Here is a 41688-nt window from a genome sequence, read left to right on the forward strand (position 1 = left end):
ATCGGCCTTTCGACCGAAACAATTGCCATTACTTCCAATTTCGGCGGCACAGACCTCACCATCTTCGGCGCGCTCGACAATGCCGATCCATTGATCCAGCGTCAGGGTCGCTACGACATTATCGTCGTGCTGCAAGGCCCTTCGCGCGATCTGGTCGTGCGTAAGAAGGAACGCTATCTCGGTGTTTGGGTGAATGCGGATTCCGAAACCTTCCTCGGCGTACCGCTGTCCTACTCACTCGCATCGACCCGCAATCTGCAGGACATCGCAGAAGAAAAGCTATACCGCCAGCTTTCGGTTGGTGTCCGCAATTTCTACCTTCGACCGGAAGACCCATCCAGCCTCTCAGGCAACATCCCCAAATTCGGGAACGAATTGCGTGAGATGAAAATGCGGCAAGGGCTTTATAGCCAGCGCATCGGCGGCGTTGAGTTTCTCTCACGCACCCTGTTTCGCGCAACGCTGAACCTCTCGGCCAATGTGCCGGTTGGACGTCACAAGGCGCGGGCTCTGTTGTTTCGCAATGGTGTTTTCCTGCGCGAAGCCAATGCAAGCCTCGAAATCGTGAAGGCCGGTGTCGAGCAAAGCATCTATGATGCTGCCCATAAATACAGCTTCTATTACGGCTTGTTTGCCGTGTTCCTGGCTGTCTTCACAGGCTGGGCCGGGCGTATTCTTTTCAGAAAAGATTAATGCGCATCTCGAAAAGTGGGGATCGTTTTTAGGAACCCGATGCGCGTAAAATGCCTTAGCCACCAACCAGCGCACCATGCGCAATCGGGTAAATCTTACCCTGTCCCAGCATATAGGCGCGCAGGCTTGCATCGACAAACAGCCCGCGAAACGCGCGATCCAGCACATTGAGCGCTCCTGTATAAGCACCAAATGCAGGCATGATCAGCCTTTCGCCGTCGCTAGCAAAACATGGACGCCGAACCGACCGTCCTCGCCGGACGATGCGCGCTGCCGGGTGAAGATGACCTGCCACCTCACCCTTCGCTTCTATGCGCGATGGCTCATGCCGGAAAGTCAGTGGTCCAATTGCAAGTTCCTCAATACAGTCGCCGGGCAAGTCAGCAGGGCGATCAGGATCATGGTTGCCGGTGATCCAGAACCAGTCCCGACGTTCCATCAACGATTTGAGACGGATTGCATATAGCGACGGCAGCCGCTCGCTGGCCTTTGCATCGTGAAAACTGTCGCCAAGACTGATAACGGTTCGCGGCTGATAGCGAGCAATGACAGCAGCCAGCATGTCGAGCGTCGCGGCCGTATCATAAGGTGGTATGAGCTGGCCACGTCGGGCAAAAGACGAACCTTTTTCAAGATGCAAATCGGAAACGACCAGCATATGCAGGTCTGGCAGGAAAAGCGCACCACACGGATCATAGATCGTCGCAACACCGCGCAATTCCGCATGCGCCAGACTATAAGCCTCTCCATTTCCCCAGACTGCTGTACTCATCCTATCGCTTCTCTGATCAGATCATCGGCTGCTTCTTCAAGCAGCATTTCATCACCTTCACCAGCCACACGCTCACGGCCGATTTCAAGCATCACAGGCAGCGCCAACGGCGAAATACGGTCCAGCGGTTTATGCAGCAGATGCCCCTTCACACGCGCCAGCATGTCGCCAAGACGCTTGATATCCAGAAGCCCGGTCGCAGCATCGGCGCGCGTTGCCTGTAGCAAAATATGGTCCGGTTCGTGGGTTCTCAGCACATCATAGATCAGGTCGGTCGAGACCGTTACCTGACGGCCTGTCTTCTCCTGCCCCGGATGCCGTCGCTCGATAAGCCCCGAAATCACGGCACAATTGCGGAAGGTGCGCTTCAGAAGATAGCTTTCATCAAGCCAGGCTTCGAGGTCGTCACCCAGCATGTCTTCATCGAACAGCCGTTTAAGGCTTAATTTGCCTGACCCGATCATCGCGCCCATGTCTTTGAGGCCCCACAGCCCCAGCGAATAATCGGTGGCGACAAACCCAAGAGGATGCGCCCCCATGCGCTCAAGGCGACGGGTGAGCAACATGCCGAGCGTCTGATGCGCAAGCCTGCCCTCAAAAGGATAGGCGACCATATAGAAACGCCCACCTTTGGGGAAAGTCTCAATCAGCAACTCGTCTTCACGCGGCAGGACCGACTTGAATGCCTGCACTTCCAGCCATTCGCGCACCTGTTGCGGCAGAAACGGCCAGCGTGAACGATCTGCCAGCATCGCGCGCACCTGCGATGCGAGATAGGTGGAAAGCGGGAATTTACCGCCAGCATAGATTGGGATTTTAGCGTCCTGTCCCGCAGCATTGGAAGCGATGCATTCGTTCTCACGAATGCCTTCAAACCGCAGCACTTTGCCTGCGAACAGGAATGTGTCGCCCGGCGTCAGCGTTTCGAGGAAATATTCCTCGATGCGCCCCAGAATACGCCCGCCCCTTCCAACGGCACGGGCATTGGCTCCCTTACCGCCACGCGTGAGCCGGACATTCAGCTCTGGCGCTTCAACGATCGTGCCGATGTTAAGGCGATATTGCTGAGCGATGCGCGGGTTTGAAACCCGCCATGTGCCATCGACAGTTTTGCGGATTTTGGCAAAGCGCTCATAGGTCTTGAGCGCATAGCCGCCAGTTGCCACAAAATCGAGAATTTGATCAAAGGTTTCGCGCGAGAGATTTGAATAAGGCGCAGCACTCTGTACTTCCCGATAAAGCCGATCGGCGTTGAAAGGCTCGGCACAAGCCATGCCCAGCACATGCTGTGCCAGCACATCCAGCGCGCCATCGATCAGCGGCGGCGTATCCTGTGCGCCAAGATAATTGGCGTCGAGTGCTGCCCGACACTCCATCACCTCGAAACGATTGGCAGGCACAAGAATGGCGCGGCTGGGCTCATCCATACGGTGATTGGCGCGACCGATACGCTGCGCAAGACGGCTGGCCCCCTTTGGCGCACCGACATGAATGACCAGATCGACGTCGCCCCAGTCGATGCCGAGATCAAGCGTCGAGGTGGCAACCACGGCACGCAATGTGTTGGCAGCCATCGCCTGTTCCACTTTGCGGCGCTGGCTGGCATCCAGCGAGCCATGATGCAGGGCGATTGGCAACGTATCCTCGTTGACGCGCCAGAGCTCCTGAAACAGCATCTCTGCCTGACTGCGCGTATTGACGAACAGCAGCGTCGTGCGATGGGCGCGGACCGCCTCATAAATATCCGGGATGGCATAGCGGGAGGAATGCCCTGCCCACGGCACCCGTTCCTCTGAATCGAGAATGCTTATTTCAGGCTTGGCACCACCATCAACCGTGACCAGACCGGATTTCGGCTCTGTGCCATCCTGTTCGACCAGCCAGCGACGCAATTCGTCAGGCTGCGCCACAGTTGCTGACAGTCCAATGGTTTGCAATTGTGGTTGCAGTCGGCGCAAACGAGCAAGCCCCAGCGCCAGCAGATGACCGCGTTTAGAAATGACCAGCGAGTGCAGCTCATCAAGCACGACATAACGCAAGCCCTTGAAAAACTGCTCTGCCCCTTTTGAGGCAATCAGAAGTGCAAGCTGTTCCGGCGTCGTCAGCAGAATGTCAGGCGGCACGAGCTTCTGGCGCTGACGCTTATGTGCAGGTGTATCGCCAGTCCGGGTCTCAATCGTAATGTCGAGCCCCATTTCCTCGACAGGTATGGTCAGATTTCGATGAATATCGACCGCAAGTGCCTTTAGCGGCGAAATATACAAAGTGTGAACACCTTGTTTTGTTTTAGGCGCAACCCTGGACGGAGAACCGGTTCCCACTTTATTACGCCCTCGCTCCAGATCGACCAACGCAGGCAGAAAACCTGCGAGTGTTTTACCAGCACCTGTGGGCGCGATCAGCAGCGTGGACTGCCCCTGTTCAGCGCGCGAAAGCAGCTCCAGCTGATGGGCGCGCGGCGACCAACCCTTTTCTGCAAACCATTTTACAAAACGGTCTGGCAGATGAAAGGCAGCGGTCTCAGAAGTGGGTGTCAGGTTCAGCGTCACACACCCAATCTAATGCGGGCAAGGGTCGTCGCCAAGATGTTTGTTCACTTTTGTTCTCATTTTGTCAGGAGTTCACTTTACGCGCTCTTTCCAGCGGGAAGTTGCTGACCTATCTATTAAATCATGCGTTTTGACGAGTTGCTGCGTTCCACACCCAAAGGTCTTTACTGCCCGCCCGGCGATTTTTACATTGATCCGGTGCGGCCTGTTGATCGCGCGCTGATCACCCACGGACATTCAGATCATGCACGCGCCGGACATGCCCATGTCCTTGCGACGCAACAGACACTCGACATCATGGCTATCCGCTATGGTGCAGATTTTGCAGGCAGCACACAAACCGCTGATTTAAGCGCGGTGCTGAATGTAAACGGCGTCACTGTCAGCTTCCACCCGGCAGGCCATGTGCTTGGTTCAGCCCAAATTGCAGTCGAAAAAGACGGGACGCGAATTGTCGCGTCAGGTGATTACAAACGTGCCGCCGATCCGACCTGCACGCCCTTTGAGCCTGTTGCTTGTGATGTGTTCATCACCGAAGCGACCTTTGCGCTTCCTGTATTTCGCCATCCCGAAGCGGGTCATGAAATTGCGACTTTGCTGAAGTCACTCTCACAGTTTCCTGAACGCGCGCATCTGGTAGGTGCTTACTCGCTCGGCAAAGCCCAGAGGGTTATCAAGCTCATTCGCGATGCAGGCTATGACGAGCCGATCTATATTCACGGCGGCCTGCAAAAGCTTTGCGATTATTATCAGACCCAGGGCATCGATCTTGGTCCGCTGGAGCCTGCAACGCTTGAACGTGGCGAAGCCTCGCCCGATTTTGCTGGAAAGATCGTGGTTGGACCGCCCTCGGCCTTTTCCGACCGCTGGGCACGGCGTTTTCCCGACCCATTGCCCGCCTTTGCATCTGGCTGGATGCGTATCCGTCAGCGCGCAAAACAACGCGGTGTCGAGTTGCCGCTCATCATATCTGATCACTGCGACTGGGACGAGTTGACCGCGACCATCAGCGAGATAAAACCTGCGGAAGTCTGGGTGACGCATGGGCGTGAAGAAGCACTGGTGCGTTGGTGCGAGCTGCAAAACATCCCCGCGCGCCCGCTCCATCTCGTCGGCTACGAAGATGAGGGCGATTGATGCGTGCTTTCGCTGAACTTCTCGACCGCCTTGTCCTCACGCCGCAACGCAATGGCAAATTGCGCCTGCTGGTCGATTATTTCCGCACCACACCCGATCCAGATCGTGGCCTTGCACTTGCCACCATCACCCGTGATCTGGAATTGCAGAGCGTCAAGCCTGCCATGCTGCGGGCGCTGATTGCCGAGCGCAGTGATCCGACGCTTTTTGCCTATTCCTATGATTATGTCGGTGATCTTGCCGAAACGATTTCGCTGATCTGGCCTGGCCCGAACGAAACCCCGGCGGGTGCCAACCTGCCGCTCAGCGTCGTCGTGCATGAATTGCAAAACGCCTCGCGCCGTGAGGGACCGTTGCTCGTGGCTGGCTGGCTCGACCTGCTTGGCATATCAGAGCGCTATGCTCTTTTGAAACTTGTCACAGGCGGCCTGCGCATTGGCGTTTCCGCTCGTCTTGCCAAACAGGCACTGGCAGATTTTGGCGGCGTGGATGTCGTGGAAATCGAAGAACTTTGGCACGGACAGACGCAACCCTTCACAGCACTGTTTGCATGGCTTGAGGGCCATGGCCCCAAGCCTGCTGCCACTGCCGACGCACCATTCCGGCCCGTCATGCTTGCCACGGCACTGGATGAGGCCGAAATTCCAGCACTTGATCCATCAGCCTATAGTGCCGAATGGAAATGGGACGGTATTCGTGTGCAGGCCGTTGCAGAAAATGGTGTAAGACGGCTTTATTCGCGCACTGGCGACGACATTTCCGGCACTTTTCCCGATGTGCTGGAGGCCATGGATTTTGAAGGCTCGATTGATGGCGAATTGCTGGTAGGCCATCACGGTGAAACGGGCATCGAAACCGCAACCTTTTCTGATTTGCAGCAGCGGCTTAATCGCAAAACGGTGACGGCCAAACAGTTGCGCGAATATCCGGCCTTTATCCGCGCATATGACATTCTGCACGATGGCACGCAGCAATCGGGCGAAGATTTGCGGTCGCTACCCTTCTCGGAACGACGTGCGCGGCTCGTTCAGTTCGTCGAAAAGCTCGACAAGCGCCGGTTTGATTTGTCGCCAGTCCTTCAGTTTTCAGACTTCGACGAGCTCGCGAAATTGCGTCTTAACCCTCCACATCCGGTGATCGAAGGCCTTATGCTTAAACGGCATGACAGCGCCTATGTGCCGGGGCGCCCGAAAGGACCATGGTTCAAATGGAAACGCGATCCGTTCACAGTGGATGCGGTGGTGGTCTATGCGCAGCGTGGCCACGGCAAACGCTCAAGCTACTATTCGGACTTCACTTTCGCGGTCTGGACCGGCTCGGAAGAAGACCCCATGCTCGTACCCGTCGGAAAGGCCTATTTCGGCTTCACCGACGAGGAATTGAAGCTTCTCGACAAATTCGTGCGCGAAAACACGATTGAGCGTTTTGGCCCGGTGCGTTCCGTTCGCGCGGAGCCGGATCATGGATTGGTCGTGGAAGTCGCCTTTGAAGGGCTCAACCGCTCAACCCGACACAAATCCGGTGTGGCAATGCGCTTTCCCCGCTTCTCGCGACTGCGCCGGGACAAGCCGCCCCGCGAAGCGGACCGGCTTGAAACACTGGAAAAACTGCTGAGTTGATTATTCGGCAACCGCAGTCGTGACGCGGATTGCGTAAATATCCACGGCCTTGCCGGAACCGCTCAGATCGGAATTGATCGTGATCTTACCTGCACGTCCAGCTGATTGACCTGCCTGAAACTCCTGATCGAACAGGAAATCACTGACAGAGTCGCGGACATCATAGCGTCTGCGGCCACAATCCCCGAGACCCGCAAAATCGCAATTGACCGACATCTGCGTGGTTTTGCCGTCATCGCTGCGCGCAACAATGTCGAAAGTCGCCTTCTTGCCAGCAAGCTGATTAAGAACGCCCTCACCGACATCAAAGGTCACACTGTCGTTTGCACCCGAAGTCTGAACCCGCGCGAAACTGTTGGTGCCCTCGCGCTTGATCTCAGCTGTTGCGCGACCCTGAACAGACATACGCGTCGCATCCGCAGGCGTGAAAATATTGATCCAGGTGCGCCCTTCCGGGTCTTCGCCTTCCTTGATCGGTGCCATGCTGTTATCGGTCAAAAGCGGGCTCGAGCCGTTGCCCCGCGTGAAATCTGCAAAGCTGTTGTAGAGCGAAAAGCCAATCAGCCCCAGAATGACGATAACCATAACCGGGATACCGACACTTACAAGCGGCGAACGCTTCTTCTTCTTGCGATCCTTGCGCGAAACGCCCGCTTCATAGCCGAGATCAGCCGAAGCCCGCTTGCCCTTCTTGGAAGAGGTCCGGATATCAGCGGTATCGAGCGCAGGCCCGGCTTGATAGACATCATCGCCCAGAAGCGGATCAGACGAAGATGGGGCATCCAGACTAGGTTCCTGCCGAGACGCGGCCTGCCCTGTTTTGAACTCAGCTTCAATATCGGAAATCGCGTCTTTGATTTTCTGGCGACGCTGCTTTTTCTGTTCTTCACTCAGTGCAGTATTTGTCGTCAGCGCGCGTTCATGCGCCCCCCACGCAGCCTCGTAGATACGCTGGCGGGTAGCTGGATTATGTGCATCTGCCTTTGCAAATGCATTTCTGATTGCGCGTTCGATACTTTCCAAAGGGCCGCTCTTCCTTGGTTTCCGTATTCTGTCTGGGTCTTTCGGACACAGATGCTTACATGAGCCTCAGCGAAATTAACGTCTGAATCAAGGCATTTAGCTGTTTGAACCGCATTTTGGCTAGACTTAGGAACTGTCAAAGTTACCAAATCTTAACTTTAACCGCGATTTTCCCCCGACCTTTGACTGCGAGACCGGTTCAGACATTTAATTTTCCGTCTGATTCTCTCCTAATTTTCATGTTGCCGTCGGCAAAAGCCATGTTAAAACTATTACGTTTACGGAAACGTCAATTTTGTGGAGGATGAAATGGCATTGCCGGATATTTTGAAAAACAGGCTGCGCATTCCCGTGGTCGGAGCGCCACTGTTTATCATTTCCAATCCGGCATTGGTGCTTGCACAATGCAAAGCAGGCGTCGTCGGCTCGTTTCCCGCATTGAACGCACGCCCCGAAGCACAGCTTGACGAATGGCTGGCCGAAATCACCGAAGACCTGGCCACCCATGACGCCAAGAATCCGGATCGTCCGGCTGCACCTTTCGCGGTCAACCAGATCGTACACCGCTCCAACAAGCGGCTCGAACATGACCTTGGCCTTTGCGTGAAATACAAGGTGCCGATCGTCATCTCGTCGCTTGGCGCGGTGCCAGAAGTCAATGCAGCAATCCATTCCTATGGCGGCATCGTGCTTCACGATGTCATCAACAACCGCCACGCCAATTCAGCAATCCGTAAAGGCGCTGACGGTCTTATCGCTGTCGCCGCTGGCGCAGGCGGACATGCAGGCGCACTTTCCCCTTTCGCACTCGTTCAGGAAATCCGCGAATGGTTTGATGGGCCGCTACTGCTTTCAGGCGCGGTTGCCAATGGCGGCGCAATTCTTGCCGCGCAAGCGATGGGAGCGGACCTCGCTTATATTGGCTCTCCATTCATCGCGACCACAGAAGCCCGTGCATCTGACGGCTACAAGCAGATGATTGTGGATTCCAATTCGTCCGATATCGTCTATTCCAACTATTTTACAGGCATTTCGGGCAATTACCTTAAGCCATCGATTGCAGGTTCCGGCCTTGATCCTGACAATCTTCCAGAAGCCGATCCATCGAAAATGGATTTCGACAAAGCACATCAGGAAGGCGCCAAAGCCTGGAAAGACATCTGGGGCTGTGGACAGGGAATCGCGGCCGTGAAAGAAATCGCGCCTGCAGCCAAACTCGTTGACCGGCTCGAACGCGAATATGTTGCGGCTCGCAGCCGCATCTGCCAGGGCGCCTGAAGCGCCCTGCCCCAAGATTGGTGCACGGAGAGCGGATCACTTGAAAAGGTCTGAGACAAACATGCAGAATGTTCGTTTTGGACCTTGCTTTCCTTGATGCTATTGGTTATCAGCGCACCGTTCGGTCATAATTGATCGATATCCCTTCGGGGATTTGGAACGTTAGTTCCGGGCCGCTTTAGCTCAGTTGGTAGAGCACATCATTCGTAATGATGGGGTCAGCAGTTCGAGTCTGCTAAGCGGCACCATTTTTAAATAAAAAATCAAAATCTTAAAGCAACACAGTATCTCTATTGTGCTTTTATGGCTTTTGACGGACCCACTTCGGAACCAAAGTGAGCCTAAGTCTCGAGCTTTAGAGAGAGCCATTGCCGTTCTTCGGCATTGCTTTGATCCATTGAAAGCCACTTTCAGCCGATACAAAATGCAGTAAAAGCCGGTCTGCAGTTATACTAACTGCTGAACAAGAAATTACAGTCCTGATAATTGAATATATATTATTATAAGTATGATGCACTTCTGGCAGCTTCCTCTGAAGCTCAAACGCGCACCCGCTTAGCGGCGATCATGATCGTGGATTACTCGTAACGATGGCCGTTACCCCGATACGCTGCGCGCGATTTGACGCCTTAAATCAGATGGGCTGACGCCGTAATAATTGCGAAACGCCCTGCTGAAATAAGCTGGATCATCAAATCCGACACCATAAGCAATTTTCGCTATGGCAGATGTATCATTATGCAATATTGCAGACTTCGCCGTATCAAGCCTGCATTCAAGCAGATAACGAGAGAATGTGGTATTCTCTCGTTTAAACAGCTTCTGGATAGCACGCGCAGTTATCCCCTCAGACTGTGCAAGCTCCATTATCGAGAAGCCCGCATCCATGATCCGGGCATCAATCCTAGCTTTTATAGCCCCCATGCGCCCTGTCAAAACCCGTTGTTTACTTCCTGCCTTCAGGTTTGCTGCCAGTATGGGTAGTAACTCGTAAAAGTGATTGACCATAATCTCGGCGTCGCTTTCGGTCTGATATTCCTGCTGCAAGAGATAACCCGCATAGGTCACCAGCAGTTGAAAAGGCAGATAGGTGATAGGGAGCGGTTGCCAAAACAAACAGGAAACTTCTGCCTTGATTTGAGTTATAGCCGCCGATGGCAGATAAGCGCAATCCAAACGCCCTCCCTCCGGAAGGCTTAACGAAAGCGGCACATCCGATGGCATAAAAATGGCATCGCCTTTTGCTAGGTCAAGCCGGATTTGTCCCTGCTCCACTTGAACCGGACCACTCATTGCACGCAGAATTATGACGCCTGAATCCCGAGAGCCCGGCGCCGAAAGACGTGTGTGGATCAGCGGAAAATAGATCGTGGTAAGCGCCAGCGATCCATGGTTCCAAAATAGTCCGCGCACCTTTGACAGATCACCCTGAACCGGTGAGACCGAAGGCATACCAATCATATCTCGCAGAATCTTAAGGCAGGGCTTCAACCCATCTGTCGCCCTTGAGGCCGCGCTGCCGAATTTTTGTGGTTTAACAGTTCCCATCATATCCAGTGCAAAAACTCTTCAAGGTTCGCTTTAATCCATTCCCGGTTCGCTCGTCTCCAAGCTATCCGTCTTTTAATGAATTAAACATGATGAGAATAGTCCTCTTTAGAAAATACTGGATGAAGGGCACATACAGCGTTGCTCATGTCCTTGGAGAAATTCATGCACAACAAATATCTCGGGATTTCGGTTGTCGCCTTGGTGGCGGCCAGCAGCGTCGCTGCACAAGCATTGGCGCAAACAGCGACCGAAACGGAGACTGAGACCGGCAAAGGGACGGTACTGAACGCCATCACGATTACCGGGAGCCGCGGTGGACAACAGATTTCAGAGACGGCCCGCACCGTCTATGTTGTTGAAGCACAACAGATCCAGATGCGCGCGCGTTCAGGTGAAACCATCCAGCAGATTTTGGCTCAGGAAATACCAAGCTTTGATCCGGTCAGCCAAGGGTCACGCACCTCGTATGGGCAAAACCTGCGCGGACGCACCGCCCTGGTGCTCATCGACGGGATATCGATGAATTCTGCCCGCGGACTGAGTCGTCAGTTTGATTCTATCGATCCATTCAACATTGAACGGATCGAAGTTCTTTCTGGTGCGACGTCGCTCTATGGCGGCAATGCCACCGGCGGCATCATCAATATCATCACCAAAAAAGGCAAGGACGCGCCGGACGGTTTGCATGGCGAGGTCACGGCAGGCATAGAAAGCGGATTCCGCGCTGGTAATGACCTGGATCGCAACGGCGCAGCAGCTGTCACTTATAACAGCGAAACATGGGACGCCCGATTGTCGCTGGCAGGTAACCGCAGTGGTGCGTTTTACGACGCCGATGGTACAATGGTTGTGCCTGACATCACTCAAACTTCGACGGCTTTCAACCGACGTATCGATCTTATGGGCAGCGCGGGTTTCCAGTTTGACCCAGACAGACGGCTGGAGGTCAGCGGACAATACTTTAACTCCGAGCAGAAATCCGATTACAGCGTTTACTTCGGGCAATTTCTGGCTGGACTGCGCAATCCAAGCCTCATCGAAACGCGAGATAGCTATAATTCGGATTTCAACCCGCGCACACGTCGGTCTATGGTAAATGCGACCTATACGGATAATGACTTCTTCGGCCAGCAGTTACTCTTGCAAGGCTTCTATCGCAGCGAGAAGATCAACTTTCATCCGTTCCCAAGCTCGACCTACTTCTATGGCAGCGCGCAGGACACAGATTATTATGGCATGAAGGCCGCACTCATCTCCGAGCCGCTTGACGGATTGCGTGTTACCTACGGTGTTGATGCTGATAGAGATTCACTTTCTTCAAACCAACATATCTTCAATATGAGCAAGGCACTGCAAAGCGGCGCGATGGACTTTCAGACAGCAGGCATTACCGGCCTTTATCCAAAAATTGACGTTACCACCTTTGCTGGCTTCGTAGAGGCCTCCTATGAAGCAACAGACCGTCTTACCTTTAATGGCGGCGTGCGCTATCAGTACACTAAAACGGAAGTTGGCGACTTTGTTGGCGCGGCGCAACAGATCGCTATTCTCAACGGGACAGCGACCTCTGCCGATTCAATTCCCGGCGGCTCGGTCGATTACGACGCCTTCTTGTTCAACGCCGGCGCAACCTATAGCCTGACAAACACACAGCAGGTCTATGCAAATTTCAGCCAGGGCTTTGAGCTGCCCGATCCGGCAAAGTACTATGGTTATGGTGCCTACTCGTTGTCGGGTGGCCATTACACGTTGCTAAGTGGCGTGAATGTTGCAAATTCTGCTCTTGAAGCGATCAAAACCAACTCCTTCGAAATCGGCTACCGTCTTGATGATGGCACCTATAATCTGGAGGCTGCAGGCTTCTACTCCACCTCCGATCGCTCCATCGTGCTCAATCGCACTACGCTGGCAGTCGAGCTTGAGGATAATGAGCGTCGGGTCTATGGCATCGAAGGCAAAGCGGGCATGAAACTTAATCATGGCTTCGATGTAGGCATTCTGGGCCAATGGGTACGTACCGAAGTTGATCAGGATGGTGACTGGGTCAAGGATACGATCGGCTCCGCCAGCGTTTCCAAACTTGGTGGCCATATAGGCTGGGGCAATGAAACACTTAATCTGCGTTTGCAAGGTCAGCACGTCTTCGATCTGGAAGATAACTCCCATTACAAGATCGAAGGTTATACGCTCTTTGATCTCATCGGCTCTTATCACGTTGAGAAGGCCGACATGACAGTGAATTTCGGTGTGCACAACCTGTTCAACAAGGAATATAACACTGTCTGGGGGTCACGGGCTAAAGCACTTTATGGGGCACTCGCACCTGAAGAAATCTTCGACTACAAGGGCCGCGGCAGGACTTTCGCCCTCGCTTTGAGCAAAAACTTCTGATGATCGCACAACAAGACATGCTACCGGCAAAGACTAAAGGCGCCAACGCGCGCCTTTATACCGTTCTCGGAGGGCTTTATCTCGCGCAGGGCATTCCGACCTATCTTCTATTGGTCGCATTGCCTCCGCTAATGCGCGAAAGCGGTGCCTCGCGCACGGCTATCGGGCTTTTCTACCTCCTGATGATCCCTCTGATTGCGAAATTCGCGATCGCACCGCTGGTGGATCGCTATCCGCTGATCGCAAGCTGGGGGCACCGGCGAAGCTGGGTCGTTGTTACTCAGCTTCTTGTCTCTTTCGGCATTGCTTGTATGGCTTTCGTAGAACCGCAACAGGCGGGTGCGCTATTTGCGATCTGCCTTTGCATAACGCTTCTGTCATCTTTGCAGGATATTGCTACCGATGGCTATGCTGTCCGTCAGCTCAATGACAAGACGCGTGCCACTGGCAATGCAATCCAGGCCGGGGCAGTTGCGCTTGGTGTCATCGTGGGTGGCACGCTGGCACTGGTTCTCTTCCACAAGATCGGCTGGCGTCCAACGATTTTCATCGTTTCCGCTCTTTCACTCCTGCCACTTCTGGCAGGGTTCTGGATGCAAGAAACAAGTGATCAGAAGCAGTCTCGGGAAAAGCCGCGCGCAAGCCTGAAACGTTTCTTCCAGCAGCCGAATGCGTGGCTCATCCTTTGCTTTGCCCTGACCTATCGGGCGAGCGAAGGCATGGTAAGGGGGATGGAAGGCAGCTATCTCGTGGATATCGGGTTGCCGTTATCGTGGATTGGCTATCTTTCTGGAGCTGCCGCTGCGACTGCTGGTCTGATCGGGGCTGTTTTAGCCGCGCTGCTGATCCGCTGGACAGGGCTTTTCTCAGCGCTCATTCTGCTTGGATTATTGCGCAGCCTCTGCTTCCTTGCTTTCAGCTTCAATGCTGCGGAAATCTGGCCGGGTGTGACGATTGCTATGACAGTGTCAGCAATCCAAACCTTTCTGCGCTATATGGAACTGGTCGCAATCTACTCGCTGTTCATGAAAGCATCTTCCTCCGACCAGCCAGGCACGGATTTCACAATCCTCGCCTGTGCCGAACTGCTGATTTATCTCGTTGGTTCCTCGGTGGCTGGTTATCTTGCAGACAAATTTGGATATGCCGATCTTTTCACACTGGCAACCGTACTCTCTGCACTCGGGATCGCTTTGACATTCTATATTTTACGGAGATTACGGGGCAATGGACTTGCCCTGTAATTGTTTTTTGCATGATAACCAGCGATTACTTTTATCGTCTCCCGCACAGCCATCAAAACCACCATTCATTTCCAATCGCCCTGCGAGTTTGGACAGAACCTATCCGCGTGACATATCCAATGGTGGCGAGACATCCGAACCAAGCGGGGAAATGTAGGGTGTTCTGGACGTATGTTCTGCCAACGCTGCTTTCGCATTTTTCAACAAAAGCGGGTCGGTTATTACATTCAGTCCAGTAGCAGCCATCGCTTTTGCTGCATGCACCATCGCCTTATGGGCTGCCGGTGATTTACCTTGGGCAACAATCTGCCACGTATGAAAGGGCGTGCCGATGGCGACTGTCGGGGCATGTACCTGAACCGTTGGGACAACCCAGCTCACATCACCTATATCAGTCGACCCGATGAATGGCTTACGATTGGTATTCTCGGGGGTTAAGAAGTTTGCGAGCGGCTCATCGGTTATTGGCAAACCTATCGCTTTATAGACCGAGGCTATGTCCTTTTCAGAGAAAGTTTTCCGAATTTCACGGGCAAAGGCACGATCTTGACTGTCGAAATCGGGTACGCCCAATTCATCCATAGCCGTGTGGAGCGCGTGTTCCAGCGGCTTATTATCCAACGTATTGGATACCGCGCTTACTATTTTCATCTCGACGGTTGTCTCAGTCATCATGGCTGCACCCTGCGCAATCTTATGCACACGATGAACAAGATCATGCATGTCCTGCAATTCCATTGCGCGGATTGAATATCGAACACGCGCATTTGCTTGGACAACATTCGGCGCAATACCACCAGTATCAAGAATTGCAGAGTGGACTCGCGCGTCAGATGGCATATGCTCGCGCATATAATTGACGCCGACGCTCATCAGCTCAAGCGCATCAAGCGCACTGCGCCCCAAATGGGGTGCAGCTGCGGCATGGGCTGCACGCCCTTTGAACGTGAAATCTGCACGCGTGTTCGCGAGAGAAAATGCTGGCGCAACTTCCCAGAAACTGTAAGGGTGCCATGAGATCGCAACATCCACATCGTCGAATGCGCCTGAACGAACCATAAAGGTTTTCGCCGCGCCACCCTCTTCTGCAGGGCAACCATAATAGCGTACGCGCCCAGCAATGCCTTTCTCGGCAAGGTAATTCTTGAGCGCAATTGCGGCTAGCATAGCGCCAGAACCAAGAAGATTATGCCCACAGCCATGGCCATGGCCGCCAACTTCCAACGGTCTGCACTCGGCCACGCCTGCCTCTTGGCTGAGACCTGGAAGCGCATCAAATTCGCCTAGAAATGCGATAACTGGTCCGCCCTGCCCTGCCTCACCGATAACGGAGGTTGGAATGTCTGCTACCCCCTCAGTGACGCGGAAGCCATGATGCAGAAGCTCCGCTTTGTGTTCGGCCACGGAACGAAATTCTGTATAGCACACCTCCGGCATGCCCCAAACGCGATCACTCAGCTCAATTAGTCGTTCTTTTTCATCATCGACTTTTTGCCAGAGGTCTTTTCGATTATTTGCATTCATCACACATTCCAACTTCTGCTTCTAGAGCTGTGCAGCGTCATCAAAAACAAGTTCACTTGCAGGCGGAATTCTGTCTTCAAACCAAAAGGCTGCAGCAGCCCGAGACATTGCAGCGCCGTCATGACCGACACCTTGAATGTCTATTAGTTTCCAATTGAAAGGCAGATCACGCTTTTTGGCCTGCGCCATCGCAAAAGCATATACAAAATGCGCGCGCTTAAAACGTGAAGGCCCTTGTGCTAATGCTTCGGGCTGAGACGGAAGGTTCGGATCGTCTTCAACGATATCCTGATCGCCAGCAAATATGTGCATTGGATAGGCAAACCAGCGCGCGAGTTGTTCATCGGACAAACCAACTCCCCCCATCCCTTCAGGAAAGGATCGCTCCATATCTGGCAATGTATACCAACCCGGGTTTGCAGCGATGACCGCACAAAAAGGGTAAGTCGGCTGTGTTGCGAGCAGGCGATGTGCAAATTGTCCGCCTGCGGAATGTCCATAAAGGTAGGCGTTGTCCTGGTCGGTTGCTCCAGATGCTTTCAATGCAGCAAACACCCGAGCAGGAACCCCATACAACCATTCCTGCTGGTCACGAACCCGGCCAACCGAATCTAACACAAGCCCATTATTATAGCTTTCAGCCATCGGGAACGCTGCATCCGAGAAGGTTGGCGCAGCAATCAATAGCCCGTGTTTTTCAGCAGCAGCTATCCAGAAATCCCGGTACTCATCACCGTTGCGTAGCATTCCATGCTGCACAATAACCACAGGATTGCCCGGCTTATAGTGTGCTGGTCGGTAGAAGTTTACCTCCAACGGGCGATCGGGGTGAAACCTGTCGAGGAAAGACAGCACGCTTTTCCCGACTTCTGGATTAAGCGAAGAGGTAATCATTGAAACTCCAGATTATGCAAATGGCACGCCACACTTTGACGAGAGGTGACTTCTTTAAGCTCGGGACGATGATCACGGCACACGGACATGGCCTGTGCGCAGCGCGGGTGGAAAGGACAGCCGCTGGGTGGTGCAAGTGGAGAAGGTAAATCACCCTTCAGCGGCTCAAAATTGCGCTTACGCCGTTTGACAGACGGGCTAGCATTCAACAAGGCGGCGCTATAGGGATGTGCTGGATTGGCAAAAATATCAGCGGCTGAGCCGATCTCAACAATTCGGCCAAGATACATGATCGCAATACGGTCGCTTATGTGACGAACCACACCCAGATCATGACTAACAAAAAGGTATGTCAGGCCGTATCGGTCACGTAAATCCATAAATAGGTTGATGACCTGCGCCTGGATAGAGACGTCGAGCGCAGAAACAGGCTCATCGCAAACAAGAAAATCCGGTTTGACAGCGAGCGCACGCGCAATGCCGATACGCTGTCGCTGACCACCGGAAAATTGATGCGGATAGCGTTCGCGATAAGCGATATCAAGACCGACCTCTTCCAGTGCGCGGTCTACCATTCCAGATATCTGGTTTTTTGGCGCTAGTTTGTGAACCTTCAGTGCTTCTGCAACAATCTCATGAACCTTCATTCTTGGATCAAGCGATGCGAATGGGTCCTGAAAAATCATCTGCACTTTAAGCAGGAAGTCGAGCTTTTCCCGGTTCCGTAAGTCGGCGACGTTTTTATCCCTGTAAATGACGTTGCCAGCAGTCGGCTTATGGATGCCGGTCGCCATGCGCGCCAACGTAGACTTACCGCAACCAGATTCTCCTACCAGCCCAAGAACCTCACCTTGCCGGACACTGAGATCAACACCATCAACAGCACGCAAAAGCCGATTTGGTTGCTTTTTACCGGCAAGACTGAGTAGTTTTTCCGCAGTCGTTGTTCTGGATTCAAAATATTTACGCACACCCTTCATCTCGAACAGAATGTCGCTCACGAGATTACCTCCAGGGTCGCAACCGGGTTGTGGCAACGGAAGCTATGATCACTTAGATGCTGCTTTTCCGGATAAATCGTTGTGCAAACGTCGATAACGCGATCACAACGCGTTCTAAACGGACATCCCGATGGTCGTGCATCAATCCGGGGTGCATTTCCATTGATTTGGTGAAGGAGCTCGCCCGGCTGAGCCATGCCGGTTGAAGAACTCAACAGGCCAAGTGTGTAGGGATGCATGGGATTATCGAGCACATCATCCACCGAACCGCTCTCGACAATCTGCCCCGCATACATGACCGCAACGCGATCAGCCAACTCGGCGACGACAGCCAGGTCGTGCGTAATCCACAAGACTGCTGTTCCTGTTTGGCGCGCAAGCTTCTGAACCTCATAAAGGATCTGACTTTGTATGGTGACATCCAATGCGGTAGTTGGCTCATCGGCAATGATAAGGTCAGGGCTATTAAGCAAGGCTATGGCAATCGCCACGCGCTGACGCATCCCGCCTGAAAACTCATGCGGATATTGTTTGAGCCGCGCTTCTGGTGAAGAAATGCCAACTCTTGTCAGAGCATCCATCGCTTCTATGCGCGCTTTTTCACGACTACAATTGCGATGCTCGAAAATTGCCTCAAGCATCTGTTCCCCTACGGTAAGAACAGGGTTGAGCGTGGAAAGCGGATCTTGAAAGATCATGGCAATGCGGTCGCCGCGCAGCGAACGCAATTCTTCGTCCGAAACCATACGAAGATCGGATCCATTGAAGAGTATCTTACCTTCGACAATCTCGCCGGGGGCATCGATCAGTTGAACGATGGAAAAGCCTGTAACGGACTTTCCGGAACCTGACTCACCCACCAGGCAGAGAATCTCGCCACGCTCCACTTTGAGATCAATTCCGTCGACTGCAGACCAGGCACCGCCGAGCAAATGAAAGACAGTCCGCAGCCCCTGAATATCAAGAAGCGCTGTCATGCGTTGGCCCTCACATTGAAGCTGCGGCGAACACGATCGCCCACGAAGTTCAGCGAAATAATCAGAAGGACCAGGGCGATACCGGGGAACACTGCAATCCAGTATTCACCGGACAGCAGATACTCGAAGCCATTGGCAATCAAAAGTCCAAGTGAAGGCTGGGTTACAGGGACACCAACACCTAAAAATGACAGGGTGGCCTCTAATGTTATGGCGCCTGCAATACTGATTGTGGACATGACAAGAACAGACCCGACCGAGTTCGGCAGGAGGTGCGCCAACATGATATGGCGCGTAGGCAACCCGAAATTTACAGCAGCCTCAATATATTCCTTGCGCCGTTCGACCATGGCGGAGGCGCGCATTAAGCGCGCATATTGCGCCCATTGAACCACGATAATGGCGAAAATCACCTTATCTATTCCGCGACCCACCGAAGCCAGAAGTACAAGCGCGACAAGAATCGAGGGAAAGCCAAGCATGAAATCGACAAAGCGCATGATGATCGTGTCGACGAAGCCACCAATCTGGGCTGCAAACAATCCAGCAGTCACACCAATAATCATCGCCCCCAGAGTGGACAATAACCCGACCAGCAAACTTGTGCGAAGACCATAGAGAATTGCACTGACCATATCGCGCCCTTGCGCATCCGTACCAAGCCAGTAGGTCATACCGGTCATGCTGGATGAACCAGGTGGGAGGCGATTATCCATCACACTCAAGGAAGAAAGATCATAGGGGTTCTGAACGGTGATGAACGGCGCCAAAATAGCAAGGAGAACGAGACATGCAAGCAGAATAGCTGCCCCACGCATAGTTGGCTTATTGCGGATGCGCTTGAGCACCTGCTTACGCAAAGGTGTATTGGCAAAATGGGGAACGGTCGGTTTTGTCATACCATCTCTCCCGAAAGCTTCACCCTCGGATCAAGTGCCGCATATAGAACGTCCACGAGGAAGTTGACGCCAACAAAGAGCAACGTTGCGAGCATGACGTAAGCTACGACAACGGGACGATCGAGTTGATAGATACTATCGATTAGGAGTTTGCCCATCCCCGGCCACGAGAATACGGTTTCAGTTATGGTGGAGAAAGCCACCAGACTACCAAACTCAATGCCTGCGACGGTCACAACAGGAATGAGAATATTGCGCATGATATGTCGGAAGACGATACGCTTACGGCGCACTCCCTTGGCACGGGCGAATTTGACATAGTCCTGGGTTGTCGCTTCTGCAGTTCCAGCTGCAACAAGGCGCACCAGCAGGGCTGATGTTGGAATAGCGAGGTTAAGCGTTGGCAAAATGAGATGGCGCAGGCCATCAAGGGTAAACAGGCTGGTATGGAACCCCAGAATATCAACAGTCTCGCCTCGTCCAGCAGTCGGAAGCCAGCCAAGAACCACGCTGAACAACAGGATGAGCATCATTCCCTTCCAGAAACTGGGAAGAGAAAAACCGATGACCGTCCCAGCCATAACAATGCGCGAGAAACGACTTTCTGTATTGAGACCCGCATATAGACCAAGAGGGACGCTGACGATTGTCGCACAGGTCATAGACAGGAGCACCAGCTCCAAGGTAGCAGGAAGCCGACCCAGGATTAGCGATACAACCGGCACACCATGCACAAAGGATGTACCCAGATCACCCCTCAGGGCATTGCCCAGGAAAGTGAAATATTGCTGCCAGACGGGCAAATCGAGCCCCAGTCTTTTGACCAGCGCCAGCCTTTCGGCGGCGCTGACCTGCGGTGGAACAAGCAGCTCAATCGGATCCCCAATGCCATAGATGGCAAAGAAAACGGCAACCGAAACGGCGAGCAGCAACAGAGCGCTTTGGATCAAGCGCTGCAAAGCATATGCAGTCATCACATTTTACCCGAATGATGCTTAACGAAGAGATTTACTTCGCTGGCTTTGCGGACATTGCGAGCGTGAACTGGTCAGACCGACCGGTAAAGCTGATGTCCGCTTTATGTGCCCAGATGCCACTTTCAAAGTGCAGTGGAATGAAAGCATAATCCTTAAGCACTTCGGTGGTTGCCTGCTGCAACAATGATGAGCGCTTGTCGTCATCCATTGTTTCCACAGCTTCATAAATCAGCTTGTCGAAAGCAGGGTTTTTGTAATCACCATAGTTGGAGCCACCCATTGTACCCGCTTCATTTGGAGATGCAGGCCACTGACGCAGGAATGATGATGCTTCGCCGCTGGTCGACGCCCACCCACCGATCGCAACGCTAAGTTCTTTCTTTGAACGACGTGGGAAATAGAGCGCGCGTGTCATCGCGTCCACATCGGTTTTAATGCCGATCTGGGTCAGATATTGTGCAACGGCTTGTGTGATCTGGCTGTCATTGATGTAACGATCATTGGTCGTTGAAATAGTTAGTTGGAACCCGTCCGGATAACCCGCTTCGGCAAGCAGCTTTTTCGCAGCAGCTGGATCGTAACGAAGTTCGGGCGCATCTAGCAATGTGCCGAACATGCCCTTTGGCAGGAATTCGTTTGCCTGTTCTGCGGCGCCGTCCATCAGGCGGGCGATGATCGCTTTGCGGTCAATTGCAAGCGACATGGCTTCACGCACACGCACATCCTGCAAAGGATTTTTTCCGTCGGCAGATTTCACAAAAGGGCTTTGCGCACGACCAACATCAAGCTGGTAATAGATTACGCGGGTGGTCGGGGTAACTTCTGCAACGAAGCGCTTATCATCCTTGATGCGCGTCAAATCACGCGCTGCCGGGTTTTCGACAAGATCATAATCGCCGGCAAGCAGGCCAGCCAATCGCGTTCCAGCATTAGGAACAGGAACGAATCGAACACTTTCCCATGGCTCCTTTTCGCCCCAATATTTGTCATTGCGTTCAAGCTCGATCGCAGAACCTTTAACATAATTCTTGAGCTTATAAGGCCCGGTTCCGATCGTCTTTTTGCCATCGTTGAAATCACCAACAACAGGCCAGGCACTGGTAACACCGCAATTGTTGGCTGGGTCGAATGTGATCTTGCCATGGTCAACAATCGAAGAACTTAAAATACCCACTGTGCCCATGAAGGTCGCAAGCAGCGGCTCAGGAACCTTTGTCGTAATAATCAGAGTTTTGGCATCAGGTGCTTCTACAGATTCGAAATTCGCCGTGATATCAGCAAATGAACCTGAAACAGCGGTTTCGTTCTTTAGTGTCCGACAAAAGGTAAAAACAACATCATCGGCAGTAAATGGCGTTCCATCGGAGAAGGTAACACCTTCACGCAGCTTGAAGGTCCACTTGTTTTTTCCATCATTCTCCCAGGATTCAGCCAGAGCCGGGTGCAATTTCTGCTTCTCATCCTGACGCGTCAGGCTATCAAAAATATGCGCAGCGAGCGCATTATTCGGGGTGAGATCATGGTAATGCGGATCAACAGCGGTCGCTTCTGATGAAAGCGCGACTTTAAGGGTCTGAGCAGTTGCAGCGCCGCCTAAAACCGTGGTCGCAAAAAGACTAGCTATCAAGAGCGTTTTGTACATAATTATATTCGTTCCCTTGGAGTAAACATCTTTTTGATGTGATTATTTTCATTTTTAGATTATATGAAAATTTCTAGACGTCAACGGCGGAAATTATCGATGGCCAACACTTTGAGTCCCAAGTCCGAATTTGCGCAGCGAATAGCAGAGGTTTATCCGTCTCTCAGCAAGTCGCATCAGAAGATCGCGGATTTTGTGTTGACGCGACCTCTGGATGTAGTCGCCATGTCAATTGAAGGTGTGGCTGAGGCTAGCGGCAGCTCAACAGCCACAATTACGCGTTTCGTCAGAACAGCTGGCTATGGCGGTTTCAGTGAATTCCGAGAAAAGATCGTTTCTGATTTCCAGGCAGTTCCGGGCAATAAACACAACTCTCAAGGAAATGATCTCGGCTCTCTTGGTAAAACATCGACGTTGCACCGCCAGCTTATCGATAGTGTTGAAAAGCTGCAGGATACCATATCAAATATTGATCAGACCTCATCTGACGAATTTATCCAGTCCATACTCCAGGCCCAACGAATTATTATTCTTGGAACCGGAGCCAGTCACTACGCCGCCGCATATCTCGAAGAGGGGTTGGCGCTTTATACTGAAAAAAGCGTCACCAACGCACTGCTACGCGGTGCCAGCTCTTATTCAAGCAATATCATCAACTCCATAAGTAAGAACGATGTGGTGATCGCCATATCCATTCCTAGATATTCTCAGAGCACGTTGGAGCTTACAAAAGCTGCGCGCGCCAAACATGCAAAGATATTGGTTTTAACGGACAGCCCGACATCGCCACTCGCATCTTTGGCAGATGTCGTGCTTTATGCTACCGCGACAAGCGACTTTTTGCCGAATTCGCCTTCGGCAATTTTCGCTCTTTCCGAAGCAATTGTCGCAACCGTTGCAGAGCAGCGCCCCGATATAATTGAGTCTTTGCGTAAAATATCGCCGCCAAACATTATTCGCTAAGCGCCAACACACAGACAGCAATTAATCGGTGTTTTCAGCAGCGCTGCTAGCTCAGCACGATACCGCCATCGACATTCAGGCTTTGCCCGGTAACAAAAGCTGCATCATCCGAAGCGAGAAATGCAACCGGCCCTACTACATCTTCAGGATCACCGATCCGTCGCATGGCTGTTTTTTCCTGCCATGTCTCGCGCACCGCAATATCGTCTAGATTAACGCGGCCCATATCGGTGAGTATTATGCCGGGGCAAATGCAATTTGCAGTGATACCGAACGTTCCAACCTCTTGCGCCAATACGCGCGTGAAACCCATAACAGCAGCCTTTGAGGCAGAATAATGTGCTTGTTCCGGCGCGCCATGCTTGCCGCCAATCGATGCGATATTCACGATACGACCGTAATTCTGTTTCTTCATAAATGGTAACACGGCCTGAACAACCAGAAATGTGCCCTTGGCATTCACATCAAGAACGCTGTCCCAATGTTCTTCTTTAAGATGTTCGACGTCGCTTGCAATCAGGATACCTGCATTGTTCACGACAGCATCGATGCGGCCAAAGTTTTCAACCGTCTTCTGAACCATGGTTTCAACGTCGGTTTTATTACTAACATCGGCATAGACAGTTAAGACGCGGCGACCACTCGCTTCTATTTCTTTTGCAACGTCCTGCATTGCATCTTTCTGACGTTCAATATCGTTGATGGCTATATCAAAACCGCGTTTGGCCATACCAACAGCGATCGCACGTCCAATTCCACGACTGGCACCTGTAACCAGTGCTATTTTTGCCTGTTCGGTCATTTCATCCTCCAGAAATTAAAGGGCAGTATAGCCGCCATCAACGGTCAACACCGTGCCGGTTACGAAGCTCGCCGCATCGGATGCGAGAAACAGAACAGCATTTGCGATTTCACGCGGTTCGCCGAGCCGTCCCTGGGGTGTCATGGCAAGCCATTTCGAAAACCACTCTTCGTTGCTGCGACCTGCAAGAGTGAGCTCAGTCGCCGTATAGCCGGGCGCGACCGCGTTTGCGCGCACGCCATGCTTTGCCCATTCGACTGCAAGCGATTTGGTGATGAGATTAACACCTGCCTTAGCAGCATTATACGCGACCTGCGGCTGCGGATAGACAACGATCTCACCGCACATGGATGAAATATTGACGATCGCACCACGGCCGGCTGCAGCCATACGCTTTCCGAACGCCTGCGCACAGAAGAATACGCCATTTAAATTGACATCGATTACGGCTCGCCAGTCAGCTTCCTCAGTTTCGGCAACCGGGGCATTTTTGACGATGCCCGCATTATTCACCAATATATGCGGACAACCATTTTGGCGGGAAATAGCTTCTGCAGTGCGTTCGACTGCATCCTTATCCGTTACATCAAGGATATAAAGGCTTGCCGAGGCAGCTCTTAACGTGTTGAGCTCTGCAACAGCCGCCTTACCTGCCGCTTCATCACGATCAGTTATGATAACAGTTGCTCCCGCTTCAACGAACAACTGCGCAATAGCGCGGCCTATGCCTTTGGCTCCACCGGTAATGACTGCAAGCTTATCTGTAAGTTCGAAATCCCTGAGCAATGGTCTCTCCCCAATTGATTTCAGGCCGCGTGAACAGATTTCAGCGCCGGGTACAAAGCGCGATACTGCTGGTAAATCTCGTTATAAATCGCTGCTTCGCGCGGACGCGGTTCTATACGCGTTCCGGGCTTCACCATCGCGGCGATTCCGTCATCGATGGTAGCGAAATATCCCGCACCATGGGCCGCCAGAACCGCAGCCCCCACCGATGGCGCATCGCGTGACTGCGGCACACAAACAGGCAAGCCAGCCGTATCAGCATGTATCTGCAACCAGAGCGGAGAGGCACTTGCTCCGCCGCCAACGGTGATTTCCTGTCCGCGATAACCAGCATCTCCCATGGCATCGAGAATTGCGCGAGTACCAAAACTGATGCCTTCCATGATTGCCCGGAAAATATGATGCGGCTCATGTGCAAGTGTCAGACCGACAATTGCCCCACGCGACAGGGCATCAGTATAAGGCGTGCGATTGCCCTGAAAATGGTCTTGCACCAGAAGTCCGTCCGCCCCCGGCTCAAGAGCCGCAGCCTTACGGTTCAATGCTTCCATATCCATTGTACCGTTCATCATGCGGCCCAGCCATGCGATAATCGAACCGGTTGATGTTTGGCCACCTTCAATCACGTAGCGCCCCGGATAGAGCATATCCGGGTAACTCCCCCAAATGCCGGGGGCATGGAGTGGTTTGTCCGAAACACCAAACTGCAGATGCGACGACCCGGTTATCAGAGCAAGTTGACCGGGTTTGGCAACACCAAGGCCGATCATGCCAATCAGTGCATCAGCCCCACCCTGAACCAGTTTCACCGTCTGGCTGAGACCAAGTTCGGAGGCGGCGGACGTACAAAGCGTACCGACTACCTCGCCCGGCGCGACCACGCGCGATGGCCATTTATGCAATAAGGTTTCAAGCCCCAGTTTTTGCAGCATCGTCGTGGGGAAACCGCCACGATCAGTTGAGTAATGCCAGCGCAGCGACGCGTTGTTGAGACTTGCTGCTTTTTCGCCAGTCAGGCGCAAAGTCATAAAATCCTGATACTCGCAGATCGTTTCGGCCTTCGCGAAAATCTCCGGCTCATTGCGTGCAATCCAGAGTGCCTTGGGGATCATCCATTCCGCCGAGACAGGCCCTTGGCCACCGCCATTGGCTTTGAGCGCCTGATCGCCCGTCGCCAATACAGCTTCCGCTTCTGAGCTAGCGCGAACATCCATCCAGATAATCGATGGACGCAGAGGCTTTCCGTCAGCGTCGAGAGCAACAACCGTGCAGCTTGTTGTGGCAAGCGTTATCGCTTCAATCGCTGCCGGATCAACTGCGGATTCTAATATCGCTTTGCGTGCGGCCTGAACGAAGGAACTCCACCAATCTTCTGGATTTTGTTCAGCTCGTGCACCGCTGGAAAACTTGGTTTCATATGGAACTGCAGCACTGGCAAGGCATACGCCCGACAAATCGTAAACCCGCGCGCGGATACTTTCCGTGCCTCCGTCGGCGGTGAGAAAATAAGCCATTCAATTCCTCCCGAAGCAAATGCAAAAGCGCCTCCAACCTTTGCTTTGCCCTAAACTCAACTCAAATTGCGAAATGCCTCGAGTGCTTTGCCCGCATACATAACTGCTGGACCGCCTCCCAATTCGACAGCCACTTCCAATGCTTCGAGCAGTTCCACTTCTGTTGCACCATGGCGGATAGCAGCATCGACATGATATAGAATGCAGTCCTCGCACCCTTTGGCGACAGCAATGCTCACAGCAATCAGCTCACGTTGAGCGGAGGAGAAACGACCCGTAGCAGTCGCTGTCTTGCTGACCTTGGCAAAGCCTGACATGAGTTCGGGCGTTGCCTTGGCAAAAGCACCAAGCCGTGATTGAGCTTCTTTGAGTTTTTCTTTTACATCAGTCATCAGCCTCTCCTGCAGAGCTCAAGATGAGATCCAGCACATCTTTCGTTTGATCCCATTGCGGCATATGGCCGGATTGAGCGAAGAAGTGGACACTCGCTGACGGTGGCAACGATGTCACCTGCTGCCACGGGATGATGCGGTCTTGAAGACCAACAAGAACTCTCACGGACATAGAACGTAAAAGCTTATCCAGAGATGCGACAATATCGATGCGCTGCCCTGATGATCCGATAATCGTTTCCGCAAGTGCCTTGAGACGGCCTTTGCTCATTGTGCGCGCAAAGTCGGCCGCAAGTTCGGGCGAAAGCTCAACAGGTTTGGCCGCAACGCGCCTGAGCAGATGCGTCACCTCACCAGCTGTCGTGGCATTCGCCATGCCGGAAATGAAACTTGCATCGATTTCTGAACCAAGACCAGCTGGCGCAATAAGCGTCAGTCTCGAAACGCGCTCAGCATGGGTTTGTGCAAACTCCGTTGCTGCAATAGCGCCTAGGGAGTGAGCGACTACATGAACTTTCTTAACCGACAACGCGTTGAGAAACTCCGATAGAAAATCGCTTAGTTGATCGATATGCCCCGCTTCAATCGTTGTCAGACCATGCGCGGGAAGATCGGGCGCAATAACGCGGAAATTTGCCCGGCGCAAACCTGAAGCGATACCACTCCATGTGGTGCGATCTCCCGAAAATCCATGCAGAAGCAGGAAGGTCGGCGCATCCTTTGAACCGTGGTCGCTATAGGCAACACGACCACGTCCGAGTTCGACAAACTGTACATCCCCTTTTGGCAGAGCATTACCGGAGGCAGCGAGTACGTCCTCTTTTTCAACTCGGCCCCTGCGACCGGTACCGGATAGAAGTTGGATATCGATACCTTTGTCACGCGCTATCCGACGTGCGAGGGGTGTCGCACGAACACGCTGATCTCTTCCCACGTGTCTTGCAACAGCTGCTCTGGAAACTATTGGCACAGCTGAAGCTGCAACAGTTTCAACGGCAGGGGCATCCGGCTTCAAGGTGGCAGCACCGGCCGCAACCTCGATGCGGGCAATAGCGCCGCCAACCGTTACCATGTCGCCTTCCTGACGCAGGATTTCGACGACCTTACCGCCGACCAGCGCAGGAAATTCTGCGACCGTCTTGTCTGTTTCAATTTCGAGAACGGCTTCGCCACGCTCGAAGCTATCGCCTGCAGCCTTTAGCCAACGGACAATGCGCCCCTCTTCCATCGTTTCCCCGAGGCGCGGCATATCCAGCTCAGTTACGACACAATCGTCGGTGGACGCTTCCGAAACGGGCGTGCTTTCACCACCCTCATCTGTCCAGTCGGGACCAACGCCTATGTCGATACGCGCCAACGGCGCGCCCACCACCACATGATCTCCAACAGATCCGATCCACTCATGCAGTGTGCCGTCCCCAAGAGCTGGAAATTCTGCAACGGTTTTGTCTGTTTCTATCTCGATGATTGAATCGCCACGTTTGAAACTATCGCCGGGTTTCACGAGAAAGCCGACAATCTTGCCTTCTTCCATCGTTTCACCCAGACGTGGCATTTTGAGAATACGTTCTGTCATGACAGCATTCTCTCTGCGACCGAACGGATCAGGTCTGCTGTGGGCACGCTTCCGGCTTCCAGATCCTGCGAGACTGAAATTGGAATGTCTTCACCTGCCACACGCACGACAGGCTGCTCGAGATAATCGAAGCACTCTTCCGTAATGCGTGCCGAAAGCTCTGCCGCTACACCCGCCGTCATCACTCCTTCAGATACAACCATGGCCTTGCCGACACGCTCGACGTGTTCGCGCACAGTGTCAAAATCGAGCGGGTTGAGCGTACGAAGATCGATAACCGTCGCTTCAATACCCTTGGAAGCAAGCTTTTCAGCCGCATCCATCGCGTAGTGCAGCTGGCGCGAATAAGTGACGATAACGAGATCCTTACCTGTACGTCGTACTGCTGCCTTGCCCCATTCCAGCGGCTCTGCATCAAGGTCGACCTCTTCCTTGCGCGTATAAAGCGCTTTGTGCTCAATGAAGACCACCGGATCAGGTTTCGTGAGGCTCTGGCGCAGCAGATGATAGGCATCCTGGACAGTCGCAGGCATTGCAAGCCGAAGGCCCGGCGTATGCATGATCCATGCTTCCAGACTTTGTGAATGCTGCGCGCCTGCCGAACGTCCCGTACCACCTTGCGTGCGAAGAACCATCGGCACGCCAATCTGTCCGCCAAACATATAGCGGATTTTGGCAGCCTGATTGGCAAGCTGATCCATCGTCATGCCAAGGAAATCGATATACATCAGTTCAGCAACAGGACGCAGCCCCGTCATTGCTGCACCCACGGCTGCACCAATAATTGCTGGCTCGGAAATCGGTGTGTCGATAAGCCGGTCCGCTCCATATTTACCGATCAAGTCTTTTGTAACGCCGTAGGCACCACCATAACGGCCCACTTCTTCACCGATCACAACAATGGTGTTGTCTTCAGCCATGGCATCATCCAGCGCCTTACGCAGCGCATCGCGGTAAGTCACGGCAACCATTATGCTTCATCCCTGGAAAGTACGCGATCAATACGAGTGCGGACGGGTTCCGGCTCTGGTTCGCCAACCGCATAGACATCTCTGAACATGGAAGTGAGTGGAGGCGCTTTGGATTCCACGGTAAAATCAATAGTCGCATCCATTTCGGCCGTGATGCCACTATCCATCACGTCGAGGCCAGTTTCTGGTGCCAGACCTTCCAAAATCAGCCTATCCCGTGTGAACTTTACCGGATCTTTTTTCCGACCTTCTGTCTCTTCCGCTTCCGCGCGATATGGACTCTTGTCCATGCGCGCATGACCAAAGAAACGGTAGCAGGTCACTGACAGGAAACCCGGCTTGCCCAGGCGAGCATCATCGATCAGACCCTGTGCGGCACTTTTTACTTCTTCAACATCAATGCCATCCACGACGGCACCGTTAAGACCGAATGCGTGCGCGCGCTGGTCAAACGCTGTATTGGCTGTCGCCTGATCAACACGCGTGCCCATACCATACTGATTGTTGATGCAAACAAACACGACTGGCAGGCCCCATAGCGCTGCCATATTCATGCTCTCATAGAGAATGCCCTGCTGCATCGCACCATCGCCAAAAAAGGCGATCGAAACAGAGTTTTTCTTGAGGTATTTGCTGGAAAGGCCTGCACCAACAACAGATGGAATTCCACCACCAACAATGGCATTGGCGCCAAGATGTCCAAGCGCCATGTCGGCGATATGCATGGAACCACCCTTACCATGGCAGTAACCGGTTTCCTTGCCGCCGATTTCCGCCATCATCTGTTTGGGATCAGCACCGCGCGCAAGAAAAATACCATGGCCGCGATGATGGGTTGTGAAAGTGTCCTGCGGCTGCATAGCAGCACATACACCGGCAGCGGCTGCCTCTTCACCAATGGAAAGGTGAAGCATCGAACCCGCCGTCTGGCCACGTACGAACAATTCACCAACGCGTTCTTCAAAGGTGCGGATACGCCGCATCGTCCGGTATAGTTCGAGAAGATTAGAGTTACTCGGATTTTGCACGCGCGCCTCCGACAGACTTGTCTGTTTCAAGTTTTTCATGATGTTTGGTTCAATGCCTAACGCAGTTCCTCAAAGGAGCTTCAGTTTGGTGGTTCGCGAAACGACTGCGACCGCCACGAGAATGATAAGGCCCTTCACGATGCTCTGGATGTATGTGTCCATGCCAATAAGGTTAAGACCGTTATTGATAACGCCGATGAAAAGAGCGCCGAAGAAGGTCCCTGCAATTGTTGCAGTACCCGGGCGGAACATGGTCATTCCGATGAATACTGTGGCAAGACCATCAAGCAGATAACGTTCGCCTGCATTGGGCTGACCGGACCCCAAGCGCGCTGCAAGAAGCGCACCTGCGACAGCTGCAAAAATTGAGCAGACCACGAGAGCGGCAGCGCGATAGAAGCGACCATTCACGCCGGAAAGTTCTGCTGCTTTAAGGTTTCCGCCCACCGCATAAATGTAACGACCGAAAACGGTTCGTTCCATCAAGAACCAGGCCACGAAAACAACTATCACCATAGCATAGGCAAGCACCGGGATGCCAAAGAGTTGTCCTTGACCAAGCCAGAGATAACTCGCAGGAAGCCCGCCATAAATTGCTCGTCCGCCCGTCATCAGAAAATTGATACCGTAGAGAATAGAGCCAATCGCAAGCGTGGCGATCAGTGACGGAACCCCCACCAGCGTAACCAGTGCAGCATTGACCGAACCGACGACCAGACCAGCGCCAAGGCCAGCAAGCAAAGCCACTGGCAACGGAAATCCGGCAACCAGCATCAGCGGCACCAGAATGCCTGCCATACCAACCATATAACCGACCGAAAGGTCCATTTCTCGCGCTGCAAAGCCAAATGTCAGGCCTGCACCAACGATGGTAAGCATCGAAATCTGCTGGATAATATTGAGCAGATTGTTTGCCGTGAGGAAGCGGTCAACGGTCAGTGAAAAGCCCGCAAACAATAGGAAAAGCACAAAGAGCGTACTGTATTTCAGCAGCCACTCGCCTTTGAGCTTTTTACCGAAGCTCTGGGCATGACGGGATGATTGCGGTGAGACCGCTGAAGATCGGGCATTCATTGGGTAACTCCTGCCATTGCGGCAATAAATTTCGCTTCTGAGAATGCGCTGCGCTCAATCTGTGGACCGGGCTTGCCATTCACGAATGGGATGACGCGGTCTGCCACGTCGGCTATTTCCAGAAGGTCGGAAGAGGTTACGAGAATGGCTATGCCTTTTTCGGCAAGTCTGCGCATCTGCGCATGAATCTCGCGCTTGGCGCCGATATCCACTCCCTCTGTAGGTTCGATGAAAATCATCAACCGGTAATGATCGTCAGCGCCGTAAAGCCACTTGCCAATCGAAACTTTTTGTTTGTTGCCACCGCTAAGGTCTTTCACAAACTGGCTTCGTGAATGTGCCTTCACGTTCATCAACTGCATTGTACGGTCCGCTTCGCTCGCCTCGCGGCGCATGGACAATACGCCGGTGCCGCCCAAAGTTGCGTATGATGGGTGGACCATTGCAAGATTTTCGCGCACATCCCAATCGCCAATCAGTGCATTTTCCATGCGATGGTCGGGCACAAGCGCAACGCCCTTCTTCTGCATGGTCCGAGCATCAACTCTGGAGATGGAAGTGCCATCAAAACGGCAGGTTCCGGCAGTCTGTCCACTTACTGTGTAAAGCGACCGCGCAAAGCCAAAATGCCCTGCCCCCGTCAAGCCAATAAGCCCGACAATCTCACCGGAACGGATGACAAAATTATCGACACTCACGCCACCAGCCTGCCATTCATTGACTTCCATAACCACTGGGCCGAGATTGCGTGTTTGACTGACATCCTGCTCGGCAGCACTCTTGCCGCCCGAACGCTGAAGCATCAGGTCTATAAGTTGTGCTTCACTTGAATTTTCCGCCTCTAGCGTTGCTATATGCCTTCCATCACGAAGAACCGTTATACGGTCACTCAGCGCTTTGATCTCAGAGAGAAAATGGCTGATCAATACAATGCCAACGCCTTGCTGCGGTAAGGTCTTGATGATCTGCCAAAGACTTTCTTTTTCACGCGCGGGCAATGTTGCCGTGGGTTCATCAAGAATAAGCAGGCGAACATTGCCGCGAAGAGCCCGCACAATTTCGATAATTTTCTGATCTGCCATCGGCAGCATATCGACCTGCTGATCGAGATCGATCGACACCTGTGGAAACCAGCGCCTGAGCAATTCGTCAGCCCGCACGATCAGCTTGCGTTTATCGATAACGCCAAGTCCCATGCGCGGCTCGTCGCCCAATAGAATGTTCTGCGCACCAGTCAATCCGGGAACGAGGCTACCTTCTTGCGAAACATGCGCAATACCTTTGCGAAGCGCATCACCTGCGCTTGCTAGCTTAACCTCAGTGCCATCAATCGTAATGTTACCAGAGGTCGGGCTTTTGCTACCACCGAGAATGCTGACAAGAGTTGTCTTTCCCGCACCATTTTCTCCGATCAGACCATGTACCTCATCAAACCGGAATTCCGCACTGACCTGATCTAGTGCCAGCGTTCCAGGATAAGACATGACGATCTGCGAAAGGCTCACGGCCATCGAAGAACTCCCGCTAATTAAAGTATTAGGTTAAAAGAGGCCGGAACACAGAACGGTCTCGTTCCGGCCAGTTGCAGGCTTGGGGGAGCTACTTTTTCGGGAGGAAGTCCTTGCAGTTCTGCTTTGTAACAAGCGGAGCATCGAGATAGACGGTCTTGGACGGAATAACCGTTGCCGCATCTTCCTTTTTCACAACGATGCTTTCAATCCATTCACCGGTCTGCGCGCCCATCTTTTCAAAAGGCTGGGAAACGGTTGCAATCATAAGGCTATCCGGCTTGCAGACTTCCTCGATTGCCTGTGGATGGCCATCGATACCGATGACTTTGACATTCTTCAGACCGGCCGCATTCAGAGAGTTGATTGCCGCCTGCGCTGGTTCATCCCATGGAGCCCAAACCGCATTGATTTCTTCACCAAATCGGGAAGCATAGTCCTGCATGGAACTGGTCGTGTCTTCAAAGAAAGCGGTATAATCGATGTTGTGCTCCGCAAGGATCTTCACTTCCGGATACTCTTTCAACACCGTAGCCATGATATCACCACGCTTACGCGTGCCGTGATGTTCTGCCATACGCAAGAAGATGAGATTGCCCTTGCCGCCCATTTCATTAAGCAGATAAGGCGATACACTCGCTGACATTGCCCAATTATTGGTGGTGACATCGACGAGAACGCCATCAACCTGTCCGCTGTCGATCGCGAAGACGGGAATTTTTGCGGCAACAGCTGAATCAATAGCGGCACGCGATGCGCGCAAGTCGGACATGCTCACGATTATTGCATCAACGCCGCGCGATGCCGCATCCTGAATATTAGAAGCGGTACGCTCGCCTGAACCACCGCTATCCAGCACACTGATATTCCAATCTTTATTGGTATCCTTCAGCCAGGCATCAAAACCCGCCTTGGCGCGCTGCTCAGACTGCGCGGCAGCATTGGAATGCACCCAGGCAACATTCGTCGCCGATGCGCTAGCGGTGCCCATCAGCACGGCCATGGCTGCAACAGCAACAGTTTTCTTAATAAATCCTGATCCCATTATTCCTCCCAGAAGCGGCGTGGTTGTATCCACTGCGCAGCTTCAAATTGTTGAACTTGACCTCATGCACGAACAAAAGCCGTGCCCCGCACTGACTTGCTAACCCTCCTGAACTGCCGCGATACGGCCATCGGTCTCTGCTCCTCCAGAGAACGAAGTTTTCCTTCCGCTAATGCTTCAGCTCCGCATTCCAATTGACCCGTTCGCTCTTTCGCGCTCTTGTCCGCCAGAATGTTTGGTATTAAGCGTCGGCAAATTACAAATGTCAAATAGAATTACATTTGTAATTTTGATCGATGATTGAAGTGAGGGACGAATGAGTGAATCTGAAGACAGCCTAATGGTACGCGTGGCATGGCTCTATTACGTTGGAGGATTCAACCAGGAGGCGACTGCTTTAAGACTGGGATTAACGCGTGCGCGCGTCAATAAAATCCTCGGAGAGGCCAGAGAAAGCGGCCTTGTCAGCATATCGATAGACCATCAGAACGCAGGTACATTGCCTCTGGAAAATGAGCTTATGCGGCGGTATGAGCTCGATTTTTGTATTTCGACACCACCATTTGGCTTCGATGCAAACGATGATACCGCATCCGAAATCCGCAAACAGGTTTCCTTTCGTGCCGTTGGCGTTGCTGCAGCAACTTACCTAAAGGACTTTCTCGCGGATAATCAGGAAGCGACCATCGGAACCGGTTGGGGTCGAACTATTGAGCAGATGACATTACAACTTGCGGGTGTGCGTTCGCCGCAAGCGCGTTTCATCTCAGTTATGGGATCTTTGACAGCAAACTCTGCTTATAACCCGTTCGAAGTTGTGCATATGCTCGCACGGCGCACCGGTGGCCAGGGCTTTTTTCTACCCGTACCATTTATCGCCGATTCTGCTGAGGACCGAAAAGTTTTGATTTCGCAGCGCTCTGTTGCCCATGCCATGGAAATAGCCCGGACGGCTTCGGTATGTTTTATTAGCGCCGGCGAGTTGACCGAGGATTCACTGCTGCGTCGCCAAAACATGTTGAGCAAAGCAGAACTTGAAAGCCTTCGAGCGGCAGGCGCAATTGGTGATACAAACGGCATCTTCTTCGATAAGGACGGTCATCAAATTGACCACGAAATGAATCGACGAACGATTGCCCTCGGCTTTTCAGAACTGCAGAAAATTCAAGTTGTCCTACTCATTGCAGGTCAAGAAAAGGCAGTGGCAGCTAAAGCACTACTTAAAAGTGGCATCGTCAATGGGCTTATAATTGACGGTGACGCTGCAGAAGCACTGAAGAATATTTCGTAGGAAGTCCAAAATCAGTATTGGCCAGAGCACTTTTAATCGCAAATTCTGACATCAATTCCGATATCAGCATATGACAAAATAGTTTTTGCCATATGCTTACATCCGCCACCACAGCGTCTCCAACAGCATTGAAGGCCCATTGACGGCACCTGTATTTTTCTTATTACCATCCCTCTTGCAGTACCGATTCCAGCGTATCCACGAAGTAATCAGCGCTTTCTCGCGTGAGGCAAAGAGGGGGTTTGATCTTGAAAATATTCAGGTGGTCACCCGTCGGCTGCATGATGATGCCAAGTTCAAGCAGTCGGTCACATAAAGCCATCGTTTCTTCGGTAGCAGGCTCCAACGAAACATGATCCCTGACAAACTCCAACCCCATATAAAGTCCCATACCATGAACAGCACCTATCAATGAATATTGCTGTTTCAGACCTTCCAGACGCTCCTTGAGATGATCGCCTACCTTACGTGCATTGGCCTGAAGTTGTTCATCTTCCATAATGTCGAGAACAGTATTTCCAACGACTGACGAGACTGGACTGCCTCCGGCAGAGGAAAAGAAATAGCCTTCCTTTTCCAGCGCATCAGCAATTTCCTTGCGCGTAATCACTGCGCCAAGTGGATGTCCATTGCCCATGCCTTTTGCAATAGTGATGACGTCCGGCACAACCTGCTGTTGCTCAAAGCCCCAGAAATGATGGCCTGTACGGCCGTAACCAACCTGCACCTCATCAGCGATGCAAAGCCCGCCTCGTGATCTGATTTCTTGATAGACCCTCTTCAGATAGCCGGTGGGCAGTGGAATTCCGCCCGCATTCCCGTAGATCGGTTCACAGATGAAGCCCGCAAGCCCCTCGCCTGATGCATCGAGCGCTGAAAGCTTATCGAGCACAGTCCCAATATATTGTCCGGCAGTCATGCTCCCGCGATAGGTATTGGGAGAGACCAACGCATGCACCCATGACGGCCGCGTTCCAAGAGCATTGGGATTATCGGCAGTTGATGTTGAAACCGCATCGCTCCCCACCGTCCAGCCATGATATGCTTCAAGTAACGAAACGATATTGCGACGACCTGACCATGCCCAGGCAAGTCTCAATGCCAGATCATTTGCCTCAGAGCCGCTATTGACCAGAAAAACAGTATCGAGCCCATCGGGCGCCAAAGCCGCAAGTCTTTCTGAAAAATCAGCCACTTCCGAATAGTGGAAGCGCGAATTAGTATTGAGTTTAAACCACTGCCTATGAACATTTTCTGCAAGGCGCGGGTGACCATGACCGATAGTGGTCACGTTATTGACCATATCGAGATATGCACGTCCCTCAGTATCGAACAAATGCTCTTTCCAGCCGCGCTCAATTTGCGGGGGATTTTCGTAATAATGCTTCTGCGTACCGGCAAGACTCTTGTAGCGTTTCTCAAGCAGTGACGTGGTTTGCATTGAAGGTGCGTCGATAGATAAGCCAAGAAACCCTGCGGCAGATGGGCAAATTGCAGACCATACCGCAGCCTGCGATGGTTTGGCGAATTGCGGCAGCGGATCAGACACAATTTCGGACTGTTGAACGTAAATGATGCCCAAGCCGTCCTGATCATTGCGAGCCACACCGAGCACATCACCCGAAGATACCGAGTGCGCTAATCCATCACGTATGTCCAAGCCATTCAAATGCAGATTGCTCTCACCATTTCGCAAAATGAGAGACCCATCGGCAAAATCCGCACTCCCATCGAAAGGCGCAACTATTTCCGTGCCTGCGGGGAGACAAACTGCAATATGCAGTGCGAAGCTTTCTGGTTCAGTGCGGCTGTTAACCCGAGTGCGTGTTAGTCGATACTCACCATATCTCGTCAGGCTACATCCCGTCTTACGAGCGGCATCGAATAAAATTTGCTGTTCTATATTGCTCGAATTCCAGTTCCCAGCCACGAAGCCGGAATTATCGATCGAAAGATCGACTTGCGTTGCAGAGTTGAGATCGACACTCGGAACGATAGACTTCCTATTGTCGTGGTGCTTGGCCTCGAGATCAATATCCAGCGCGAGGAATATTGCCTTTTCCATCAGTTCGAATGGCACTGAAGTCGCTGTCTCGAAGATGATCCGTTCATGTGCGGCATTGGCCGCTGCATAATCATTACTCGGATCAAGTCTAAGTTGCTGATGCGATGCTGCAAGCAACACGCAGGCGCGCGCGACAATCAAAGGCCAGAGGGCGATAAGCTCTTCTTTCTCCAACAGATAAACGGCATGAAACGCCTTCACAGCTGGGAGAATTGAGAAAGGGTCTCTGTCTCCATGATGCAGCAACGATGCACATGTTGTCGCCAGCTCGGCAATCAGCCAGCTTTTCGTCATATCCCCAAAATCAATTACCGCATAGGGCAACACAGACCCCGAGATCTCTCTACGGCCAACAACATTATCATCCGTGATGTCATGGTGGATCACCTGAACACGCAACCCCGCCTTTACAGGGTCAAGCCGCTTTCGCACTTGTTCCATCGCCACAAGAATGGGGGCGGCAACCGAGCTGGGATCACTATCCTGCAGCAAGAAAGGTATCGCCTCCTCAGCATAAGCCAGATCCCACGGTGATTTTTTCACAGCGCCTGGATGCGAAAAATCTGCCAAAGCGTACGCGACATTCCCTGCAAGGGCACCAAGCGCTTCAGTCGCAGTACCGTTCAAATATTTGCTCGCCGTCAGCGTTTCACCTTCGATAAAGCTCAGCAGACGAACATGATAATTTTCCGCTCCAACGGTAGCAGCACCGATGAATTCGCCATTTCGACAAGAGATGACTTTGGGAATAACAAATGAACTATCGAAACCATCGTCCTGTTTTGAAGCGAGATGCTGCAAAATCGCATTCTGCGCCTCGAGTTCAACGCGCGGATATTCGCTGCGGCTGATTTTGAGGACATAGCTTTCACCAGCAATGCCAACCTTAAAGTTCCGGTCCTGCTGGCTACCAAGCTCACGCAACTCGCCCTTCAGCCCGTAAACTGAACCAAGAATATCCGCGGCGTCCTCAATTGTAAGGCTCGGGCGAGGCAATTCAGCTTTCGAAAAAAGGGACATTTCAGACATATGGCTTTCCAATAGAAAATGGTTCGACGAAGCGAGAAATACGACGCGCCTTAAAGAAGGCGCATCGACGTTTGGCCACGACTTATCGCTTATTATATCGAGCGTAGTAGCGCTCAATGCGGGACTGAATAAACTCGAACGAGATGGAGAGCATCCAGTAAATCATGGAAGCAGTGATCAGCATTTCGATGTGTCTGAACTCGGTCTGGCCTTGAGTTCTTGCAACATACATCAGCTCCCAAACACCGATTACCGAAACAAGCGAAGAGTCCTTCAACATCGCAATGAACTGGTTGCCCGTTGGTGGAATGATGATCCGCATGGCTTGCGGCAGAATGACAAGCCACATCGTCTGTGCCGAGCCGAGACCAAGTGCCGTGGCACCTTCCTTCTGCCCGCGCGGAATGCTTTCAATACCTGCACGGAAAATTTCGGTCATATAGGCGCCATAGCAGAGCGAAAGCGCGAGAATGCCCGCAGGGATCGCACCGATCACATAACCAATCTGTGGCAAGCCAAGATAAATAATATAAATCTGCATCAGGAGCGGCAGACCACGAAAGAGCGACGTATAGAACGTCGAAAGACCGTAAATGACGCCGTTCTGCGACAGTTTTGCTATCGCGCCAATAAGCGCAATAATGGTCGCTATCACGATGGAAATCGCGGAAATATAGAGTGTCGTTACCGTTCCCTGTGTGATCAGGAAACCGATCTTACGTGCGATAAACGAGAAAGACAGATCAAACGAGTAAAAGAAAAGCATCAGCAGGACGAAGAGTTCGGTCCATACCGCGACAACCTGCTGATTTCTCGATAGCCGCTTCAGCAGTTTCCAGTTCAGAAACAGGATCAGAGAGATGGAAAAAGCTGACAAAACCCTTGCAATCACGGGGTTTTCCTTAATCCAGTCGGCAAGTGGAGGTGCTATTGTACCCAGCCAATGTGCACTAATGCCAATTGAATAGAGCGCCACCATTGTGATTGCGAACAGCACAAGACCACCAAGCCTGCGCGCTGCATCGGGGTAGTTGAGAATGAATCGTCCAAGCATGAACGGCCTCCTTCAATTCGGTGTGCACCCTGTGCCGATCGGCTTAACGGATGTCTTTTTGATCTTGTGGGGATAAATTTTCTTAGAAACAAGCGGCTGATTGGGCAGAGCGTTCTCGCCACTTGTCCTGTGCCTGCAGTTTCCAATAGGTAAGTTGAGCAACGGCGAGACCAGCGTAACCCCCTGCCCAGACCAAGCCAAAAGGCTCAAAAAGCTTGTAACGATCAGTCGTACCAAGGATTCCTTCGGCCACCAGCTTGCCACCGATAGCGGTGGTGTTCAGGCCATGACCGCCAAAGGCCGTGCAGTACCAAACCCCACTCGGCATTTTTCCGATTTGGGGCATGAGGTGGCGCGCATATGCCATCAGACCAGACCAAGCGAGTTCTGTCTTGAGTCCAGACAGTTGCGGATAGGTGCTTGTCATTTCATAACGCAGCTCTCGCACCAGCCCCTCAGTTGAGGCGGCGCGGGTTGTTATGCGGCCACCCCACAATACGCGCCTACCACCTTCAATGAGCCTGTAATAATCGCCAGCTCTGCGACTATCACCGATCGCCGCTGGTGTTTTGATAGCTTCGCTGATGAGATCAGGAGCAACTTCAGAAACCATGACATAGGTCGCTATCGGCAAATAGGATCGTTGAAGTTTCTTATTCAACCCACCTGTATAACCACCTGTGGTGATCACCAGATTTTTGGCCTGAACTGAACCTCGGCTTGTTCGAACCATTTTCTGCGCATTCGAAACGTCCATAGATTGTGCTGCGGAATTCTCATAAATCTTGCCGCCAAGACGCTCGATTTCCTGAGCGAGCGCGCGTGCATAATTGAGTGGGTGAATGTGAAACGCCTTGGGATCGCGAATAGCCTGATAATAACGTTCAGACTTCAACACCGACTGAACTTCGTCCCTCGACATATATTCAAGGTGGTAATTGAAGTCTCTCTTTGTCTCCACCACTTCGGCTTGCAAAGCGGGTGCATCTTCATAGCGCTGTACGCTGATCAGCCCATGCTTGGGATCTGCAGACGTGATATTAAGATCGCGAATTGTTTCGCCAACAAATTCCATGCCCTCTACCGAGAGCCTGTGGAGCTTTTTCGCAGCATCGTCGCCGACTGTTGCAGCGATCTTATCATGACCGGTTGCAAAACCGGGACTGACAAAACCACCATTGCGCCCCGAGGCACCAAAGCCGACACTCTTGGCTTCAAGAATGATAACAGACTGTCCCTGCCGCACCAGTTCCAACGCGGTTGTCAGACCAGCAAGACCAGCACCAATAATGAGAGTTTCACACTCCTCATTGCCAACAAGGGTTACGCGTTCTTTGATATCAGCCATGGTTCTGAAGTAATGCGTGTCAGGATAGGACATCTTGTTACCAGTCTGAATATATTGATTTTTTCCATTTTCAATTCACAACCGGCCTGCCTCGCAAGGCAAAGCCGGGGTTTGATGATGAATTGATCGGGAAACTTGATGTGTTTTATCGGAAGCAATTAGTCTTTGCTGTAATCCGCGCCGTACCACTTGGTCGTAAGCGTTGCGAGGGTTCCATCATCCTTCATCTGCTTGATGATTTCTCCGATCTTTGCAGTCCATTCAGGATCATTTTTTTCTGCAATCACAACCAGCGGCTCGCGGAATGCATAACCACCTTCGAGAACACGAACCGGATAGCCGTTCTTGATAGCAGTCTGAGCTGTCTGTTCTGGTGCAATAATAGCATCCAAACGCACACCATCGCCCAAGCGAAGGTCGTCAAACGGCATCATGGAGTCTTCAAAGGTACGAACTTCGCCAGGAGTTACTTTGTATTCAAAAGCCGGAAGATCAGGCGCATCAATTTCAAGGCGACGGTTGATGAAATCTTCAGACGTGGTCCCGGTTTCAACCCCAATCACCTTGCCGTTCAGATCGTCGGTCGAATGTGCTTTGCTGTCCTTATGTACGACATACACATAGGGGCTGTAATAATAGATTCCAGCAAAGTCGATAGCCTGTGCGCGTGCTTTGGTTGGCGTTACTGAACCGACACCAACATCATAACGTCCCTGCCAGTGACCACCGGTTAGCGTTGGCCACTCAGGAGTTTCAAAACGGACTTTAACACCCAAACGCTTGCCGATTTCATTGGCTACATCAATATCGAACCCAACAAGTTCGTTATTGTCATCAAGGAAACCCTGTGGAGGCCAGCCAACATTGGTGGCGACTACCATTTCCTTTTTCTCATTTACACGGTCCAGAGTGGGACCGGCATGTGCCATTCCGGAAAACAAAAACAATGACGCTGATGCGATTGCGAATAGTTTATTCAAGTTACCCTCCGTTGGTGCGGTTATATTTGTTAGATCAGTGCAGGATCTGGCTCAGGAACAGCTTGGTGCGTTCATGCTGCGGGTTGTCGAA

General features: G+C 52.4%; 33 protein-coding genes and 1 tRNA gene (1 of these 34 only partly in view). 9 read left to right on the plus strand and 25 right to left on the minus strand.

Going from position 1 to position 41688, the window contains the following annotated elements:
* On the plus strand, positions 1-693 hold the 3' portion of the coding sequence (locus RT142_RS07775; RefSeq protein WP_079213672.1) for a TIGR02186 family protein. It extends 126 nt beyond the left edge of the window; only the last 693 of its 819 coding nucleotides appear in the window; its start codon lies off the left edge, out of view; it ends in the stop codon at positions 691-693.
* A gap of 55 nt (positions 694-748) precedes the next feature.
* Here the strand turns inward: RT142_RS07775 and pdeM are convergent, their stop codons facing one another.
* Positions 749-1465, minus strand: coding sequence for a ligase-associated DNA damage response endonuclease PdeM (gene pdeM, locus RT142_RS07780; protein WP_064321915.1), 717 nt, complete (start codon positions 1463-1465; stop codon positions 749-751).
* Complete coding sequence (locus RT142_RS07785; RefSeq protein ID WP_313028215.1) at positions 1462-4014, minus strand: ligase-associated DNA damage response DEXH box helicase; 2553 nt, start codon at positions 4012-4014, stop codon at positions 1462-1464. The genes pdeM and RT142_RS07785 overlap by 4 nt, the downstream gene beginning before the upstream one ends.
* Positions 4015-4137: 123 nt before the next feature.
* Here RT142_RS07785 and RT142_RS07790 point away from each other — a divergent pair, with 123 nt between their 5' ends.
* Both RT142_RS07790 and RT142_RS07795 read left to right on the plus strand, forming a co-directional pair.
* A complete protein-coding gene (locus RT142_RS07790) occupies positions 4138-5151 on the plus strand; it encodes a ligase-associated DNA damage response exonuclease (RefSeq protein WP_105519709.1) in 1014 nt (337 codons plus the stop codon).
* Positions 5151-6770 (plus strand): cisplatin damage response ATP-dependent DNA ligase, encoded by a 1620-nt coding sequence (locus RT142_RS07795; RefSeq protein ID WP_313028216.1) that lies wholly within the window; start codon positions 5151-5153, stop codon positions 6768-6770. The genes RT142_RS07790 and RT142_RS07795 overlap by 1 nt, the downstream gene beginning before the upstream one ends.
* On the opposite strand, the gene RT142_RS07800 is transcribed toward RT142_RS07795, so the two are convergent.
* Positions 6771-7793 carry a hypothetical protein gene (locus RT142_RS07800; RefSeq protein ID WP_007879786.1) on the minus strand — a complete coding sequence of 341 codons (1023 nt, stop codon included), beginning with the start codon at positions 7791-7793 and terminating at the stop codon, positions 6771-6773.
* Between the two features lie 309 nt (positions 7794-8102).
* Between RT142_RS07800 and RT142_RS07805 the strand changes: the two genes are divergently transcribed.
* Positions 8103-9071, plus strand: coding sequence for a nitronate monooxygenase family protein (locus tag RT142_RS07805; RefSeq protein ID WP_313028218.1), 969 nt, complete (start codon positions 8103-8105; stop codon positions 9069-9071).
* A 172-nt stretch (positions 9072-9243) separates the two neighbouring features.
* Positions 9244-9319 (plus strand) — tRNA-Thr (locus RT142_RS07810).
* A gap of 349 nt (positions 9320-9668) precedes the next feature.
* Here the strand turns inward: RT142_RS07810 and RT142_RS07815 are convergent.
* Positions 9669-10622, minus strand: coding sequence for a helix-turn-helix transcriptional regulator (locus tag RT142_RS07815; RefSeq protein WP_313028220.1), 954 nt, complete (start codon positions 10620-10622; stop codon positions 9669-9671).
* A 162-nt stretch (positions 10623-10784) separates the two neighbouring features.
* On the opposite strand from RT142_RS07815, the gene RT142_RS07820 reads away from it, so the two are divergent.
* On the plus strand, positions 10785-13013 hold the full coding sequence (locus tag RT142_RS07820; protein WP_313028222.1) for a TonB-dependent receptor: 2229 nt from the start codon (positions 10785-10787) through the stop codon (positions 13011-13013).
* Positions 13013-14257, plus strand: coding sequence for a RhtX/FptX family siderophore transporter (locus tag RT142_RS07825; RefSeq protein ID WP_113158230.1), 1245 nt, complete (start codon positions 13013-13015; stop codon positions 14255-14257). The genes RT142_RS07820 and RT142_RS07825 overlap by 1 nt, the downstream gene beginning before the upstream one ends.
* Before the next feature lie 99 nt (positions 14258-14356).
* On the opposite strand, the gene RT142_RS07830 is transcribed toward RT142_RS07825, so the two are convergent.
* The 7 genes from RT142_RS07830 to RT142_RS07860 are packed head-to-tail and all read right to left on the minus strand — an operon-like array spanning position 14357 to position 22171.
* Positions 14357-15781, minus strand: a complete 1425-nt coding sequence (locus RT142_RS07830) for a M20 family metallopeptidase (protein ID WP_113158231.1) — start codon at positions 15779-15781, stop codon at positions 14357-14359.
* Positions 15782-15802: 21 nt separating this feature from the next.
* Positions 15803-16675 carry an alpha/beta hydrolase-fold protein gene (locus tag RT142_RS07835; protein WP_162733908.1) on the minus strand — a complete coding sequence of 291 codons (873 nt, stop codon included), beginning with the start codon at positions 16673-16675 and terminating at the stop codon, positions 15803-15805.
* Entirely contained in the window at positions 16672-17676 is a 1005-nt protein-coding gene (locus RT142_RS07840) for an ABC transporter ATP-binding protein (RefSeq protein WP_105519784.1), read from the minus strand. Before RT142_RS07840 ends, RT142_RS07835 begins: the two co-directional genes overlap by 4 nt.
* On the minus strand, positions 17673-18653 hold the full coding sequence (locus RT142_RS07845; RefSeq protein ID WP_313028227.1) for an ABC transporter ATP-binding protein: 981 nt from the start codon (positions 18651-18653) through the stop codon (positions 17673-17675). The genes RT142_RS07840 and RT142_RS07845 overlap by 4 nt, the downstream gene beginning before the upstream one ends.
* A complete protein-coding gene (locus RT142_RS07850) occupies positions 18650-19552 on the minus strand; it encodes an ABC transporter permease (RefSeq protein ID WP_105519786.1) in 903 nt (300 codons plus the stop codon). Before RT142_RS07850 ends, RT142_RS07845 begins: the two co-directional genes overlap by 4 nt.
* Positions 19549-20526 (minus strand): ABC transporter permease, encoded by a 978-nt coding sequence (locus RT142_RS07855; RefSeq protein WP_313028229.1) that lies wholly within the window; start codon positions 20524-20526, stop codon positions 19549-19551. The genes RT142_RS07850 and RT142_RS07855 overlap by 4 nt, the downstream gene beginning before the upstream one ends.
* Positions 20527-20560: 34 nt before the next feature.
* Positions 20561-22171, minus strand: coding sequence for an ABC transporter substrate-binding protein (locus tag RT142_RS07860; protein ID WP_007879809.1), 1611 nt, complete (start codon positions 22169-22171; stop codon positions 20561-20563).
* Positions 22172-22270: 99 nt separating this feature from the next.
* On the opposite strand from RT142_RS07860, the gene RT142_RS07865 reads away from it, so the two are divergent.
* A complete protein-coding gene (locus tag RT142_RS07865; protein ID WP_007879819.1) occupies positions 22271-23134 on the plus strand; it encodes a MurR/RpiR family transcriptional regulator in 864 nt (287 codons plus the stop codon).
* Positions 23135-23180: 46 nt separating this feature from the next.
* Here RT142_RS07865 and RT142_RS07870 read toward each other — a convergent pair whose 3' ends face one another.
* The 10 genes from RT142_RS07870 to RT142_RS07915 form a co-directional block, all read right to left on the minus strand.
* Positions 23181-23936 (minus strand): SDR family NAD(P)-dependent oxidoreductase, encoded by a 756-nt coding sequence (locus tag RT142_RS07870; RefSeq protein WP_007879821.1) that lies wholly within the window; start codon positions 23934-23936, stop codon positions 23181-23183.
* A 15-nt stretch (positions 23937-23951) separates the two neighbouring features.
* Positions 23952-24722: an SDR family NAD(P)-dependent oxidoreductase gene (locus tag RT142_RS07875; protein ID WP_313028232.1), complete on the minus strand. Its 771-nt coding sequence runs from the start codon at positions 24720-24722 to the stop codon at positions 23952-23954.
* A 20-nt stretch (positions 24723-24742) separates the two neighbouring features.
* Complete coding sequence (locus tag RT142_RS07880) at positions 24743-26236, minus strand: FGGY-family carbohydrate kinase (RefSeq protein WP_113158235.1); 1494 nt, start codon at positions 26234-26236, stop codon at positions 24743-24745.
* A gap of 56 nt (positions 26237-26292) precedes the next feature.
* The gene (locus RT142_RS07885) at positions 26293-26628 is read right to left on the minus strand and encodes a carboxymuconolactone decarboxylase family protein (protein WP_313028235.1); all 336 of its coding nucleotides are present in this window, start codon (positions 26626-26628) and stop codon (positions 26293-26295) included.
* Positions 26621-28204 carry an acetoin dehydrogenase dihydrolipoyllysine-residue acetyltransferase subunit gene (locus RT142_RS07890; RefSeq protein ID WP_313028236.1) on the minus strand — a complete coding sequence of 528 codons (1584 nt, stop codon included), beginning with the start codon at positions 28202-28204 and terminating at the stop codon, positions 26621-26623. The genes RT142_RS07885 and RT142_RS07890 overlap by 8 nt, the downstream gene beginning before the upstream one ends.
* Positions 28201-29175: a pyruvate dehydrogenase complex E1 component subunit beta gene (locus RT142_RS07895; RefSeq protein ID WP_313028238.1), complete on the minus strand. Its 975-nt coding sequence runs from the start codon at positions 29173-29175 to the stop codon at positions 28201-28203. Before RT142_RS07895 ends, RT142_RS07890 begins: the two co-directional genes overlap by 4 nt.
* On the minus strand, positions 29175-30242 hold the full coding sequence (locus tag RT142_RS07900; protein WP_313028240.1) for a thiamine pyrophosphate-dependent dehydrogenase E1 component subunit alpha: 1068 nt from the start codon (positions 30240-30242) through the stop codon (positions 29175-29177). Before RT142_RS07900 ends, RT142_RS07895 begins: the two co-directional genes overlap by 1 nt.
* 30 nt (positions 30243-30272) lie before the next feature.
* Positions 30273-31277 (minus strand): ABC transporter permease, encoded by a 1005-nt coding sequence (locus tag RT142_RS07905; protein WP_007879840.1) that lies wholly within the window; start codon positions 31275-31277, stop codon positions 30273-30275.
* Complete coding sequence (locus RT142_RS07910; RefSeq protein ID WP_313028242.1) at positions 31274-32788, minus strand: sugar ABC transporter ATP-binding protein; 1515 nt, start codon at positions 32786-32788, stop codon at positions 31274-31276. The genes RT142_RS07905 and RT142_RS07910 overlap by 4 nt, the downstream gene beginning before the upstream one ends.
* Before the next feature lie 88 nt (positions 32789-32876).
* Entirely contained in the window at positions 32877-33830 is a 954-nt protein-coding gene (locus RT142_RS07915) for a sugar ABC transporter substrate-binding protein (protein ID WP_007879848.1), read from the minus strand.
* Positions 33831-34146: 316 nt separating this feature from the next.
* Between RT142_RS07915 and RT142_RS07920 the strand changes: the two genes are divergently transcribed.
* A complete protein-coding gene (locus RT142_RS07920; RefSeq protein WP_105519797.1) occupies positions 34147-35121 on the plus strand; it encodes a sugar-binding transcriptional regulator in 975 nt (324 codons plus the stop codon).
* Positions 35122-35284: 163 nt separating this feature from the next.
* Here RT142_RS07920 and RT142_RS07925 read toward each other — a convergent pair whose 3' ends face one another.
* The 4 genes from RT142_RS07925 to RT142_RS07940 all read right to left on the minus strand — a co-directional run bounded on the left by RT142_RS07925 (position 35285) and on the right by RT142_RS07940 (position 41597).
* On the minus strand, positions 35285-38215 hold the full coding sequence (locus tag RT142_RS07925) for an aminotransferase (protein WP_313028244.1): 2931 nt from the start codon (positions 38213-38215) through the stop codon (positions 35285-35287).
* Between the two features lie 82 nt (positions 38216-38297).
* Positions 38298-39269: an amino acid ABC transporter permease gene (locus RT142_RS07930; protein WP_105519799.1), complete on the minus strand. Its 972-nt coding sequence runs from the start codon at positions 39267-39269 to the stop codon at positions 38298-38300.
* A gap of 82 nt (positions 39270-39351) precedes the next feature.
* Complete coding sequence (locus RT142_RS07935) at positions 39352-40650, minus strand: FAD-binding oxidoreductase (RefSeq protein ID WP_313028246.1); 1299 nt, start codon at positions 40648-40650, stop codon at positions 39352-39354.
* Between the two features lie 125 nt (positions 40651-40775).
* Positions 40776-41597, minus strand: coding sequence for a transporter substrate-binding domain-containing protein (locus RT142_RS07940; protein ID WP_007879872.1), 822 nt, complete (start codon positions 41595-41597; stop codon positions 40776-40778).
* Between the last annotated feature and the right edge of the window lie 91 nt (positions 41598-41688).

The sequence above is a fragment of the Brucella sp. genome, assembly GCF_032066345.1.
Classification (GTDB): domain Bacteria; phylum Pseudomonadota; class Alphaproteobacteria; order Rhizobiales; family Rhizobiaceae; genus Brucella; species Brucella pseudogrignonensis.

Bases quoted from the DNA above. Each gene is read 5' to 3' on its own strand.
- pdeM (WP_064321915.1), bottom strand. From the start codon at position 1,465: ATGAGTACAGCAGTCTGGGGAAATGGAGAGGCTTATAGTCTGGCGCAT.
- RT142_RS07790 (WP_105519709.1), top strand. From the start codon at position 4,138: ATGCGTTTTGACGAGTTGCTGCGTTCCACACCCAAAGGTCTTTACTGC.
- RT142_RS07795 (WP_313028216.1), top strand. From the start codon at position 5,151: ATGCGTGCTTTCGCTGAACTTCTCGACCGCCTTGTCCTCACGCCGCAA.
- RT142_RS07805 (WP_313028218.1), top strand. From the start codon at position 8,103: ATGGCATTGCCGGATATTTTGAAAAACAGGCTGCGCATTCCCGTGGTC.
- RT142_RS07815 (WP_313028220.1), bottom strand. From the start codon at position 10,622: ATGATGGGAACTGTTAAACCACAAAAATTCGGCAGCGCGGCCTCAAGG.
- RT142_RS07820 (WP_313028222.1), top strand. From the start codon at position 10,785: ATGCACAACAAATATCTCGGGATTTCGGTTGTCGCCTTGGTGGCGGCC.
- RT142_RS07825 (WP_113158230.1), top strand. From the start codon at position 13,013: ATGATCGCACAACAAGACATGCTACCGGCAAAGACTAAAGGCGCCAAC.
- RT142_RS07830 (WP_113158231.1), bottom strand. From the start codon at position 15,781: ATGAATGCAAATAATCGAAAAGACCTCTGGCAAAAAGTCGATGATGAA.
- RT142_RS07835 (WP_162733908.1), bottom strand. From the start codon at position 16,675: ATGATTACCTCTTCGCTTAATCCAGAAGTCGGGAAAAGCGTGCTGTCT.
- RT142_RS07845 (WP_313028227.1), bottom strand. From the start codon at position 18,653: ATGACAGCGCTTCTTGATATTCAGGGGCTGCGGACTGTCTTTCATTTG.
- RT142_RS07850 (WP_105519786.1), bottom strand. From the start codon at position 19,552: ATGACAAAACCGACCGTTCCCCATTTTGCCAATACACCTTTGCGTAAG.
- RT142_RS07855 (WP_313028229.1), bottom strand. From the start codon at position 20,526: ATGACTGCATATGCTTTGCAGCGCTTGATCCAAAGCGCTCTGTTGCTG.
- RT142_RS07860 (WP_007879809.1), bottom strand. From the start codon at position 22,171: ATGTACAAAACGCTCTTGATAGCTAGTCTTTTTGCGACCACGGTTTTA.
- RT142_RS07865 (WP_007879819.1), top strand. From the start codon at position 22,271: ATGGCCAACACTTTGAGTCCCAAGTCCGAATTTGCGCAGCGAATAGCA.
- RT142_RS07870 (WP_007879821.1), bottom strand. From the start codon at position 23,936: ATGACCGAACAGGCAAAAATAGCACTGGTTACAGGTGCCAGTCGTGGA.
- RT142_RS07880 (WP_113158235.1), bottom strand. From the start codon at position 26,236: ATGGCTTATTTTCTCACCGCCGACGGAGGCACGGAAAGTATCCGCGCG.
- RT142_RS07885 (WP_313028235.1), bottom strand. From the start codon at position 26,628: ATGACTGATGTAAAAGAAAAACTCAAAGAAGCTCAATCACGGCTTGGT.
- RT142_RS07890 (WP_313028236.1), bottom strand. From the start codon at position 28,204: ATGACAGAACGTATTCTCAAAATGCCACGTCTGGGTGAAACGATGGAA.
- RT142_RS07895 (WP_313028238.1), bottom strand. From the start codon at position 29,175: ATGGTTGCCGTGACTTACCGCGATGCGCTGCGTAAGGCGCTGGATGAT.
- RT142_RS07900 (WP_313028240.1), bottom strand. From the start codon at position 30,242: ATGAAAAACTTGAAACAGACAAGTCTGTCGGAGGCGCGCGTGCAAAAT.
- RT142_RS07905 (WP_007879840.1), bottom strand. From the start codon at position 31,277: ATGAATGCCCGATCTTCAGCGGTCTCACCGCAATCATCCCGTCATGCC.
- RT142_RS07910 (WP_313028242.1), bottom strand. From the start codon at position 32,788: ATGGCCGTGAGCCTTTCGCAGATCGTCATGTCTTATCCTGGAACGCTG.
- RT142_RS07915 (WP_007879848.1), bottom strand. From the start codon at position 33,830: ATGGGATCAGGATTTATTAAGAAAACTGTTGCTGTTGCAGCCATGGCC.
- RT142_RS07920 (WP_105519797.1), top strand. From the start codon at position 34,147: ATGAGTGAATCTGAAGACAGCCTAATGGTACGCGTGGCATGGCTCTAT.
- RT142_RS07925 (WP_313028244.1), bottom strand. From the start codon at position 38,215: ATGTCTGAAATGTCCCTTTTTTCGAAAGCTGAATTGCCTCGCCCGAGC.
- RT142_RS07930 (WP_105519799.1), bottom strand. From the start codon at position 39,269: ATGCTTGGACGATTCATTCTCAACTACCCCGATGCAGCGCGCAGGCTT.
- RT142_RS07935 (WP_313028246.1), bottom strand. From the start codon at position 40,650: ATGTCCTATCCTGACACGCATTACTTCAGAACCATGGCTGATATCAAA.